The following is a 55,011-nucleotide window of genomic DNA, read 5'->3' on the forward strand; positions in this document are numbered from 1 at the left end:
CATGGGCTTCGTGGCGATTCTCGGCATTCTCGCGCTGGCGGGCATCATCATTCGTAACTCGGTGATCCTGGTGACCCAGATCGACGAGTTCGAAGCCCAGGGCTTGTCGCCGTGGGATGCGGTGGTGGAGGCCACCAACCACCGGCGCCGGCCGATTCTGCTGACCGCGGCGGCGGCGAGCCTGGGCATGATCCCGATTGCCCGCGAGGTGTTCTGGGGGCCGATGGCCTACGCCATGATTGGCGGGATCATCGTGGCGACCCTGCTGACGCTGCTGTTCCTGCCGGCCTTGTATGTGGCCTGGTACAAGATCCGCGAGCCACAGAAACACAACTGAAGCCCTGCACGGATCCTGTGGGAGCGGGTTTACCCGCGAATGCGATGGTGGAACCACCGCCGCATTCGCGGGTGAACCCGCTCCCACAGGGCCTTCCGTCGCCTTCGAAATTGTCTTTTGTTTTTGGTTATATAAAAATTCTTAAACAGTATTTTTAAGAATAACCCCGCCTCACTACTATTGCCCTCAAGCCAGGCGCAAATCCCCTTCAAACCTCAGCCCGGCACCCTCACTCCAAGGAGAACGAGCATGAGTGCATCTCTGCGTAGCATCGACGGTCAGGACGAAGCCACCATTCTGCGTGAAATCCAGAGCGCTCTGCGCGACCTGCGATTCGGTGCGGTGGAGATTACCGTGCACAACGCTCAGGTCGTGCAGATCGAGCGCAAGGAGAAGTTCCGCCTGCAGCAGCCCGGCAACAAGACCGGCTGATCGCACCACACATTCAAAACTAGAAAAATGCCAATCGGGAGCTTCACCATGTCCATCCGCCGTTATGCGCTCGCCGCCCTGGCCAGTGCTGTTTTTGCCGGTTCCGCCATCGCCAAGGACTACGAACTGCTGAACGTGTCCTACGACCCGACCCGCGAGCTGTACCAGCAGTACAACGCCGAGTTCATCAAGCACTGGCAACAGGCCCACCCGGGCGACAAGGTGAAGATCCAGCAATCCCACGGCGGTTCGGGCAAGCAGGCCCGTGCGGTGATCGATGGCCTGCGTGCCGACGTGGTGACCCTGGCCCTGGCCGGCGACATCGATGAAGTCGCCAAGCTCGGCAAGACCCTGCCGGACAACTGGCAGACCCGCCTGCCGGATGCCAGCACCCCGTACACCTCGACCATCGTGTTCCTGGTGCGCAAGGGCAACCCGAAAGGCATCAAGGACTGGGGCGACCTGATCAAGAAGGACGTGTCGGTCATCACCCCCAACCCGAAAACCTCCGGCGGCGCCCGTTGGAACTTCCTGGCTGCCTGGGCCTATGGCCTGAAGACCGGCGGTAGCGAAGAGAAAGCCAAGGCCTACGTGCAGGAGCTGTTCAAGCACGTGCCGGTGCTGGACACCGGCGCCCGTGGCTCGACCATCACCTTCGTCAACAACGGCCAGGGCGATGTGCTGCTGGCCTGGGAAAACGAAGCCTTCCTGGCACTGAAGGAAGACGGTGGCGCCGACAAGTTCGAGATCGTCGTGCCGTCGCTGTCGATCCTCGCCGAGCCGCCGGTGGCGGTGGTGGACAAGAACGCCGAGAAGAAGGGCAATACCGAGATTGCCAGCGAATACCTCAAGCACCTGTACAGCCCGGCCGGGCAGAAGATCGCAGCCGAGAACTTCTACCGCCCGCGTGACGAGAAGGTCGCTGCCGAGTTCGGCAAGCAGTTCCCGAAACTGGACCTGGTGACCATCGACAAGGACTTTGGTGGCTGGAAGACTGCACAACCTAAATTCTTCAATGATGGCGGTGTGTTCGACCAGATCTATCAGGCACAGTAAGGGCCAAGGAAAAGCGGGGCCGCGCTGCGGCCCATCGCGACACAAGGCCGCTCCTACAGAGGTACGCGCACCCCTGTAGGAGCGGCCTTGCGTCGCGATGGGCTGCAAAGCAGCCCCAGGATTTCAGAAGCTAGCACCAGCCCGGGATCGTTCCCGGGCCAAGTGCGTTCAACCAGGGATATTTATGTCACGCCGCATTTCCCCCGTCATACCCGGCTTCGGGCTGACGCTGGGCTACACCTTGGTGTACCTCAGCCTGATCGTGCTGATACCGCTGGCCGCCATGTTCGTGCATGCCGCGCAGCTTACCTGGGAGCAGTTCTGGAACGTCATCAGTGCGCCGCGGGTGATCGCCGCGCTCAAGCTGAGTTTCGGCACCGCCCTGTTCGCCGCCATCATCAACGGAGTGATCGGCACCCTGCTGGCCTGGGTGCTGGTGCGCTACACCTTCCCCGGGCGCAAGATCATCGATGCGATGATCGACCTGCCGTTCGCCCTGCCCACGGCCGTAGCCGGTATCGCCCTGACCGCCCTGTACGCGCCTTCGGGCTGGGTCGGCCAGTTCGCCACCGACCTGGGTTTCAAGATCGCCTACACCCCGCTGGGCATCACCCTGGCGCTGACCTTCGTCACCCTGCCGTTCGTGGTGCGGACGGTGCAGCCGGTACTGGCCGACATTCCGCGTGAAGTGGAGGAGGCTGCCGCCTGCCTGGGCGCCAAGCCGCTGCAGGTGTTCCGCCACGTGCTGGCGCCAGCGCTGCTGCCTGCCTGGCTGACAGGCTTTGCCCTGGCCTTCGCCCGCGGCGTGGGCGAGTATGGTTCGGTGATCTTCATTGCCGGCAACATGCCGATGAAGACCGAGATCCTGCCGCTGCTGATCATGGTCAAGCTCGACCAGTACGACTACACCGGCGCGACCGCTATCGGCGTGCTGATGCTGGTGGTTTCCTTCATCCTGCTGCTGCTGATCAACCTGCTGCAGCGCCGCATCGAAACCCCTTGAAGGAGGCCGGCATGTCCAGTTCATCCCTGAATGCAACCGCCGCCGCCAACGCCGCCCGCCGGGGCAGCGTCACTTCGCGGCGTATTCTGATCGGCCTTGGCTGGCTGGTGTTCGCGCTGTTCCTGCTGCTGCCACTGGTGATCGTGGTATCGCAGGCACTGAAGAACGGCTTTGGCACCTTCTTCGAAGCGATCTTCGAGCCTGACGCGTTGTCGGCGCTGAAGCTGACCCTGCTCGCCGTGGTCATTTCGGTACCGCTGAACCTGGTGTTCGGCGTCAGCGCCGCCTGGTGCGTGAGCAAGTACACCTTCCGTGGCAAGAGTATCCTGGTCACCCTGATCGACCTGCCGTTCTCGGTATCGCCGGTGATCGCCGGCCTGGTCTACGTGCTGATGTTCGGTGCGCAAGGCCTGTTCGGGCCGTGGCTGCAGGACCACGATATCCAGATCGTGTTCGCCCTGCCGGGCATCGTCCTGGCCACCATCTTCGTCACCGTACCGTTCGTGGCCCGTGAGCTGATCCCGCTGATGCAGGAGCAGGGCACGCAGGAAGAGGAGGCCGCGCGCCTGCTCGGCGCCAATGGCTGGCAGATGTTCTGGCACGTGACCCTGCCGAACATCAAATGGGGCCTGATCTACGGCGTGGTGCTGTGCACCGCGCGGGCCATGGGCGAGTTTGGCGCGGTGTCGGTGGTGTCCGGCCACATTCGCGGCGTGACCAATACCTTGCCGCTGCATGTGGAGATCCTCTACAACGAGTACAACCATGTCGCGGCCTTCAGCGTGGCCAGCCTGTTGCTGATCCTGGCGCTCTTCATCCTGCTGCTCAAGCAGTGGAGCGAGAACCGTATTAACCGCCTGCGCCACAGCGCCGCGGAGGAATGATTCATGTCGATCGAAGTTCGTAACGTCAGCAAGCGCTTCAACAGCTTCCAGGCCCTGGACAACATCAACCTGGACATCAACAGCGGCGAGCTGGTGGCCCTGCTCGGCCCGTCCGGCTGCGGCAAGACCACGTTGCTGCGCATCATCGCCGGCCTGGAAACCCCCGATCAGGGCAATATCGTGTTCCATGGCGAGGACGTGTCCGGCCATGACGTGCGCGACCGCAACGTCGGTTTCGTGTTCCAGCACTACGCGTTGTTCCGCCACATGAGTGTGTTCGACAACGTTGCCTTCGGCCTGCGCATGAAGCCCAAGGGCGAGCGCCCGAGCGAGAGCAAGATTGCCGAGAAGGTGCATGAACTGCTGAACATGGTGCAGCTGGACTGGCTGTCCGACCGCTACCCCGAGCAGTTGTCCGGTGGCCAGCGCCAGCGTATCGCCCTGGCCCGTGCGCTGGCGGTGGAGCCCAAGGTGCTGTTGCTGGACGAGCCTTTCGGTGCGCTGGATGCCAAGGTGCGCAAGGAGCTGCGCCGCTGGCTGGCACGCCTGCACGAGGACATCAACCTGACGTCGGTGTTCGTCACCCACGACCAGGAAGAAGCCATGGAGGTGGCCGACCGCATCGTGGTGATGAACAAGGGTGTGATCGAGCAGATCGGCTCGCCGGGCGAGGTGTACGAGCACCCGGCCAACGATTTCGTCTACCACTTCCTCGGTGATTCCAACCGCCTGGCCCTGAGCGAAGGGCATCATGTGCTGTTCCGCCCGCACGAAGTGTCGTTGTCGCGACACGAGACCGAAGGGCACCATGCGGCCGAGGTGCGCGACATCCGGCCGTTGGGCGCGACCACGCGGGTGACCTTGAAGGTGGAAGGGCAGAGCGAGCTGATCGAGGCCGAAGTGGTCAAGGACCATGACAGCCTGACCGGGTTGGCGCGGGGGGAAACATTGTTCTTCCGGCCGAAGGTTTGGCAGAAGGTGGCGGATATCTGAGTCGCCTTTGATGATGAAAAAGCCCGGGGTTGGTCCTGGGCTTTTTTATGCCTGATGGATTGCCGGGGCTGCTTTGCAGCCCATCGCAGCACAAGGCTGCTCCTACAAGGACCGCGCATTGCCTGAACTTGCGCGGTCCCTGTAGGAGCAGCCTTGTGCTGCGAATCGAGGGCGTAGCCCTCGCGGCAATCTCATGCCTTGCGCGAATATTTTGAATGCCTGCAAAGCATGATTCATGGCTCGCTCTGCTACACCCCGCGAAACTCGCGGCGTTGAGAAACTCGCCAAAATCTATATTCAGTAAAGTTCTAATCATAACTGTAAACATTACTTTAAGAGATAAGCCCCTGACCCCGATGATTCAGCCACACACCTGAATCGAGTCCCAGGAGTTTGATCAATGGGTAATGTCCAGTCGGCCGTCAGGGCCTACGACCAGCCATGGCGCCCGGCACCGGGTGACCTGGTCGACCTTGGACGCACGCTTCGCCTCCCGCTTGGCCAGCTGCGCCTGCAACGCACGCCTGTCAGCGGGCTCAAGCGCCGCGACAAGCTGGTGTTGGGCCTGCTGGTGCTGGCCCTGCATGGCGCTGCAGCGTACTGGGTCAGCCAGGCACCAACGCCCGAGCTGCCGGTGGTGCCACCGCAAGTACCGCCGATGACCATCGAGTTCGCCGCGCCGGCACCACCTGTAGTCGAGCCACCGCCACCAGCCCCGGCACCGCCGGTGGTCCAGCCGCCACCGCCGCCCGTGGTCGACGAGCTGGCCGCCAAGCCCAAACCCAAGCCAAAGCCCGTGCCCAAGCCGGTGGTCAAGCAACAGCCCAAGCCGCAGCCCAAGCCGGTCGTAGCGCCGCCGCCAGCCCCTGTGGCTGCCCCGGCCCCGCCAGCGCCACCCGCGCCGGCCCCGGTCACCCCGGCATCGGCCAACGCGGCGTACCTGAAGAACCCGGCGCCGGAGTACCCGCAGATGGCCCAACGCCGCGGTTGGGAAGGCACCGTGCTGCTGCGCGTCGAGGTGCTGCCCAGCGGCAAGCCCGGGCAGATCCAGATCCAGAAGAGCAGCGGCCGTGATGCCCTCGACGCTGCCGCACTGGCCGCGGTCAAGCGCTGGAGCTTCGTGCCTGCCAAGCAGGGCGACGTGGCCCAGACCGGCTGGGTCAGCGTGCCGATCGATTTCAAGCTTCGCTAACTTTTTCGCAGAACACAGGAAGACATCATCATGAGCCTGCTGGCATCCCCCCTCGAATCCGTTGAAAGCGCAGTCATCTGGCTGCTGGTCGGTTTTTCTGTCGTCACCTGGGGCCTGGCCCTGGTCAAGGTCGTGCAGTTCGTGCGGCTGAAGAACCAGGACAAACGCTTCCACCAGCAATTCTGGGCCGCCTCGAGCCTGGACTCGGCTGCCGAGCCCAGCCACGAACTGCCTGGCCCTGCCGCCCGTGTTGCCCAGGCCGGTTATGCCGCCATCGCTGTCGGTGACAGCCAGGCCAATGACCTGAGCCACGCCATCAACCACCAGGACCGCCTGGAGCGCGCCCTGCGCCAGCAGATCGTGCGTGAGCGCCGTTCGCTGGAAACCGGCCTGGCGGTGGTCGCCAGTATTGGCAGTACCTCGCCCTTCATCGGCCTGTTCGGCACCGTCTGGGGCATCATGGAAGCGCTCAAGGGCATCAGCGCGGCCGGTTCCGCCAGCCTGGAAACCGTGGCCGGGCCGATTGGCGCGGCACTGGTGGCCACCGGCGTGGGTATCGCCGTCGCGGTGCCGGCGGTGCTGGTCTACAACTACTTCCTGCGCCGCCTCAAGCTCACCGCCGCCGACCTCGATGACTTCGCCCACGACTTCTACAGCCTGGCGCAGAAGAGTGCCTTCCGCGTGCTGGTGCACCCGGCCGTGCACAGGCCCCAGGCCGGTTTCACCCAACCGGTGAAGGAGGCGTCCTGACATGGCCTTTTCGACCCAGGACAGCGACGAAGTCCTCAGTGAAATCAACGTCACGCCGTTGGTGGACGTCATGCTGGTGCTGCTGGTGGTGTTCATCGTCACCGCGCCGCTGCTGACCAATGCCATCCCCATCAACCTGCCCAAGACCGAGGCCGTGGCCCCGGTGGAGCAGAAGGACCCGCTGGTGGTCAGCATCGACGGTGATGGCAAGTTGTTCATCAACAAGGACGAGATCCAGCCCGACCTGCTGGAAACCAGCCTCAAGGCCGCCAAGGACAAGGACGTGGACGTGCGCGTACAGCTGCAGGCCGATGACGGCGTGAACTACGGCGAAGTGGCGCGGGCCATGGCGGCTATCGAACGTGCGGGGATCAGCAAGCTGGCGGTGATTACCGCGCGCTGAACCCGTCAACTTTCTTCAGGCAAGTGCTTAGGGGCCATATCTCTTGGCAGGGGATGGCCCTTTTTTTTTGCCGGATTTCATGGCTATCAATGCCCCCTGTGGGAGCGGGTTCACCCGCGAATGCGATGTAGGCATCACCGACGCATTCGCGGGTAAACCCGCTCCCACAAGGATTGCATTTTGGTTATTAATAAATAGCTCCTTATTCCTTTACTGATATAACTCCCTCCCTATACTTGTCTCCAAGCACGCAAACTTACTGGAGGCGTCCCCATGCGCAATGAGTCGATTCGTTACCTGATTGTGCCGGGCTGGCAAGGATCGCCAGACAACCATTGGCAAAGTCACTGGCAGCGCACCCTGCCCAACAGTGCCCGGGTCGAGCAGCACGACTGGCTTACCCCGCAACGTAAGGACTGGGTGCAGGCACTGGAGCAGGCGATTGCCGCCGAGCGCTCGCCGGTGATTCTGATTGCCCATAGCCTGGGCTGCATAACCGTCGCTCATTGGGCCGCGCAAGCCAGCCCGGCCCTGCTGCGGCGGGTACGTGGCGCGCTGCTGGTGGCACCCGCTGACGTAGAGCGGCCAACCTGCGCGCCGGCTCTGCGCAACTTCGCGCCGATCCCGACCGAAGCACTGCCATTTCCCAGCCAGGTGGTCAGCTCGGACAACGACCCGGCCGTGAGCGTGCCAAGGGCGTTGTACCTGGCCCAGGTCTGGGGCGCCGAAGCAGGGCTGCTGACCAACGCCGGGCACATCAACGTCAAGTCCGGCCATGAGCGCTGGGAACAAGGTTTCGCCTACTTGTATCGCTTGCAGAGCCGGGTCGAGCAGCGCGCACTGCGCCGCGCCTGATCGCCCTTATTGTTTACCGTTTGCCTGACGCCCGGCCATTGAAGGCCTGGGGCGGGAGTTTGTCATGACTTTTCAAAACCCTTTTGGCCAGCCGTTGCTGACCTTCCCTGAGCTGGACAAGAGCCCGTTGAGCATCCGCGCCAAGGCGCTGGTGTTCATCGACCCACGTTCGCAGCAGCTGCGCGAGGAGCTCGAGCACCTGGCGCCACAACCCTTGCCAGTGCTGATCCGTGGCGAAACCGGTACCGGCAAGGAACTGCTGGCTCGGCAGATCCACCGTGCCAGTGACCGCAGCGGGTTGTTCGTGTCGGTCAACTGCGCGGCCATCAGCCCCACCTACGCCGATGCCGAGCTGTTCGGCTACAGCGCTGGCAGCCAGGGCGGCACAGCCAGCAGCCGTGCCGGCTGGTTCGGCTCGGCCAACGGCGGCACGTTGTACCTGGACGAGATCGCCGACTTGCCGCTGGCCATCCAGGGCAAGCTGCTGGCGGCCCTGGAAAACCGCGAGGTTACCCGGGTGGGCGCGCCGCAGCCGCAACCGGTGGACGTGCGCCTGGTGGCCGCTACCAGTATCGACCTGGCGCGGGTAGTGCGCGCAGGGCGCTTCAACGAGCGCCTGTATCAATACCTGCGCGAGGGGGCGCTGGAGCTGCCGCCACTGCGCGAGCGGCCAGGCGATATCCTGCCGTTGGCCGAGTACTTCGTGGGCATCTACAGCGTGCGCCTGCAACGGCCTGTGCCGCTGGTGAGCGAGGCGGCGCAGCAGGCGCTGGAGGCACACCCATGGCCCGGCAACACCCGTGAACTGGAGAACGTCATCCACTTCGCCTTGCTGGTGAATGACGGCGAAGAGATCCTCGCTGAAGACCTCGACCTGCCAAACCCCGCGCGCTAGACATCGCTCATAAGCAAAGTGGCTGATGGCAGTTTGTTTTTGGAATAAGAAGCTAAATAAAAGATATTGTTACGGAATAAAAAATCTGGGTATTGTCCGCCTCACGCCCGCTGGTGAACCGGTTGGGCACCCGATTCGCCATCGTCGATGGCCCAGACCAGAACAAGGACCACCATGAAGAAGACCCTGCTGACCACTGCCCTGGCTGCTGCCCTGTCGTTTGCCGGCCTGGCTGCCGCCGCCGAGAAACTGGTGGTTGCCGCCACCCCGGTACCGCACGCCGAAATCCTCGAGCTGATCAAGCCGACCCTGGCCAAGGAAGGTGTGGACCTGCAGATCAAAGTCTTCACTGACTACGTGCAGCCGAACGTGCAGGTTGACCAGAAGCGCCTGGACGCCAACTACTTCCAGACCCTGCCGTACCTGCAGAACTTCAACGAAGGCAAGGGCACCCACCTGGATACCGTGATCGGCGTGCACGTCGAACCCTTCGGTGGTTACTCGAAGAAGGTCAAGAGCCTGAGCGAACTGAAAGAAGGCGCTACCGTTGCCATCCCTAACGAGGGCAGCAACAGCGGCCGCGCCCTGCTGCTGTTGCAGAAGGCTGGCCTGATCACCCTGAAGGATCCGAAGAACGCCCTGGCCACTCCCAAGGACATTGCCGAGAACCCGAAGAAGCTGAAGTTCCGCGAGCTTGAGTCGGCCATGCTGCCGCGTGTGCTGGACCAGGTCGACCTGGACATGATCAACACCAACTACGCCCTGGAAGCCGGCCTGAACCCGGCCAAGGACGCGCTGGTGATCGAAGGCAGCGACTCGCCATACGTGAACTTCCTGGTCGCCCGCCCGGACAACAAGGACAGCGAAGCCATCCAGAAACTGGCCAAGGCCCTGACCAGCCCGGAAGTGAAGGAATTCATCGCCAAGAAGTACCAAGGTGCGGTGCTGCCGGCGTTCTGATGCGCTTGCATTACCTTGCATGACCCAACGCCGACACCCTTGTGTCGGCGTTTTTGTTTGTGGGCTTAGTTACCTGTGGGAGCGGGTTTACCCGCGAACACGGGCGAAGCCCGTGCCATCCACCGCGTTGTCTGCTTCGCGGGTAAACCCGCTCCCACAAGGTCCTGCGTGCGCCGTCAGTACATGCATCCAGCGCGGAACACTCAGTGATATGCATATTCTACAAAGGTATTTATCAAAAAGTTTTTAGATCATTAGAGTCTAGCTATCGTGCGCACGCGCACCCTGCAGACCTGCTTCACCATGACCCTCGACACCGCATTCATCCTCGGCACGCTGCCCGCCTTCCTCAAGGCCGTGGGCGTGACCCTGCAGGTCGGCCTGATCGCCATCGCCACCTCGCTGCTGGTCGCCCTGGTCAACGCCACACTGCTGGTATTACGCACCCCGTACCTGTCGCGCCTGGTAAAAGCCTACGTGGAGCTGGCCCGCAACACGCCGCTGCTGATCCAGCTGTTCTTCGTCTACTTCGCCTTGCCCAGCCTGGGCCTGAAGATTTCCGGCTTTGCCGCAGCGATCATCACCATGACCTTCATGGGCGGTGCCTACCTCACCGAGGTGCTGCGTGCCGGCATCGAGGCCGTACCCCGTGCCCAGCTGGAGTCCGGGCGCTCCATCGGCCTGTCCGAAGGCCAGCTACTGCGCCATGTGGTGTTGCCCCAGGCCGGCATCCTCAGCCTGCCGGCACTGTTCGCCAACTTCATCTTCCTGCTCAAGGAAACCACCGTGGTGTCGGCGGTGGCCGTGCCGGAAATTCTCTACACCACCAAGAACTACATCGCGCTGTACTACAAGACCTATGAAATGCTCACCGTGCTGACCCTGCTCTGTGTGCTGCTGTTCCTGCCGCTGTCGTTGCTGCTGCGCTATGTCGAAAGGAGGCTGCAACATGGCCAGTTCGGCGTCTGACCTGCTGCTGCAGGCATTGCCGCAGCTGGCTGGCGGTGCGGCGCAGACCTTGGCCATCTCTGCACTGGGCATCCTCTTCGCGACGCTGGGCGGTGTGCTTTATGGCGTGCTGGCAACCTTGGGCAACCGGGCCCTGAACATTGCCTTGCAGGTGTACCTGGAGCTGTTCCGTGCCATCCCCGTGCTGGTCTGGCTGTACCTGGTGTTCTTCGGCTTGCCGATCTTCCTGGCCTTGAGCATCCCCAGCTTCTGGTGCGCGGTGCTGGTGCTGGGCCTGTGGGGCGCCAGCGAGGTGGGCGAGGTGGTGCGTGGCGCGCTGCGCTCGCTGCCGCGCGGCCAGCGCGAGGCGGGGTTGTCGATCGGCCTGGCCGGCTGGCAGCTGTATGGCTACGTGCTGTTGCCACAGGCGCTCAAGCGCATGACCCCGCCGACCATCAACATTTACACGCGGATCATCAAGACCAGCTCGCTGGCGGTGCTGATCGGCGTGGTCGAGGTAATCAAGGCCGGCCAGCAGATCATCGAACGCACCTACGAGTCGGTGCTGATCTACGGCGCCTTGTTCCTGTTCTTCTTCATCGTCTGCTATCCGCTGTCCGCCGCTTCACGCGTGCTGGAACGCCGCTGGGCCCACTCATGAGCGCATTGATCGAATTCCAGGGTTTCAACAAGTTCTTTGGCGAGCACCAGGTGCTCAAGGACGTCGACCTCCAGGTGGCGGCCGGCGAGGTGGTGGTCATCCTCGGTCCCAGCGGTTGTGGCAAAAGCACGCTGCTGCGCTGCCTCAACGGGCTGGAGCAGGCCCACGGCGGCCACCTGCGCCTGGCCGGGCAGGAGCTGCTCGACCCGCGCACCGATTGGCGCGAGATCCGCCAGCGGGTCGGCATGGTGTTCCAGAGCTATCACCTGTTCGGCCACATGAGCGTGATCGACAACCTGCTGCTTGGCCCGCTCAAGGTGCAAAGGCGCGAGCGCGCCGAAGCCCAGGCCCAGGCCGAGACGTTGCTGGCGCGGGTCGGCCTGCTGGACAAACGCGACGCTTTTCCCCGGCAGTTGTCCGGGGGCCAGCAACAGCGCATCGCCATCGTGCGTTCGCTGTGCATGAACCCCGAGGTGATGCTGTTCGACGAGGTTACCGCAGCCCTCGACCCGGAAATGGTCAAGGAGGTGCTGCAGGTGATCCAGGGCCTGGCCCGCGACGGCATGACCTTGCTCATCGTTACCCACGAAATGGCCTTCGCTCGCGCGGTGGCCGACCGCATCGTGTTCATGGAGGCCGGCAGGATCCTTGAACAGGGCGACCCCGAGAGCTTCTTCACACGACCGCGGACCGCACGCGCGCAGCAGTTCCTGGAGAAATTCTCCTTCGTAGAAAGCCTGCCGAAGACACTGCACAAGGAACTGTCATGAAAACTGCCAACCTCACCAAACTGCTGGCGCCGTTGTTCGGCCTGGCCCTGCTGGCCGGCTGCAACAAGGCTGAAGAACCACCCACGCCCGCGGCGGCCTCGCCGGCCACCAGCTACCTGGAAACCATCAAGGCCCGCGACAAGCTGATTGTCGGGGTGTTCACCGACAAGCCGCCGTTCGGTTTCGTCGATGAGCGGGGCCGCTACGTGGGCTTTGACACCGATATCGGCCGGCGCCTGGCCAAGGACCTGCTGGGTGATGAAAACAAGGTCGAGTTCGTTGCCGTGGAGCCGGCCAGCCGTATCCCGTTCCTGCAGAGCGACAAGGTCGACCTGATCCTCGCCAACATGACCGTGACCCCGGAGCGCAAGGAAGCGGTGGACTTCACCAACCCCAACCTGCGCGTTGCCGTGCAGGCCATCGTCGCGGATGGCAGCCCGGTGCAGAAGCTCGACGACCTGGCCGACAAGACCATCATCGTCACCACCGGCACTACCGCTGATATCTGGCTGACCAAGAACCACCCGGACTGGAAACTGCTCAAGTTCGAGAAGAACAGCGAGTCGCTGCAGGCGCTGGCCACCGGGCGTGGCGATGCCTATGCGCAGGACAACCTGATTCTGTTCAGCTGGGCCAAGCAGAACCCGGGGTACCGCGTGCTGCCTGAGCTGCTGGGTGACGAGGCACCGATTGCACCGGCGGTGAAAAAGGGCAACACCGAGCTGCGTGACTGGGTGAATGCCGAGCTGGCCAAGCTGGGGGAGGAGAAGTTTCTGCTGAAGCTGTATGACCAGTATGTGCGCAAAGAACTGAGCGATGACACCAAGCCGGAAAGCGTGATTGTGGAAGGGGGCAAGTGGCAGGGTTAGTCAGGTAAATAAGGCCATTGTGGGAGCGGGTTCACCCGCGAACACCGGCGAAGCCGGTGCCATGCACCGCGTTGCCTGCTTCGCGGGTGAACCCGCTCCCACAAGGGCTGCAAAGCAGCCCCGGTAATCTCACTGGTTACGCGGCAGCCAATTCAACAGGAACTCATTCACCACCCGCGGGTTCTCCAGGCTGGAGATATGCCCCGCAAACGGAATCTGCGCCGCCAGGCAGCCAATGATCCGCGCCATTTCATTGGACTCTTCCGGCGGCCGCGGAATGTCCTGGTCGCCGCACATCAGGATGGTTCTCTCGCTCGGCAGCTGTTCGAGTTGCTCCAGCAGGTCGTGTCGTCCAAAGATTATCCGCCCCATGGGATCGAGGCTCTCGCGAATGGTTTGTGCACTGCTTGCCTTCAGCTGAGCACGAAACCGCTCACGGATTTCAGGCACGGTCTGGCCGCCTGCGTGGAAAAAAATAGGCACGATGATGTCGAGCAGCAGGTCGCTGAATTCGCCGGCTTCGCTGGCGGCATCCAGCAAGGCGAAGTACTTGAGCCGAGTCTCCTCCGGCTCGGCGCCCAGGTAAGTGTCCATGAGCACCAGGCGATCAATTCGTTCAGGATGGGTAGCGGCCAGCGGTGCGCCCCACATACCGCCTACCGACAGCCCGACCAGGTGGCACTTGGCAATTTCCAGTTTGTCCAGCAACGTCAGGTGCTGGCGGACCAGGCTGTTCATGTCGATGGTCGTGGCAGGCGGAGCATCGGAGCCGCCGTGGCCCCACAGCTCGGGGACGATGACGCGGAAGTGTGCTGACAAGGCTTCGATTTGTGGCTGCCACATCTCGGCGGACCACAGGTAGCTGTGGCCGAGCAGGACCGGGAAACCCTGGCCCTGATCGATGTAGCTCATGCGGGCGCCGTCGATTTCGATGAAGTGTCTTTGCATGGAATGGGTCTCGGCTGGGAGTGCTGTAGGGTATTCGAAATTGTCGGGGCCGCTTTGCGGCCCATTCGCAGCACAAGGCTGCTCCTACAGGGGATCGCGGTTTCTTGTAGGAGCAGCCTTGTGCTGCGAATGGGCTGCATGGCAGCTCCTTTACTGAGCTGGCACCAGACGCAAGGTACTCTGCGCCGGAATCACCCCCATCTGCGCCTTCTGGTACTGCCCCTGCACATACCCTTCGGCCTGATCCGCAAAATGCCTGTCGAACGGCACGCCACTCTGCCCGACCGGGTTGGTGGTCAGCGCCTGCCCGGCATCGGCAAAGTCGACCAGCCGCCGCGTCGACGGCCCATAGGTCACCGGCCATGGCGCCGGGCCGATCTTCGCCGAGAGGTTGTTCGGCACTTCATGGGTGCCCGGTGCGGCGAACGGGCCGACGTTGAACAGCAGGTTCAGCGGCTTTTTAACCCCCAGCGGGTGGTTGTGGGTCAGGGTATGGGCCTTGCCCCACTGCCAGCTGGTCGGGTCACTACCCATGGTCTCCCGCAGGTGCTTCAAGCTGTTCTGCCACGCCGTGCGCACCACGGCGGCACGGTCGGTGCGCTGGTTGGCTCCGCGGGTGTTCCACCACGGCGAATCGGCATCCGCCGCCAGGCGCGGCAGGGCTGCGTCGATGGCGCGGGTGCTGATAAGTACCGGGAACCAGGTGTCGCCCAGCTCGTCATGCAGGGCCGCGAATGCCAGCTCGTAGAGGAACTGGTTGAACAGCGTGGCACTGGTCGAGTCGAGCGGGTAGTCGCCGCTCCAGGCTGCCAGTTGCTCGACCAGTTCCTTCTCTTCGTCGCCTTCGGCCACTGCGCGCAGCGTTGCCAGCAGTGGTGCAAGGGTGCGCGGGCCATGGTCGCTGGCAGTGTCCAGCTGCAGCACCTGGCTGTTTTGGGTATCCCACTTCACCTCGGGGTTGGCCAGGTGGCGGTCGAGCTGGCGGCCTCGGTCCGGCAGGTTGTAGTAACCGGGTATCGGCACCGCCGCCGGAGGCTGGTAGTTGGCCGAGACAATGTAGCCGCGCGCCGGGTTCTCCTGTTGCGGGTTGACGCTAAAGGGATAGAAGCCGAGCTTGTCGGCCTGCGCACTGGCACCGTCAAGGATGAACGCGGGGTCGACGCCGTCGGGGCGGATCGGCAACTGCGCCGCCGCCCACCAGCCGATATCGCCACGGGCATTGGCCCACACCAGGTTCAGCCCCGGCGCATGCACCTTGGCCGCGGCCTCGCGCATCTTGCCCAGGGTATCGGCGCGGTTGAGCTGGTAGAACCCGTCGAGGATCGGGTTTTCGGTCTCCAGGAACGCCCACCACATGGCGATTGGCGTGGGCCCGGCAGTGGCGCCCAGCACGTCGTTGACGATCGGGCCATGGGGCGAGCGGCGCAGGCTGAGGGTGACCGGTGCTTCGCCTTTGACGGCAATCTGTTGCTCGGTCTTTTCCATTGCCTGCCATTTGCCATCGACCATCACCTGGTTGGCGTCGGCCGGGTTGATGCGCTCGGCGATCAGGTCGACGTCGTCGTTCTGGAACATGGTCAGGCTCCAGCCGAAGTCGCGGTTGTGGCCGAGCAGGGCGAACGGGTTTAGCGCCTGGAAGTAGCCATACAGGTTGAAGCCCGGCGCCGACAGCTCTGCCTCGTACCACACTGCCGGCACCGCAAAACCGATGTGCGGGTCGCCGGCCAGCAGCGGCTTGCCGCTGCGGGTGCGGCTGCCGGCCACGGCCCAGGCGTTGCTGCCCTCGAATTGCGGGATGCCCGCATCGCCCAGCGCGTCATGGCTGAGGTGGGCGAGGGCCTCCAGGCTTTGCCAGTCGGCAGCGGCTAGCGGTGTACTCAAGGCGCCCTCGGGCTGCCAGGCGAGATCGAAGATGTTCAGGTACTCAGGGCCCAGCTGGTCGCGGATGTAGGTCAGCGCGGGCTCGGTGCGAAACGCGGCGGCAAAGCTGTAGGCCAGGTAGCCGGCGATGCTCAGGGTGTCTTCGGCACTGAACGGGCGTGGGGTAATGCCGAGCAGGTCGAATTCCATGGGCTTGGGGTGGCTGGCCTGCCAGCTGTTCACCCCGTCGAGGTAGGCTTGCAGGGCTTGCCAGGCGGGCGATTGCCGGTCCTGACGCTTGGCCATCAGTGCTGCCTGTTCGCGAATGCGCAGGCTGCGGAACATAGTGTCGGTGGGCAGCAGCTTGTCGCCCAGCACCTCGGCCAGCTCGCCCCGGGCCAGGCGCCGCAGGATCTCCATCTGGAACAGCCGGTCCTGGGCATGCACGTAACCGAGGGCACGGTACAGGTCCGGCTCGCTCTGCGCCTGCAGGTGCGGCACGCCGCGGGCATCGTAGCGCACGCTGACCGGCGCCTGCAGGCCGGCGATGGCCACCTCGCCCTCGCGTTGCGGCAGCTTGCCCTGCAGGTACCAGTATCCGGCGCCGGCGGCCACGGCAACCACCACGGCCAACAGGGTCAGGCTGCGCTTCATGCAGGCTCCTTGTGCGTTCAAGCGAAAAATGTGGTCCGATGATCGGCGGATTCGCGAACAGAGCATAGCCCCAGGAAGGAGTTTCCATGTCCCTCAGCGAAAAACAGAAAATGCTTACAGGCCAGCTCTATCACGCTGGCTGCCCCGAGCTGCAGGCCGAGCAGATCGCCAACAAGCACTGGATGCACCGCTACAACAGCAGTATCGAATTGCTCAACGACGCACGTCATGGGCTTTTGGTAGAGCACTTTGGCCAGGTCGGCGAAGGCGCGGTGATCCGCCCGCCGTTCTATTGCGACTATGGCTACAACATCAGCGTCGGCCGCAACACCTTCATGAATTTCAACTGCGTGATCCTCGATGTGCTGCCGGTGCATATCGGTGATGACTGCCAGATCGGCCCCAACGTGCAGATCTATACCGCCGACCACCCGCTCGACCCCGAGGTGCGCCGCACTGGGCTGGAGAGTGGCCGGCCGGTGACCATCGGCAACAACGTGTGGATCGGCGGCGCGGCGATCATCCTGCCGGGGGTGACCATTGGCGATAACGCCGTGGTGGGTGCCGGTAGTGTGGTGACTCGGGATGTGCCGGCTGGGGCGGTGGTGGTGGGCAACCCTGCGCGGGTGCGTCAGCCGGCCCAGGGGCAGTAGCAGCCTACCGCCAGGGTATTGGAGGCACTCACCTGGCGGCCGTCGAGCAGTGCCTTTAGGATCGGCTCGATGAAGCTGTTGCTGGCATTGCATACCGCACCTTCGCTGTAGGGGCCGAAGTAGGCCAGGTGGCCTTGCCGGTCCCAGATCGCCACGGCCGGGGAGGCGGGCAGGTGTTCGCTGCCGGGCACGCTGGCGAGTGGCTTGAGGGCGGTGAGGTTGGCGGGCAGCTGGCCGTGGCTGTCGGGCTTTTGCAGTACGTGGAAGGTCACGCCCTGGCTGGCGAACTGGTTGACCAGGTCGCCCAAGTGCTGCTGGTTGCCGACGTTGCACGGGCAGGCAGGGTCCCAGAAATGCACTACCCGGATCGGGCCGGGGCCGGCCAGCTCGGCGGGCAACTGCAGCTGGCTGCCGTCGAACAGCGTGGCCTGGTTGTCGAACGGGCGCAGGTAGCGGGCCTTGAAGGTGGTGTAGGCCTGCCAGAGGATGATGGCGCCGACGATGAGGACGAGAGCCATGCACAGTGGTTTGATGATCCGAGTCTTCATGAAGGTTCCGCGGCCCCCTGTAGGAGCGGCCTTGCGTCGCGATGGGGTGCGAAGCGCCCCCAGGATTTGTGCCCCACGCTGAGATTGCCGGGGCCGCTGTGCGGCCCTATCGCGACACAAGGCCGCTCCTACAGGGGATCGGTGGTTGATGTTCGATAGTGAGCAAGCTTGCCATGGCGCGGGCCAGAGCTGAATATCCCAGATCAATACTTGCTTCACTGTGGATGTACCCGATGCCCGCTGCCTTTCACCCCGACCTCCTGCGCACCAGCCTGGCGCCGTTGAACGCTCGCCGGCCGTTGTCGGCGCAGGCGCAGGACTACCAGCGCTTCTATGGCCTGAACCTGTCGGCCCACAGCTGGCTGGGCGGCTTCCAGGCCGCAGGCTTCGAGCTGGTCGGGCAGGCCTGGCTACCCGAGCAGCCGAGCGCGACGCTGTTCCTGCTGCACGGCTATTACGATCACATGGGGTTGTACCGTCACGTGATCGATTGGGCGCTCAAACAGGGTTTCGCCGTGATCAGTTGCGACCTGCCCGGCCATGGCCTGTCCAGCGGCGAGCGGGCCAGCATCAGTGATTTCGCGGTTTACCAGCAAGTGCTGGATGCTTTGTTCGAACAGGCGCGCACGCTGCAACTGCCGCGCCCCTGGCACCTTTGCGGGCAAAGCACCGGTGGCGCCATCGCCGTGGACCACCTGTTGTACCAGGGCGCGCGCAGCCCCATCGATGGCCAGGTCATCCTGTTGGCGCCGCTGGTGCGGCCCTGTGCCTGGCGCTGGTCGAAGCTGAGCTATCGCGTGTTGCGTCACTTCGTGAATGGCATCGAGCGGCGCTTCAGCGAGAACACCAATGACCCGACCTTCCTGCCGTTCCTCGAAGCCGACCCGCTACAACCGCGCCGCCTGCCTACAGCCTGGGTGGGTGCCTTGATTGCCTGGGTCAAACGCATCGAGGCCGCGCCGCGCAGCACGCGGCGGCCGTTGATCGTGCAAGGAGAAGCGGATGGCACAGTGGACTGGCCCTACAACCTCGAAGTACTCAAGGCCAAGTTTGCCGAGCCGCAGATTCTGATGCTGCCCGAGGCCCGTCACCACCTGGCCAACGAGCTGCCGGGCATTCGCCAGCGCTACTTCGACTTCATCGACCAGCGCCTGGGCTGATCACTTAAGGTCGCTGCTGCTCTGGCCAACTGCCAGGCCTGCGCGAACGGCGGCCAAGGCGGCCTGGTAGTAAGCCTTGCCGTCTGGCGACTCGGCAAAGGTGGCGAACTCTTCCAGCTCGGCATCGGACAGGTCGCGATAGACATACAGCAGGGTGTTGTTGAGGTCTTCGCCGATCTGGCCCATCAGGCGCTGGCGCTGGCCGTCGAGCAGGTTCTGGGCCTGGCCGCCGCCGAACAGGCCGGGGATCATCGAGCTGAGGCTGTCGGCCGCCACGCCGGCGATGGCCAGGCTCACTTCGGCACCGGCTTCGCGCGCCGGCAGGGCCTGGGCCAGGTGGCCGATTATCAGCAGGCGGTCATCACTGGCCTGGATCTTCGGCAAGCCTTTGGCATTCCTGGCCAGTTCGTCCTTGCGTGTGGCCTTGAGCTCCGCAGCCACCACCTTGCGCCCCAGCGGCGACCGGAAGAAGGCCAGCGCTGGTGCCGGGTTGGCCAGGGTTGCGCGCAGCTGCGCCTGGGCGCGACGGTCCACCGCCTGGGCCTGGAAGCGCTGGTTGCTGTTGTTTACCAGCGCCTGGTACACGGCGGGTGGCAAACTGTTGCGGTAGCGTTCCTGGGCGGCGGTCAGGGCATCATTGAAATGGGCGCGCTGGTCGGGCCAGCCGGCGGCCTTGTACAGTTGATCCAGGTTGTCTGCCCAGACAGGCACGGTGCAGATCATCAGCAGAATCAGGGAAAACAGACGGCGCATTCAGGACTCCTGTCGGCAGGTGGCTATTGTCCGTGGCCGGGCGCCGGTTTGTCGAGATATCCGCGTGCTTCTCGGCCAAGTGGCGCTGTGCGCCGACATGGCTAATGGATATGATGCGCGCCATGCACATCTCCCCTGAACACCCGATGCTTGCGGCCGTCGTCGACGATCTGGTCACCCATGGCTGGTCCCAGCAGGCGCTTTTTCTGCCTGCCGACCTGGTGCGCGCGCTCGCGGCTGAGTGCCGGCGCCGTGATGCCGAAGGCGAACTCAACCCCGCAGGGGTTGGGCGCGGTGCTGCCCAGGAGGTGCGCGAGGCCATTCGCGGCGACCAGATCCAGTGGATCGACCCCGGCCAGGCCGAGGCCTGCGACCAGTACCTGAGCGCCATGGACCAGCTGCGCCAGGCCATCAACCAGGGCCTGTTCCTCGGCCTGGAAGACTTCGAGTGCCATTTTGCCTTGTACCCGCCGGGGGCGTTCTATCGCCGGCACCTGGACCGCTTCCGCGATGATGACCGGCGCATGGTGTCGGCAGTCCTGTACCTGAATGAAGGCTGGCAGCCGCAGGACGGTGGCCAGTTGCGCATGTTCCTGGCGGACGGTGTCGAGCATGATGTCGAGCCGGTGGCGGGCTGCCTGGTGGTGTTCCTGTCGGGCGAGGTGCCCCATGAGGTGCTGCCGGCAGGGCGTGAGCGGCTTTCGTTGACCGGCTGGTTCCGGCGCCGTGGCAATGACCCGTTCTGACCTGCCCAAGGTGCTGGTCAGTGCTTGCCTGCTGGGGCAGCCGGTGCGCTATGACGGCCGCGCCAGTGGCCACCCCGACCTGTTGCAGCGCTGGCAGGCCGAAGGGCGCGTGGTGCCGTTGTGCCCGGAAGTGGCCGGTGGCTTGCCGACCCCACGGCCGCCTGCAGAGATACCGGGCGGGCAGGGTGGGGAGGTGCTCGACGGTGGCGCGCAGGTGCTGACGGTGACGGGCGAGGATGTCAGCGCCGAGTTCCTGGCCGGGGCGCAGCGGGCGCTGGAGCTGGTGCGCCGGCATGGCATTCGTGTGGCCGTGCTGAAGGCTGGAAGCCCTTCGTGTGGCAACCGGTTGACCTATGACGGCACGTTCAGTGGTGTGAAGGTGGCCGGGGAAGGGGTGACCACGGCATTGCTGCGGCGGGCGGGGGTGCTGGTGTTCAGCGAGCTGGAGCTGGACGAGGCACAGCAGGCTCTCATTGAGTTTTCTGCTTGAACCTGTACTGGCCTCTTCGCGGGCTCGCCCGCTCCCACAGGGATAGCACCCGCTCCCGGGCCTGTGATTAACCTGTGGGAGCGGGCGTGCCCGCGAAGAGGCCAGTACAGGCAATAAAGAACTTACTGCCCGGACGCAGTCTCAGGCACACCCTTGAACCACTTCTGCTCAAGCTCGGCAGTCCGCCCGCTGTCCTTGAGCCGCTGCAGTGCATTGTTCACCGCGCTCTCGAACGCCGGGTTGTCCTTCTGGAACGGGATCACCAGCTGCTTCTCGCCAAACGGCAGGCTCACATCGAGCTGGCCGTCACCTTTGGGCGATTCGCTCGACGGGGTCAGTGCGATGTCGTACTTGCCACTCTCGACACCGGGCAGTACCTCTGCCGCAGGGGCTTCGATGAACTCGGCGCGCAGGTCCAGTTCCTTGGCCAGGTCCTGGCCAAACTCGATCTGGAAACCGGTCAGGTGGTCATTTTCCTTGAATGCGTACGGCGAGTTGTCGGCCTGTACGGCAATGCGCAGTTCGCCCCGGTCGGCAATTTCGTCTATCAGCTCGGCCTGAGCCAATGGCGTGATCAGTACCGCCAGCATTACTCCGATGATCGAACGCATTAAAGCCCCTTTCTCTTTGGCAGATGAATAACCTTCGCCACGGCTTTCTTCCTCGCCGTGGTCGAGCGCAGCCTATGACCTTGAAGGCTCGGCATTGTTTAACCCTGATTGAAATATTTCTGCCTGACGATGTGAACATCTGGGCAAACATATCAACTAAGGTGAACCACCGCCGCCACTGGAATACTGGCGGCGGTCAATAAGTGAATCACAGGAGAAGTGAATGAACAGCCTATTTTCGCGTGCTGCCGTTGCTGGTCTGTTGATGGGAGCGTCAATGTTCGCCAGTGCCGCAGATGCCCTGAAGAGCCAGGAGCCGCCCAAGGATGCCAAGGTCTTCATCGTTTCCCCCGCCGATGGCGCCACGGTCGACAAGACCTTCACCGTCAAGTTCGGCATCGAGGGCATGACGCTCAAGCCTGCGGGCGACAGCACCCCGCACACCGGGCACCACCACCTGCTGGTGGATGTGGATAAAGAGCCGGTGGCCGACATGGCGCTGCCATCCAGCCTGATGCCACAGGCCGGCACCGCGCTGCCGGATGGCCCGCAAGTGCTGCACTTCGGCAAGGCGCAGACCGAGACCAGCATTACCCTCACCCCGGGCAAGCACACCCTGCAGCTGGTGCTGGGTGACCAGTATCACGTGCCGTTCAAGCCGAGCGTCGTGTCGCAGAAGATTACTGTCGACGTGAAATAGGTGTCGGGTTCTTCGCGGGCTCGCCCGCTCCCACAGGATCACCACTGGCTTCAAGGCTGGTGTGGACCCTGTGGGAGCGGGCAAGCCCGCGAAGCAGGCGACACCAATGTCACAGGCAAAAAAAGGGAGGCCACCGGGGCCTCCCTTTTTCATGTCGCCAGCGAACTTAGAACAGGACGCGGGAACGGATGGTGCCCTTGACCTGTTGCAGCTTCTCTTGCGCCAGGTCGGAGTACTCGGCGTCAACGTCGATCACCACGTAACCGACTTTCTCGTTGGTCTGCAGGAACTGACCGGAGATGTTGATGCCGTTCTCGGCGAAGACCTTGTTGATCTCGCTGAGCACGCCCGGGATGTTTTCGTGGATGTGCAGCAGGCGGTGCTTGCCTGGGTGCGCCGGCAGGGCCACTTCCGGGAAGTTGACCGAGGATACCGAGGTACCGTTGTCGCTGTACTTGACCAGCTTCTCGGCCACTTCCAGGCCGATGTTGGCTTGGGCTTCAGCGGTGGAACCACCGATGTGCGGGGTCAGGATCACGTTGTCCAGGCCACGCAGCGGGCTTTCGAACTGCTCGTCGTTGGAGCGCGGCTCCACCGGGAACACGTCGATGGCGGCGCCGATCAGGTGCTGGTCCTTGATGGCGGCGGCCAGGTGGTCCAGCTCGACCACGGTGCCGCGGGCGGCGTTGATCAGGATCGCGCCCTTCTTCATCGCGCGGATTTCCTTCTCGCCAATCATCCACTGGGTGGACGGCAGCTCAGGCACGTGCAGCGAAACGATGTCGGCCAGGCCCAGCAGCTCGTGCAGGCTGGTGACTTGCACGGCGTTGCCCAGTGGCAGCTTGGTCAGCGGGTCGTAGAAATACACCTGCATGCCCATGTTCTCGGCCAGGACCGACAGCTGGGTGCCGATCGAGCCGTAACCGACGATACCCAGCTTCTTGCCGCGGATTTCGAAGGAGTTGGCCGCGCTCTTGATCCAGCCGCCACGGTGGCAGGAAGCGTTCTTCTCGGGGATGCCGCGCAGCAGCAGGATGGCTTCGGCCAGTACCAGTTCGGCTACCGAACGGGTGTTGGAGTATGGCGCGTTGAACACGGCGATACCGCGCTCGCGGGCAGCTTCCAGGTCGACCTGGTTGGTGCCGATGCAGAAGCAGCCAACGGCGACCAGTTTCTTGGCGCAGTCGAAGATCTCTTCGGTCAGCTGGGTGCGCGAACGGATGCCGATGAAGTGGGCATCGGCGATCTTTTCCTTCAGCTCGGCTTCCGGCAGCGAACCAGTGAGGTATTCGATGTTGGTGTAGCCGGCGGCCTTGAGGGTATCGACCGCGTTCTGGTGCACACCTTCAAGAAGAAGGAACCGGATCTTGCTCTTGTCGAGAGAAGTCTTGCTCATCTGCGTAAACCTGTATCCCGGAGAAAAAATGGCGAGGGTGATGCCAGGCGCAAAGGCAGCCTTAGCATGAACAGCGGGAGGGCTATGCTAGCATACGCGACACAATCTGAGCTTATCCCGACAGGTGAAGAGTGCTCAGGGTGACTATGAATAAGTCGAGAGTTCCAGCGATGACCCACCCCGCTGTTATTGATGAACTGATGACCCTTGTCGACCCTGGCAAGGTCCTGACCGACGCAGCTTCCCTGGAGGCCTATGGCAAGGACTGGACCAAGCATTACCCACCGGCGCCCAGCGCCATCGTCTTCCCCAAGACGGTGGAGCAGGTGCAGGCGATCGTGCGCTGGGCCAATACGCACAAGGTGGCGCTGGTGCCGTCGGGCGGGCGTACCGGGCTTTCCGCAGGCGCCGTGGCGGCCAATGGCGAAGTGGTGGTCGCCTTCGACTACATGAACCAGATTCTCGGCTTCAATGCCTTCGACCGCACCGTGGTCTGCCAGCCAGGGGTGATTACCCGCCAGCTGCAGGCCTACGCCGAAGAACAGGGCCTGTATTACCCGGTGGACTTCGCCTCCAGCGGCTCCAGCCAGATTGGCGGCAATATTGGCACCAATGCCGGCGGAATCAAGGTGATTCGCTACGGCATGACCCGCAACTGGGTGGCCGGGCTGAAAGTGGTCACCGGCAAGGGTGAGCTGCTGGAGCTGAACAAGGACTTGATCAAGAACGCCACCGGCTACGACCTGCGCCAGCTGTTCATCGGTGCCGAAGGTACCCTGGGCTTTGTGGTCGAGGCCACCATGCGTCTGGACCGTGCGCCGCGCAACCTCACCGCGATGGTGCTGGGGACCCCGGATTTCGACTCGATCATGCCGGTGCTGCATGCCTTCCAGGGCAAGCTGGACCTGACCGCCTTCGAGTTCTTCTCCGACAAGGGCCTGGCCAAGATCCTGGCGCGTGGCGATGTGCCGGCGCCGTTCGAGACCGACTGCCCGTTCTATGCGCTGCTGGAATTCGAGGCCAGCACCGAGGAGGTGGCCAACGAAGCCCTGGCCACCTTCGAGCACTGCGTCGAGCAAGGCTGGGTGCTGGACGGGGTGATGAGCCAGAGCGAGACCCAGCTGAAAAATCTGTGGAAACTGCGCGAGTACCTGTCGGAAACCATCTCGCACTGGACCCCGTACAAGAACGACATTTCTGTCACGGTATCGAAAGTGCCAGCGTTCCTGCGCGATATCGACGCCATCGTTGCCGAACATTACCCGGATTACGAAGTGGTGTGGTACGGCCACATCGGCGACGGCAACCTGCACCTGAACATCCTCAAGCCCGAGCACATGAGCAAGGATGACTTCTTCGCTTCGTGCACCAAGGTCAACAAGTGGGTGTTCGATATCGTCAAGCGCTACAACGGCTCGATCTCGGCCGAGCACGGCGTGGGCATGACCAAGCGAGACTACCTGGGCTACAGCCGCTCGCCCGAAGAAATCGCCTGCATGAAGGCAATAAAGGCCGTGTTCGACCCTAACGGCATCATGAATCCGGGTAAGATCTTCGCACCTGAATAGAAAGCAGTATCCAGAGGAGTCGGCCATGAGTTACCAGCACCAGTACGTAGACGGCACACGCATTCACTTCCCGCTGGGCAAGGTGGTGTGCATCGGCCGTAACTATGCCGAGCATGCCAAGGAGCTGGACAACCCGATCCCCACCGAACCGCTGCTGTTCATCAAGCCGGGCAGCTGCGCAGTGCCGGCCGAGGGCGGCTTCAAGATTCCGACGGAACGTGGCTCGGTGCACTATGAGGCGGAAATTGCCGTGCTGCTGGGCAAGCCGCTGTCGACTCATCCGAGCGAGGAAGAGGTGCTGGACGCCATTTCCGGTTACGCCCCGGCGCTGGACCTGACCCTGCGCGATGTGCAGGCCAAGCTGAAAGAGAAGGGCCTGCCATGGGAGTTGGCCAAGTGCTTCGACGGCGCCTGCGTACTGCCGCCGTTCGTGTCGGCCGCCAGCTTCGAGGACGTGACCGACATCCCGGTGCGCCTGACCGTCAACGGCGAAGTTCGCCAGGACGGTAACAGCGCGATGATGCTGAACCCGATCGTGCCGATGATTCAGTACATGGCCGCGCATTTCTCGCTGCAGGCGGGGGATGTGATCCTCACCGGCACCCCGGCGGGCGTGGGGCCGTTCAATGTCGGTGACGAACTGGTGCTGGAGCTGCCGGGTGTGAGCCGCTTCGAAAGCCGGGTGCTCTGATTCGAGACCGCGTCGCCTTCTTCGCGGGCACGCCCGCTCCCACAGGAATATCACAAGCTTCAAACCTGTGGAGAACCCTGTGGGAGCGGGTTCACCCGCGAAGAGGCCGGTCCTGTTTACCGATTTTTCACACCTGATCCGGATAATGCGCGAACCTACGCCCATTTCCCCAGGACCCCCGCATGCCATCTCCCTCCAGCGCCCCGGCAACCCCCAAGCGTCGTTTCTTCCTGCGCTGGCCCTTCGGCCTGGCCGCGGCGGCGGTAATCGGCTATGGCGTGGCCGTGGCCATGCACTGGGATGACCGCGGCGCGCTGTGGGTCAAGGAAGGCTTCGAAAGCACCGCCGAGCGCAGCGAAAGCGTATGGCTGCCGGACTACCAGGTCGACATCGATGCCAAGCCGCTGCCGGGCATGGACGACGATGAAGCTTCGGATGTGGCCTTCAACCCGCGTACCCGCACCCTGTTCGCAGTCATGGGCAAGAACCCTATCCTGGTCGAACTGAGCCTGGATGGCGATGTACTGCGCAAGATCCCCCTCAACGGCTGGAACAACCCGGAAGGCGTCGCCGTGTTGGAAGACGGCTTCCTGGCAATCACCGATGAGCGCCTGCACGACCTGACCGTGGTCAAGGTGGATGCGCAGACCACCTCGTTGAACCATGATGATTTCCAGAGCCACGACCTGGGCCAGTCGGTGAAAAGCAACAAGGGCTTCGAGGCGGTGGCCTGGGACCCGCTACGCCAGCGCCTGGTCATCGGCGAGGAGCGCCCGCCAAGGCTGTACACCTGGAACACCGATGGCCGCAGCCCGCTCACGGGCGAAAAGCAGCCGTTGCCCAGCGATGAACTGGACCTGCGCAACCTCTCGGCACTGGGCGTCGACCCGCGTACCGGCCACCTGCTGGCGCTGTCGGCCGATTCCAACATGCTGCTGGAGCTGGACGAGCAGGGTCAGCAGGTCAGCTTCATGACCTTGCTCGGCGGTTTCAACGGCCTGCAGGACACCATTCCGCGTGCCGAAGGGGTGGCCATGGACGACAAGGGCAACCTGTACATGGTTAGCGAGCCGGCCCTGTTCTATCGCTTCAGAAAGAACTGAGCCCAACATCCGACTTTTCGGATGCTGGCATTAAGCTTTACTTCAGTTGTTCATGGTTAGATTCGCCACCCCTATGTCGAGTCTGCCCTCATGCGCCGTTCTGTTCGCCTGTTCCTTGTCCTGGCCGCCATCGGCCTGCTCCTGCTCGGCCTGGCCGGGCAGGAGTTCCGCCTGTTCGAGCGTGGCTGGTTCAACCTCAAGGCCTGGTGGCAGCCCGCCGAGCAGAGCATCGGCCTGGACCGCTACCGGGTGGTGGTGGAGGCGCAGCCGGTCGAAGGGCTGGATGACGACATATCGGCGCTGACCTACGACCCCGACCGCAAGACCCTGTTTACCGTCACCAATGCCCGCTCGGAGCTGATCGAGCTGTCGCTGGACGGCCGCATCCTGCGCCGGGTGCCGCTGACCGGCTTCGGCGACCCGGAAGCGGTAGAGTACGTCGGGCCCAACAGCTATGTGATCACCGACGAGCGTCAGCAGCGGCTGATTCGCGTGCGCCTGGAGGACGACACGATGTTCCTCGATGCCGGCGATGCCGAGCAGCTGACCCTGGGCATTGGCCTGAACGGCAACAAGGGTTTCGAGGGGCTGGCTTACGATTCGGCGGGCAAGCGCCTGTTCGTGGCCAAGGAGCGTGACCCGATGCTGATCTACGAGGTGCATGGCTTCCCGCACGACAACCCTGAGCAGCCCTATGCGGTGCATGTGGTGCAGGACCGCAAGCGCGATTCGCGGCTGTTCGTGCGGGACCTGTCGAGCTTGCAGTTCGATGAGCGCAGCGGGCACCTGTTGGCGCTGTCGGACGAGTCGCGGCTGGTGCTGGAACTGGATGTGGAGGGCCGGCCGCTGAGTACCTTGTCGTTGCGCAAGGGGTTCCAGGGATTGCAGGCGACGGTGCCACAGGCGGAGGGGATTGCGATGGATGAGGCAGGGACCATCTATCTGGTCAGTGAGCCGAACCTGTTCTATGTGTTCAAACAGCCAGCGGAGTGAGCAGGTGGGGCTGCTTTGCAGCCCATTCGCAGCACAAGGCTGCTCCTACAGGAAATCGCGTACCCTTGTAGGAGCAGCCTTGTGCTGCGAATCGAGGGCGAAGCCCTCGCCGCAGGTTACTCGGCCTTCAGGCTTTTCACGCCTTCAGAGGTACCCAGCAGCAGCAAATCCGCCGGACGCGCCGCGAACAGGCCGTTGGTCACCACGCCAACGATGGCGTTGATCTGCGCTTCCAGCTCCACCGGGTTGGTGATCTGCAGGTTGTGCACATCGAGGATCACGTTGCCGTTGTCGGTAATCACGCCCTCACGGTAGACCGGGTCACCACCCAGCTTGACCAGTTGGCGCGCCACGTGGCTGCGGGCCATCGGGATCACTTCGACCGGCAGCGGGAAGGCGCCCAGCACCGGTACCAGCTTGCTGGCGTCGGCGATGCAGATGAAGGTCTTGGCCACGGCGGCGACGATCTTCTCGCGGGTCAGGGCTGCGCCGCCGCCCTTGATCAGGTTCAGGTGCGCGTCGCTCTCGTCGGCGCCGTCCACGTAGAACTCCAGTTCGCTGACGCTGTTCAGCTCGTAGACCGGGATGCCATGGCCCTTCAGACGCTGGGCAGTGGCTTCGGAGCTGGCGACCGCGCCGTCGAAGGCGGTCTTGTGCTGAGCCAGGGCGTCGATGAAGAAGTTGGCGGTCGAACCGGTGCCGACGCCGACGACGCTCTTTTCATCCAGCTTGGGCAGAATGAAGTCGACAGCGGCCTGGGCGACGGCCTGTTTGAGTTGGTCCTGGGTCATGCGGGCTCCGAGAGGGGCAGGGCGGTTTTGAAAAGAGCCTAGTATAACGGCTCGGGCGGCTTTGCTGTGGTCGCCCGACGTAGCGCTGGGGTAGACTCCCAGCCCTTGTCCCGCGGCCCAGTGATGCATTCCCGATGCTCGAACAGTACGTCAAGAAGATCCTCACCTCGCGCGTCTACGACGTTGCGGTCGAAACCCCGCTGCAGAGCGCCGGGCAGCTGAGCAAGCGCCTGGGCAACCAGATTCTGCTCAAGCGCGAAGACCTGCAGCCGGTGTTCTCGTTCAAGATCCGCGGGGCCTACAACAAGCTGGCCCAACTGACCCCGGAAGAACTGGCCCGTGGCGTGGTCACCGCCTCGGCCGGCAACCACGCCCAGGGCCTGGCCCTGGCAGCGCGCGAGATGGGCATCAAGGCCACTATCGTGATGCCCAAGACCACCCCGGAAATCAAGGTCGAAGGTGTGCGTTCGCGGGGCGGCAAGGTGGTGCTGCATGGCGACTCGTTCCCCGAGGCGCTGGCCTATTCGCTGAAACTGGTCGATGAAAAGGGCTTCGTCTACGTGCACCCCTACGACGACCCGCACACCATCGCCGGGCAGGGCACCGTGGCCATGGAGATCCTGCGCCAGCACCCAGGCCAGTTGGACGCGATCTTCGTGCCGGTGGGTGGCGGTGGCCTGATCGCCGGCATTGCTGCCTACGTGAAGTACCTGCGCCCGGAAATCAAGGTGATTGGCGTCGAGCCGGACGACTCCAACTGCCTGCAGGCGGCCATGGCGGCCGACGAGCGCGTGGTGCTGCCGCAGGTCGGGCTGTTCGCCGACGGCGTGGCGGTGGCTCAGATCGGCCAGCACACCTTCGATATCTGCCGCCATCATGTGGATGAAGTGGTCACCGTCAGTACCGACGAGATCTGCGCGGCTATCAAGGATATCTACGATGATACCCGCTCGATCACCGAACCTGCCGGTGCCCTGGGTGTGGCGGGCATCAAGAAGTACGTCGAGCTGTACGGCGTGGCCGGGCAGACCCTGGTGGCCATCGACTCCGGTGCCAACGTCAACTTCGACCGCCTGCGCCATGTGGCCGAGCGTGCCGAGCTGGGTGAAAAGCGCGAAGCGATCATCGCCGTGACCATCCCCGAACGCCCGGGCAGCTTCAAGGCCTTCTGCGAGGCTATCGGCAAGCGCCAGATCACCGAGTTCAACTACCGCAAGCACACCTCCGACGAGGCGCATATCTTCGTCGGCGTGCAGACCCACCCGGAAAACGACCCGCGTGCGGCACTGGTACAGCAACTGACCGAGCAGGGCTTCCCGGTTACCGACCTGACCGACAACGAGCTGGCCAAGCTGCATATCCGCCACATGGTTGGTGGCCATTCGGCCGGTGCCAGTGACGAGATGGTGCTGCGCTTCGAGTTCCCCGAGCGGCCGGGGGCGCTGTTCAACTTCCTCAACAAGCTGGGCGGGCGCTGGAACATCTCGATGTTCCATTACCGCAACCATGGTGCCGCTGACGGGCGCGTGGTGGCGGGGTTGCAGGTGCCGGAAGACGAGCGCCATCTGGTGCCGGCGGCGCTGGCGAAGATCGGTTACCCGTACTGGGACGAGACTGACAACCCGGCTTACAAGCTGTTCCTGGGCTGAGCGGCTAAGCTAAGCCAGAAATCTCGCTTTTTGTAGGAGCGGCCTTGTGTCGCGATGGGCCGCAAGGCGGCCCCGGCAATGTGTGATCATGGCCGAGATCCCGGGGCCGCTTTTGCGGCCCTTTCGCGACACAAGGCCGCTCCTACAAGGGTTAGGGGCTGCTGCAAAAATGGCCTGACAAAGGACAATTCGGACATGGAACACCTGACCACCCTCAAGACCCTGCACATCATCGCCACCGCGCTCCTGCTGCTGGGTGCTCTAGGCCTGGCGCTCTGGACCGTGCGCGCCCGCCGCAAGGGCGATGCCGAGGCCTACGCCAAGCTGCTGCGTCGGCCCCTGGTGTTCGTCTGGCTGGCGATGGGCCTGTGCCTGGTGAGCATGCCGTTCACCGGCTGGTGGCTGGTGCACCTGGTGGGCTGGCCGCTGGGGCAGGCCTGGGTGCTGGCGTCCAGCGTCATCTATACGCTGGGCGCGTTTGCCGTGTGGTGGCTGCTGGTGCGGTTGAACCGGCTGCGCAAGGCCGAGGTGGTGGGGTTGCGCTTTACCTTGGCACTGGCGGTGTTCAGTGGGGTTTGCTTCCTGTCCATCGCCGGGCTGATGGGCGCCAAGCCGGTCTGACAGCTTTGTGCTGTATGTGCTGGCCTCTTCGCGGGTAAACCCGCTCCTACAGGATCTGAGCAGGGCTTGAGGGCTGTGCAGTACCTGTGGGAGCGGGTTTACCCGCGAAGAGGCCGGCACAGGAAAACCTCAATCCCGCAGCGAAACCACCGGCCACCCGCGCATCTCGGCCTCCGCCCGCAGCTTCGGGTCGGGGTCCACCGCCACCGCATGCGCCACTCGCTGCAACAACGGCAAATCGTTCATCGAGTCGCTATAGAAATAGCTGTCCTCAAGATCGAAGCCGTTCTCCAGCATCCAGCGCTCCAGCCGCGTCACCTTGCCTTCACGGAAACACGGTATATCGGTACTACGCCCGGTATAGCGGCCATCACGCATCTCGCATTCGGTCGCCAGCAACACGCGAACCCCCAGGCGCCGGGCAATCGGTGCGGTGACGAAGCGGTTGGTGGCGGTGATGATCACCAGCTGGTCGCCGGCCTCGCGGTGCTGCTGCAGCAAGCTCAGCGCCTTGGGCAGGATGATCGGCTCGATGCAGTCGCGCATGAAGTCGCTGTGCCATTCGTCGAGCTGGGCTACCGGTGTTGCCGCAAGGATTTCCATGGAAAAGGCCAGGTAGGCCTGCAGGTCCAGGGTGCCGTTCAGATATTCCTGATAGAAGCCATCGTTGCGTTGCTTATAGGTAACCGGGTCGAGGATGCCGCGCTGGCAGAGGTAGTCACCCCAGGCATGGTCGCTGTCGCCACCGAGGAGGGTATTGTCCAGGTCGAATAAAGCCAGGCGCATCGCGGTCACTCGCATAAGCCACAGGGTAGGCCCGCAGAATACGGAGTTTTCACGCTGCTGCACATAAGCTTGGCGGGCGCGTTGCTGCGCTCGCAAGCTTTGTGGAACAATGCGGTGACATGCGTTTGCGAGGTTGCTGCCGTGATCGACCCGGATGGTTTTCGCCCCAATGTCGGGATCATTCTCACGAATGATGCCGGGCAGGTGCTATGGGCTCGACGGATCAACCAGGATGCCTGGCAGTTTCCCCAGGGTGGCATCAACCCTGACGAGACGCCGGAGGATGCCCTGTACCGCGAGCTGAACGAAGAAGTTGGCCTTGAACGCGATGATGTGGAAATTCTTGCCTGCACCCGTGGCTGGTTGCGTTATCGTTTACCCCAGCGACTGGTGCGTACGCATAGCCAGCCGCTGTGCATCGGCCAGAAGCAGAAATGGTTCCTGCTGCGTCTGGTCAGCAACGAACAACGGGTGCGGATGGACCTGACCGGCAAGCCGGAATTCGACGGCTGGCGCTGGGTCAGCTATTGGTACCCGCTGGGCCAGGTTGTGACATTCAAGCGCGAGGTCTACCGACGCGCCCTGAAAGAGCTAGCACCGCGTCTGCTGACGCGCGACTGACGACGGAGTTCGACCCCGAGCCATGCTCAATACGCTGCGCAAGATCGTCCAGGAAGTAAACTCCGCCAAAGATCTCAAGTCGGCGTTGGGGATCATTGTCTTGCGTGTCAAGGAGGCCATGGGCAGCCAGGTCTGCTCGGTCTACCTGCTCGACCCGGAAACCAACCGCTTCGTGCTGATGGCCACCGAAGGCCTGAACAAGCGCTCCATCGGCAAGGTCAGCATGGCCCCCAACGAAGGCCTGGTCGGCCTGGTCGGTACCCGGGAAGAGCCGCTGAACCTGGAAAACGCTGCCGACCACCCGCGTTACCGCTACTTTGCCGAAACCGGCGAGGAAAAATTCGCCTCCTTCCTCGGTGCGCCGATCATCCACCACCGCCGCGTGGTCGGGGTATTGGTCATCCAGCAAAAGGAGCGCCGCCAGTTCGACGAGGGCGAAGAAGCCTTCCTGGTCACCATGAGCGCCCAGCTCGCAGGGGTTATCGCCCACGCCGAGGCCACCGGCTCGATCCGTGGCCTGGGCCGCCAGGGCAAAGGTATCCAGGAAGCGCGCTTCGTCGGTGTACCGGGCTCGCCTGGCGCCGCCGTGGGGCGCGCAGTGGTGATGCTGCCGCCAGCCGATCTGGAAGTGGTACCGGACAAGACCGTCGATGACATCGACGCCGAGCTGAAGCTGTTCCAGAACGCCCTCGAAGGTGTGCGCGACGATATGCGCAAGCTGTCGGCCAAGCTGGCCACCCAGCTGCGCCCGGAGGAGCGTGCACTGTTCGATGTGTACCTGATGATGCTCGAAGACGCGGCCCTGGGCGGTGAGGTGACCGAGGTCATCAAGACCGGCCAGTGGGCCCAGGGCGCACTGCGCCAGGTGGTGGGCGAGCACGTCAACCGCTTCGAGCTGATGGACGATGACTACCTGCGCGAGCGCGCATCCGACGTCAAGGACCTGGGCCGGCGCCTGCTGGCCTACCTGCAGGAAGCCCGCGCGCAGTCGCTGGTGTATGCCGACAACACCATCTTGGTCAGTGAAGAGCTGACCCCGGCGATGCTCGGTGAAGTGCCGGAAGGCAAGCTGGTCGGCCTGGTCTCGGTACTGGGCTCGGGCAACTCCCACGTCGCCATCCTGGCTCGCGCCATGGGTATCCCCACGGTGATGGGCCTGGTCGATTTGCCTTATTCCAAGGTCGACGGCATCGAGATGATCGTCGACGGCTACAAGGGCGAGGTGTTCACCAACCCCAGCGAAGTGCTGCGCAAGCAGTACAGCGACGTGGTCGAGGAGGAGCGCCAGCTGGCCCAGGGCCTGGATGCCCTGCGCGAACTGCCGTGCGTTACCCCGGACGGCCACCGCATGCCGCTGTGGGTCAACACCGGCTTGCTCGCCGACGTGGCCCGTGCCCAGCAGCGTGGTGCCGAAGGGGTGGGGCTGTACCGCACCGAAGTGCCGTTCATGATCAACCAGCGCTTCCCCAGCGAGAAAGAGCAGCTGGCCATCTACCGCGAGCAGCTGGCGGCCTTCCACCCGCTGCCGGTGACCATGCGTACCCTCGACATCGGTGGCGACAAGTCGCTGTCGTACTTCCCGATCAAGGAAGAAAACCCGTTCCTCGGCTGGCGCGGCATTCGCGTCACCCTCGACCACCCGGAAATCTTCCTGGTGCAGACCCGCGCCATGCTCAAGGCCAGCGAGGGGCTGAACAACCTGCGTATCCTGCTGCCGATGATTTCCGGCATCCACGAGCTGGAAGAGGCGCTGCACCTGATCCACCGCGCCTGGGGCGAGGTGCGTGACGAAGGCACCGATGTGCCGATGCCACCGGTTGGCGTGATGGTGGAAATTCCTGCGGCGGTGTACCAGACCAAGGAGCTGGCGCGGCAGGTGGACTTCCTGTCGGTCGGTTCCAACGACCTGACCCAGTACCTGCTGGCGGTGGACCGCAACAACCCGCGGGTCGCCGACCTGTACGACTACCTGCACCCGGCGGTGTTGCAGGCGCTGAACACGGTGGTGCGCGACGCCCATGGCGAAGGCAAGCCGGTGAGTATCTGCGGTGAGATGGCCGGCGACCCGGCAGCGGCGATCCTGTTGATGGCCATGGGCTTCGACAGCCTGTCAATGAACGCCACCAACCTGCCGAAGGTGAAGTGGATGCTGCGTCAGGTGAATATGAGCAAGGCCAAGGAGCTGCTGGTGGAGGCCTTGAGCCATGACAACCCGCAGGTTATCCACAGCTCGCTGCAACTGGCCCTGAAAAACCTTGGGTTGGCGCGGATGATCGGGCCTGGGGCCAATAAAACCCTCTGAATGTGAGGTGGCCTGTTCCGGCCTCTTCGCGGGTAAACCCGCTCCCACAGGTACAGCGCAGCCTTCAGATGCGGCGCAGTACCTGTGGGAGCGGGTTTACCCGCGAAGAGGCCGGAGCAAGCAACATCAAATTATCAGACCAGCAACTCAACTTCCCCCAAGTGCCCACCAAAGGGCCCGAAACTGCGTTCAATCAGTCGCCTTTTGCCCTGATCATCCACAATCAGCACCGTACTCGCCCGAGTCCCGTAGTTCTGGCTGGCAATGAACACACTCGACAGCAGCTTCTCGGTCGCCAACCCCACGCCCGTCTCCGGCAACTCGCCCTCCGGCGCCGGTTCGGCATCGGCCAGCAACGCCAGCAAGCGCTGTGGCTCTGGCGTCTCCAGTAACCCTTCCAGCCCACTGCGCGCCTTCACCAGCTTCGGCCAAGGCGTATCCAGCCCGGCATTGGAAAGCCCGTAAACCCCGGCCTCCAGCAAGCGCGGCGCCGCGTCCCGGGCATGCAGATAGCCCAGCTGTCGCCCATCGCCCACCAACAGGTTGAACCCTGAATACTGCCTGCTGCGGCTGGCCACCTGGTCCAGATAGGCATCGACCCCAAACTCCCCCTGCAGATACGCCGCCACCAGCTCGCCCCGCGAGCGCGGCCCCAAAGCCTGCGCCGGGTCGCGAATATTGGTCAGCGCCGCGAACCGCCCCTGCGGGCCGACGCCCAGCCAGGTGCCGCCGGCCTCCAGGTCGCGCCCGGCATATACCCCGGGTGCATCCTCCCAGGCCGCCAGGGCCTGGGTGGGGCGGGCATAGAACTCATCGCGGTTGGCCGCCACGATCAGCGGCAGGGCATGCCCCGGCCGCCAGGCGAATACGATCAGGCACATCGGTCGGGCCTCTGGGTTTTTTGCCACTGTACCCACAGCGGCGGGGAGGATCCATCCTGACACACTGTTCACTAGAGCCCCGAGCCCGGCTTCCGTTACCATGCCGCATTGTTTTCTCGGGGAAGACGAATGGAATTCGTGCTCTATCTGCTGTTGGGCGCCTGCGCCGGTGTGCTGGCCGGGCTGTTCGGCGTGGGCGGCGGTATCATCATCGTGCCGGTGCTGGTGTTCAGCTTCACCTTGCAAGGTTTCGATGCCTCGGTGCTGACCCACCTGGCTGTCGGTACATCGCTGGCAACCATCGTCTTCACCTCGATCAACGCTGTGCTCGAGCACCATCGCAAGGGCGCGGTGCAATGGCCGATCTTCGCCTGGATGACCCTCGGCATCCTCCTCGGGGCCGGTGTCGGCGCCAAGACCGCCTCGCTGATCCAGGGGCCACTGCTGCAAAAGATCATCGGTGTGTTCGCCCTGGTCATCGCCGCGCAGATGGCCCTGGACCTCAAGCCCAAGGCCAGTCGTGGCATCCCCGGCAAGCCCGCGCTGATCGGTGCAGGTGGGGTGATCGGCTGGGCTTCGGCCATTTTCGGCATCGGCGGCGGTTCGCTGACCGTGCCGTTCCTGACCTGGCGCAGCCTGCCCATGCAGCAGGCAGTGGCCACGTCTTCGGCCTGTGGCCTGCCGATTGCCTTGGCCAGTGCCCTGAGTTTCATTCTGCTGGGTTGGCACGAGGAGCACCTGCCAGCCCACAGCCTGGGTTACGTGTACCTGCCGGCGCTGCTCGGCATTGCCGTGACCAGCATGTTTTTCGCCCGCTTCGGCGCGCGCCTGGCGCACAAGCTGTCGCCACGTTTGTTGAAACGCCTGTTCGCAGCCCTGCTGTTCTGTGTCGGCCTCAGCTTTTTGATTTGAATCGAGAGGAAGTTCCATGCTGCCTTACCCGCAGATAGATCCCGTGGCCGTGGCCATCGGGCCGCTGAAAATCCATTGGTACGGCCTGATGTACCTGGTCGGCATCGGCGGTGCCTGGCTGCTCGCCTCGCGCCGGCTGAACCGCTTCGACCCCACCTGGACGCGCGAAAAGCTCTCCGACCTGGTGTTCTGGCTGTCGATGGGTGTGATCGTCGGTGGTCGCCTGGGCTATGTGCTGTTCTACGACCTGCACGCCTACCTGGCCAATCCGACGCTGATCTTCGAGGTGTGGAAGGGTGGCATGTCGTTCCACGGCGGTTTCATCGGCGTGATGCTGGCGGCCTTGTGGTTCGGCAAGCGCAACAACAAGTCGTTCTTCGAGCTGATGGACTTCGTCGCGCCGCTGGTGCCGATCGGCCTGGGGGCCGGGCGCATCGGCAACTTCATCAACGCCGAGCTGTGGGGCAAGGCCACCGATGTGCCATGGGCGATGGTCTTCCCGCCGTTCAGCGACCCGGCGCAGTTGCCGCGTCACCCATCGCAGCTGTACCAGTTCGCACTCGAAGGTGTGGCGCTGTTCCTGATCCTCTGGGCGTTCTCGCGCAAGCCGCGGCCGACCATGGCGGTATCCGGCATGTTCGCGCTGTTCTACGGCATCTTCCGCTTCATCGTCGAATTCGTCCGCGTGCCGGATGCCCAGCTTGGCTACCTGGCCTGGGGCTGGCTGACCATGGGTCAGATTCTGTGCGTGCCGATGATCCTGGCTGGCCTTGGCCTGATCTGGTGGGCTTATAATCGCAAGCCTACGGCGAAACCCGCCTGATTAATCCCACGGCAGGGGCGATCCCCCTGCCGTTTTTGCTACAGGTAAGCCATGAAACAGTATCTGGACCTGGTCCGCGACGTCATCGACAACGGCACGCTGCAGGGCAACCGCACCGGCATTCGCACCATCAGCCTGCCGGGCGCCATGCTGCGTTTCGACTTGCAGAAGGGCTTCCCGGCCATTACCACGCGCAAACTGGCGTTCAAGTCGGCGATCGGCGAAATGGTCGGTTTCCTGCGTGGCGTGAAGAACGCCGGTGAATTCCGCGAACTGGGCTGCAAGGTCTGGGACCAGAACGCCAACGAGAACGCCCAGTGGCTGGCCAACCCGTTCCGTCAGGGCCATGACGACCTGGGCGAGATCTACGGCGTGCAATGGCGCCAGTGGCCGGGCTACAAGCGCATCCCGCTGAGCAACCCGGCGGCCATCGAAATGGCCGAGAAGGCGGGCTTCCGCCGCATCGCCCAGGACGAGGAGGACGGCGTCGCGTTCGTCATCCTGTACAAGGCCATCGACCAGGTGCGCCAGTGCCTGGACACCATCGCCAACGACCCGGGCAGCCGCCGTATCCTGTTCCACGGCTGGAACTGCGCGCAGCTGGACGAAATGGCCCTGCCGCCGTGCCACCTGCTGTACCAGTTCCATCCGAATGTGGAGACCAGGGAGATTTCCCTGACCCTCTACATCCGCTCCAACGACCTGGGCCTGGGCACGCCGTTCAACCTCACCGAAGGCGCGGCGCTGCTGTCGCTGTTCGGCCGCCTGACCGGCTACACCCCTCGCTGGTTCACCTACTTCATCGGCGACGCTCATGTGTATGAGAACCACCTGGACATGCTCAACGAGCAGCTCAAGCGTGAGCCGCTGGAAGCGCCGAAGCTGGTGATCAGCGACCGTGTGCCGGCGTTTGCCGAGACGGGCAAGTACGAGCCGGAGTGGCTGGAGAAGATCGAGCCGAGCGATTTCTGGCTGGAAGGGTATGAGCACCATGCGCCGATGACGGCGCCGATGGCGGTGTGACAGATCTCTATTGCCTGTACCGGCCTCTTCGCGGGTAAACCCGCTCCCACAGGGACCGCACAAAGCTCAGGCCTGTGCAGTACTTGTGGGAGCGGGTTTACCCGCGAAGCTTTTGGCTTAATGCCCGTGGCTTCGCCCCACATGCGAATGCTCGGTTTCCGGCACCGATACCGCCCCGTTCGTCTCCAGTTGCTGCAAGATCGCGCATTCCGCCCCTTGCGCATTGCAGCGCCGCCGCAGCTCCACCAGCTGTTCCTGCAACGCCACCAGACCATCGATCCGTGCCTGCACATGCTCGATATGCTCGTCGATCAGCGCATTGACGCTGCCGCACGAATCATCGGGGCTGTCGCGCAGGCGTAGCAGGCTGCGGATTTCATCCAGGGTCATGTCCAGGGTGCGGCAGTTGCGGATGAACGTCAGCCGCTCGACATGGGCCTGGGTGTACAGCCGGTAGTTGCCGTCGCTGCGCGCCGGCTCCGGCAGCAGCTGTTCACGCTCGTAGTAGCGGATGGTTTCCACGGCGCAGTCGGTGGCTTTGGCCAGTTCTCCGATCTTCATCACGAAATTCTCCAGCAAGTGGCTTGACCCTATAGTGGCTACAGGGTGTTCACTTGGCAACAGGCTCAAATTAAGGATGACCCCATGAACCAGCCTGTCAGCCACGAACACAAGCACGATCACCACGCCCACAGCTGCTGTGGCAGCGCTGCTGCGCCAGCCTTGGTCCAGCTGAGCGAAAAGGCCAGCAGCCACGCCCAGTTCAGCCGTTTTCGCATCGAGGCCATGGACTGCCCTACCGAGCAGACCCTGATCCAGGACAAGCTGGGCAAGCTGGCCGGTATCGAGCAGCTGGAATTCAACCTGATCAACCGTGTGCTTGGCGTGCGCCACACCCTGGGTGGCACTGCTGAAATCGAGCAGGCCATCGACAGCCTGGGCATGAAGGCCGAGCCGCTTGGCGCCGAAGACGAGGGCACCGCCAGCGCGCCACAAGTGGTCAAGACCCGCTGGTGGCCGCTGGCGCTGTCCGGCATTGCCGCGATCGCCGCTGAAATCGTGCACTTTGCCGCGCTGGCCCCGGAGTGGGTGGTGGCGGCGCTGGCGCTGGCAGCGATCCTCGGCTGTGGCCTGGGTACCTACAAGAAGGGCTGGATCGCCCTGAAAAACCGCAACCTCAACATCAACGCGCTGATGAGCATTGCCGTGACTGGCGCGGTGCTGATCGGCCAGTGGCCGGAAGCGGCCATGGTGATGGTGCTGTTCACCGTCGCCGAGCTGATCGAAGCCCGCTCGCTGGACCGCGCGCGCAACGCCATTGGCGGCCTGATGCAGCTCACCCCGGACATGGCCACCGTGCGCCAGGCCGATGGCCAATGGCTGGAAGTGGAGGTGCGGGAGGTGGCCATCGGGGCCCTGGTGCGGGTGCGCCCCGGCGAACGCATTGGCCTGGACGGTGAAGTGACCAGCGGGCAATCCACCGTCGATCAGGCGCCGATCACCGGCGAAAGCCTGCCTGTGGAGAAGGCCGTGGGCGACAAGTTGTTCGCCGGCACCATCAACCAGGCAGGGGCGCTGGAGTTCCGCGTTACCGCTGCTGCCGGGCAATCGACCCTGGCGCGGATCATCAAGGCCGTCGAGGAAGCGCAAGGCGCGCGGGCGCCTACCCAGCGTTTCGTCGACCGCTTCTCGCGCATCTACACCCCGGTGGTGTTTGCCATTGCCCTGGCCGTTGCGGTGATACCGCCGCTGTTCATGGCCGGTGCCTGGTTCGACTGGGTCTATCGCGCCCTGGTGCTGCTGGTGGTGGCCTGCCCATGCGCCCTGGTGATCTCGACCCCGGTGACCATCGTCAGCGGCCTGGCTGCCGCCGCGCGCAAGGGCATCCTGATCAAGGGTGGCGTGTACCTGGAAGGCGGGCGCCAGCTGGACTTCCTGGCCCTGGACAAGACCGGCACCATCACCCACGGCAAGCCGGTGCAGACCGACGCCAAGGTACTGGAGCCGCTGTTCGAAGGCCGCGCGCAAGCCCTGGCCGCCAGCCTGGGCGAGCGTTCGGACCACCCGGTTTCCCGCGCCATTGCCCAGTTCGGCAAGGAGCAAGGCCTGGCCTTGAGCGAGGTCGATGACTTCGTCGCCCTGGCCGGGCGCGGCGTGCGCGGTACCATCGCGGGTGAGGTTTACCACTTGGGTAACCACCGTCTGGTCGAGGAGCTGGGGCTGTGCTCGCCCGAGCTCGAGGCCCAGCTGGATGCGCTGGAGCGCCAGGGCAAGACCGTGGTGCTGCTGCTCGACCGCTCCGGCCCGTTGGCGCTGTTCGCGGTGGCCGACACGGTCAAGGAAAGCAGTCGCCAGGCCATCGCCGAGCTGCACGAGCTGGGCATCAAGACTGTCATGCTGACCGGTGACAATCCGCATACCGCCCAGGCCATCGCCACCGTGGTGGGCATCGACCGTGCCGAGGGCAACCTGCTGCCTGCCGACAAGCTCAAGAGCATCGAAACGCTGTACGCCCAGGGCCATCGGGTGGGCATGGTCGGTGACGGTATCAACGACGCCCCGGCGCTGGCTCGGGCCGAGATCGGTTTTGCCATGGCGGCGGCCGGTACCGACACCGCCATCGAGACCGCCGATGTGGCGCTGATGGACGACGACTTGCGGAAAATCCCGGCCTTCGTCAGGCTGTCGCGCCAAAGTGCGGCGATCCTCATGCAGAACATCGTTCTGGCGTTGGGCATCAAGGCGATATTCCTGGCGATCACCTTTGCCGGCATGGCCACCATGTGGATGGCGGTGTTCGCCGACATGGGCGTGAGCCTGCTGGTGGTGTTCAACGGCTTGCGCCTGTTGCGCAAATAGAGGACGTGCATGCTGAGTTCGGAGCTTAAAGCCTTCTACATGGTGGCCCGCCTGGGCAGCATCACCCTGGCGGCGAAGAAGCTCGGCCTCAGCCAGCCCACGGTGACCACGCAGATTCGCAACCTGGAGAGCCAGTACGCGGTGGAGCTGTTCTACCGCGGCGGGCGGCGCCTGGTGCTGAGCGAGGAGGGCGTGCGCCTGCTGCCGATGGTCAAGGCACTGTTGCAGCAGGAGGCCGACATCGAGTTCGAGCTGCGCAACAGCGGCCAGGCCCAGGGCAGCCTGCGCATCGCGGCCACGGCGCCTTACTACATTCTCGACCTGGTGAAGATCTACCGCGAACGCCTGCCGCAGGTGGAAGTGGCGGTGGAAATCGGCAACTCGCAGCAGGTGCTGGAGATGCTCGAGGACTACCGGGTGGATATCGCCGCTTCGTCGCAACTGCTGGAAGACGCGCGGCTGGTGCGGCGGGTGCTGGGGACTGACCCGTTGGTGGTGGCGGTGCATCGCAACCACCCGTTGGCACACCGCCAGGCGGTGTCCATTGACGTGGTGGCCGGCCATTGCCTGCTGATGCGCGAGAAGGGCTCGACCACACGCAAGCTGACCGAGCAGATGATGCAGGAGGCCGGGGTGAAGGCCGGGGCGTTGCTGGAGATTGGCAGCCGCGAGTCTATCCGTGAGGCGGTGCTGCGCAACATCGGCATCAGCGTGATTGCCCGGCACGAGGTGCCGCACAACCCTGAGTTGCGGGTGCTGGCGCTGGAGAACGCGCCGGTGATGCATGAGTACCTGTATTGCCTGAAGGAGCGGCGCCAGGCGCGGTTGCCAGCGGCCTTCCTTGGGGTGGCGCAGGAAGTGGCCGGTTCACAGTTCTAGACCTGTGTTGGCCTCTTCGCGGGCTTGCCCGCTCCCACAGATACTGCGCAGGTTTTGAATTTTGTGAAGATCCTGTGGGAGCGGGCGTGCCCGCGAAGAGGCCAACACAGGCCACTACAAAATCTGCCTATACCACTATCACCCGCTTTTGCCCTAAAGCCACAGAACCTTCGCACAGCCTTCCTAGCATGGCCCCCATCTCTTCGATGAGGCCCTGCCATGAACCACACCACCCCCGGCGCACAGATGAAAGTGCGCAACATCCACAAGCGCTTCGGCGCCTTCACGGCGCTGAACGATGTCTCGCTGGACATCGCCGCCGGCGAACTGGTGTGCCTGCTCGGGCCGTCCGGCTGCGGCAAGACCACGCTGCTGCGCTGCATCGCCGGCCTGGAGCGCCAGGACCGCGGTACGTTGTACATCGGCGAGCGCGATATCTCGGAGCTGCCACCCCAGGCCCGTGACTACGGCATCCTGTTCCAGTCCTACGCGCTGTTCCCCAACCTCACCGTCGAAGCCAACATCGCCTATGGCCTGACTGGCAGCGGCCGCGAGCAGGCTCGCCAGCGAGTGTCCGAAATGCTCGAACTGGTGGGCCTGGCCGGCAGCGAGAAGAAATACCCCGGTCAGCTTTCCGGTGGCCAGCAGCAGCGTGTGGCACTGGCCCGCGCGCTGGCACCGTCGCCGTCGTTGCTGCTGCTGGACGAGCCGATGTCGGCGCTGGACGCCCGGGTGCGCGAGCACCTGTGCACCGAACTGCGCCAGCTGCAGCGCCAGCTGGGTATCACCACGCTGATGGTCACCCATAACCAGGACGAGGCCATGTTGATGGCCGACCGCATTGCGGTGATGAACAACGGCCAGGTCGAGCAGTACGCCACCCCGCAGGAAATCTACGACCAGCCGGCCACGCCGTTCGTTGCCGAGTTCGTCGGCCAGGGCAACTGGTTGCCGTTCCAGCGCAGCAGTGACAGCCATGCCCAGGTCGGTGGCATGAACATGCGTCTGGCACCAGGTTCGGCCCGACCCAGTAGCGGCCGGCTGTTCTGCCGCCCGGAGGCGATCACGGTCAACCCGGCGGTGCACGAAGAAAACCTGTTCCCGGCCATGGTCCGTGAAATCACCTTCCTCGGTAACCGCTGCCGCATGAGCTTCGAACTCAAGGCGCTGCCTGGCCATGCACTGCTGGCGGAGCTGGCTCCCGAGGCCATGCCGCGGCTGGGCTCGCAGGACATCTGGGTGGCGCTGCCGCCGCAGAGCCTGCAGGTGTTTGCCTGAGATGGCCGCGCCAATGTCCCTGCCGCTGAGCCAGGCCAAGGCCACGCCGCGTGCTGGCGTCGCCCTGGGCGACCGGTTGTTCGTCGTCGGCGGCAAGAGCCTGCTGCTGATCCTTCTGGTGCTGGCGGTGCTGATGCCGCTGCTGGCGATCTTCTGGCGCGGCTTCAGCGCAGAAGCGGGCCAGGGTGGCGGCCTGCTGGCGGCCCGCGAACTGTTCGCCAGTGAAAACTTCCACTGGCTGCTGGGCAACAGCCTGTCGGTGGCCTTCACGGTGGCAGCCATCGTGGTGCCGCTGGCCTACCTGTTCGCCTATGCCCTGCAACGCACGCTGATTCCGGGCAAAGACCTGTGGCGGGGGATTTCGTTGCTGCCGCTGCTGGCGCCGTCAATGCTGCCGGCCATCGCCCTGGTCTACCTGTTCGGTAACCAGGGGTTGCTGCGCGGGTTGCTCAGCGACAACATCTATGGCTTCTGGGGCATTGTGCTGGGCGAGGCCATCTACACCTTCCCGCATGCCCTGATGATCCTGCTGTCGGCGCTGTCGCTGGCCGATGCACGCCTGTTCGACGCAGCGTCCAGCATGGGTGCCGGCCCTTGGCGAGCGTTCACCAGCATCACCTGGCCGGCCACGCGCCAGGCAGTATTCGCAGCGTTCTGCCTGGTGTTTACCCTGACCATCACCGACTTCGGTGTACCGGTCGTGGTCGGCGGCGACTATCAGGTGCTGGCGCTGGAAGCCTACAAGGCGGTGGTCGGCCAGCAGCAGTTCGGCCGCGGCGCGTTGATCGGCATGGTGCTGCTGTTGCCGGCGCTGTTCAGCTTTACCGTCGATGCCTGGCTGCGCCGGCGCCAGGGCGAGGCCATGAGCGGCCGTGCCCAGGTGTTCGAGCCCAAGCCGTCGCGGGGCCGTGATGCCTGCTTCCTGGCGATCGTGCTGCTGGTGTGCGCGGCATTGCTGCTGGTGATCGGCATGGCGGTGTATTCGTCGCTGGTCACGTTCTGGCCCTACAACCTGTCGTTGTCGCTGCGTCACTACAGGTTCGAGGACACCGCCGGTGGTGGCTGGCTGGCCTACCGCAACAGCGTGACCATGGCCATCGGCACCGCGCTGATCGGCAGCATCGTGATCTTCACCGGCGCCTACCTGATGGAGAAGACCCAGGGCCAACGCCTGCTCAACCAGGCGCTGCGCCTGCTCAGCTTCATCCCCATGGCCGTGCCGGGCCTGGTGCTGGGCCTGGGCTACGTATTCTTCTTTAACCTGAACGGCAACCCGCTGCATGTGTTCTACGGCGGCATGGGGCTGCTGGTGGTGTGCACCATCGCCCACTACCTGACCACCGCGCAGATGACCGCGACCACCGCCCTGCGCCAGCTAGACGGCGAGTTCGAGGCTGCCGCGCTGTCGCTGAAGGCCCCGCTGTACAGGCACTTCTTACGGGTGACCGTGCCGATCTGCCTGCCGGCGCTGCTGGACATCATCCGCTACCTGTTCGTCTCGGCGATGACCACCGTGTCGGCGGCGATCTTCCTGTACAGCCCCGACACCATCTTGGCTGCCGTCGCCGTGCTGAACATGGATGACGCCGGCAATGTCGGTGGTGCCGCCGCCATGTCCACCCTGATCCTGCTGACCAGTGCCGGCGCTTCACTGCTGCTGGCCGCAGCCTCACGCGGCCTGCTGCGCCGCTCCCAAGCCTGGCGCCAACGCGCCGCGACCGTCTGACCTGTAAGGAACCTACCCATGTACAAGCACCTTGCACTTGCCGCTGCCGTTTCCGCCGTGTTCAGCCTGCAGGCTTCGGCCGCTGGTACCCAGCTGACGGTCTACACCGCCCTGGAAGCCGAACAGCTGAAGAGCTACAAGCAGGCCTTCGAGAAGGCCAACCCGGACATCGAGATCAAGTGGGTTCGTGACTCCACCGGCATCATCACCGCCAAGCTGCTGGCCGAGAAAGACCGCCCGCAAGCCGACGCAGTGTGGGGCCTGGCTGCTTCCAGCCTGGCCATCCTCGACCAGAACGGCATGCTCGAAGCCTACGCACCGAAGGACCTGGGCAAGATTGCCGCCAATTACCGCGATGCTGCCAACCCTCCAGCCTGGGTCGGTATGGACGTGTGGGCCGCGACCATCTGCTTCAATACCATCGAGGCCGAGAAGCAGGGCCTGAGCAAGCCGGTGAGCTGGCAGGACCTGACCAAGCCCGAGTACAAGGGCAAGATCGTCATGCCGAACCCGGCTTCGTCCGGCACCGGCTTCCTGGATGTCAGTGCCTGGTTGCAGACCTTTGGCGAGCCGCAGGGTTGGGCATACATGGATGCACTGCACCAGAACATCGGCCAGTACGTTCATTCCGGTTCCAAGCCGTGCAAGCTTGCCGCAGCGGGTGAATTCCCGATCGGTATCTCGTTCGAGTACCCGGCCGTGCAGCTCAAGCGCCAGGGCGCGCCGCTGGACATCGTGCTGCCGAAGGAAGGCCTGGGCTGGGAGATCGAGGCGACTGCGGTGATCAAAGGTTCGCCAAAAGCGGATGCGGCCAAGCGCCTGGCTGATTTCTCGGCAAGCCCGGCGGCCATGGAGCTGTACAAGGAGAACTTCGCCGTGCTGGCTGCACCGGGTATTGCCAAGCCGCAGACCGAACTGCCGGCGGACTATGAACAGCGCCTGATCAAGAACGACTTTGCCTGGGCCTCGAAGAACCGTGACCAGATCCTGGCCGAGTGGCGCAAGCGCTATGACGGCAAGTCGGAGAAGGTGGCTCAGCAGTAACCTGCACCGGCCTCTTCGCAGCACAAGGCTGCTCCTACAGGTCGGCGACAACCTGTAGGAGCAGCCTTGCGCTGCGAAGAAGCCACCACCCAATCAAGCCAGGAGAAGACGGTGATGCCCACCCCAGCCCAGATCATCGACAGCACCTTCGCGCTGTACGAACGCCACGGCAGTGACGACTACATCGGCGAAGCCATCACCCAGCTCGAACACATGTCCCAGGCCGCGCAACTGGCCATGGCCGAAGGCTTCGACGACGAAGTGGTGCTGGCGGCGTTCTTCCACGACATCGGCCACCTGTGCGGCGGTTACGCGAGCATGGGCGGCTATGGCGTGGTCAGCCATGAGCGCATCGGCGCCGAGTATTTACGCCGCTGCGGTTTCGGCGAACGCATGGCGCGGCTGGTGCAGTATCACGTGGAGGCCAAGCGCTACCTGACTTTGCGCCAGCCTGGGTATTACCAGCGGTTGAGTGAAGCGAGCCGGCGGACCCTGGAGTATCAGGGGGGCGTGATGAGCGAGGGCGAAGCGGATGTGTTCGAGCGGGATCCGCTGTTCGAGGTGAGCTTGCGGATGAGGGAGTGGGATGAGCGGGCCAAAGTGGTCGGGGTGGCGGTGATTGACCTGGATGGGTTGAAGCGGAAGGCTTTGGCTTTACTTTGAGATGTGGGCTGCCTGTGCGGGCCTCTTCGCGGGTGAACCCGCTCCCACAGGAGTAGTGCACATCTCAAGGAATGTGAGATACCTGTGGGAGCGGGTTTACCCGCGAAGAGGCCAGACCTGCTTGATCAAAACTGTGAAACCAGCGCCTCTAGCTGTTCCTGCCGCTCAGCCTGGTTCAGCTTCGCCCCAGGGTTGAGGGTGGACCACTGCGGATGCGCCCGCGCCTTGCTCAGCGCCTCCGGCAACTTGCCCTCCCGCCAGGCCTTCTCATCCAGCTCCCCCAGCCGAATGCTGTCCTGCGCCGCATGCCCGCGGTTTTCCAGCGCCACCATCAATTGCTGCTGACGCAAGGCCAACAAGCGCAACACCGTATCGTCCACCGTCAGTTCGCGCTTGCCCTTGAGCTTGCCCATCAACCGCGACCCATAGTTGCGCGCCGTCTGCAGCGCGCCGCCGGCAATCGCCCCGGCCAGGGCGGCAGCCCCCAGTGTCAGGCCGCCGACCAGCAGGTCCACCCCGGCACCCGCCGCAGCACCGGCGGCCACACCACTGCCCAAGCGCACGCCCAGCAGCTTCAAGGTTTCGGGATTGAACAGGTCATCGCCCCAACGGCCATCCAGCAACGGCAGGTCGCTGGCATGGGCGTCCTCGCGGCGGAAGGCATACAGCTTGAGCAGTGCCTCGACACAGCGCTGCTCGCGCTGGCGCACCTCTTGCCGCAATGCCTCGATGGCCCGGGCTTCGGCAGCCGGTTCGGCCTCGACGCTGCGCCGGCAGGCGGCGCAGTCCAGCAGCAGCTCGGCAATCAGGCGCTTGCCGCTGTGCCGACGCGCCAGGCGCTGTGCCTGCTGGTCGTCGATCAGCCGCTGCAGGGCCGGGCGGGCGTCTTCCAGCAGCAGGGCCAGGCTCTCGTACAACCGGCGCTCGCCATCCTCTGGCGGGGCCACGCTGTCGAACCGAACCAACGCGTGAAGCCCAAGCCTGGCAAGGGCTTCACGCCATTGCGGCTCGCGGTGCTGGTGGCTGGCGACGAAGTTGAGCACCGGTAGCAGCGGCTTGCCGCAGCTGGCCAGCACTTCCAGTTCGTCGCGGTATTTGGCCAGCACCGGTTCGCGGGCGTCGATCACATACAAGCCGGCATTGCTGGCCAGCAGCTGGCGCAGCACCTTGGCCTCTTGCTCGAAACGCTGGCGTGCCTCGCTGCCTTGCAGAAAGCGCTCGAGGCGGGCCGGGCCGTCCAGGCGCTCGCCCGGGCGCTCCAGGCGTTCGAGGTAGTCGAGCAGGGCGATGGCGTCTTCCAGGCCCGGGGTGTCGTACAGCTCGAGCAAGGGTTCGCCGTCCACCGACAGCCGCGCACCTTCCACATGGCGGGTGGTGCTGGGGCGGTGGGAAACCTCGCCAAAGCCGACGTCACGGGTCAGGGTGCGCAGCAGCGAGGTCTTGCCGACGTTGGTGTGGCCGACCACGGCCAGTTTCAGCGGCTCAGTCATGGCCATGCTCCAGCCAGGTCAGCGGCGAGGTATCGGCATGCGCCAGGCCAAGGCGGTCGAGGGCTTCGTGCCAGTCGCCCAGGCGCTGGGCGTCCAGGGCCTCGCCCGGTGCGGCCTGCAGTAGCCAGATGCGGGTGGCGCCGGCATTGCGTGCCAGCTCGGCGAGCAGCGCCAGGCTGCCACGGTCGGGCGAACGGCGCGGGTCGCAAGCGATGGCCAGGCGTGCCGGCGGAAAACGGCTGAGCTGTTCGAGCAGGCGGTTGCGCGATTCGCGGCTGTCGAGCACACCGGCACTGGTCACGCTTTTCGGCAGGGCGGGCGGCCAGGGGGGCTGGTCGTCCAGCTCCAGGCCGACCAGCAGGGCACCGCTGCTGCCACTTTCCAGCTGGCCAGCGGCAAACTGCGGCAAGGCCTCGGGCGCGGCATCCTGGACGCCGATGCGTTCGCTGCGCGGCATCAGCGCTTCACGCAGCTGCGCGTAGCCGGGCAGGCTGAGGTCCAGCGCCAGGCGTTGGCGGCCTTGGCGCCAGCGCCACAGGCACAGCCCGGCCAACAGCAGACGCGGCAGCAGGCCGTACACCAGCACCACGCCAAGCAGCCAGCTGGCCCAGGCCTGGCGCGCCAGGTCCAGGGCCGGCTGGCTGTCGCCGCTGGCGCGGATCATGGCCTCGTCGGGTACCGTGAAACCCAGCAACGAAGGCAGCGCGCCCAAGGCTTGGGTCAGGTGGATGAACGGGTCGGCGGCGAGCAGGGTGGTCTCCCAGACAAAGCCATAGCGCCGGGTCGCCAGCAAGGCCAGCAGCATGCCCAGTGCGGTGACCATCGCCAGCAGCCACAGGCCATGCACCAGCAGGCCGAGCAGCCAGCGGTTCAGGCGCTGGCGTTGCAGCAGCACCAGCAGCGCCGGTGCCAGGTGTGCGGCCTTGGCGTCACGGGCAAAGCGTTCGCTCAGCCACAGCCACAGGCGGCCCAGCCCCGCGCCATGCTCGCCGCTCAAGGTAAAGCCGATGGCCCAGCCCAGCAGCATCAGCAGGTTCAGCCCGAGCAGGCTGCCCAGCGCCCAGAAAACATTCACCGGGCGCTGCCCGTTGCCCAGGGCGGCCAGTGCCAACCCTGCGCCGCTGAGCACGGCCAGCGCCAGCAAGGCCAGCAGCGCCAGGCCTGCGCCCTGTTTCCAGCGGCGCAGGGCGGTGCTGATGCCGTCGCATTCGGCCAAGAACAGGGCACGGGTTTCGATGCGGGCCGCCAGGTCACCGCCTGCCTGGCGGGCGCGGCGGTTGGCTTCCTGGTCCTCCAGGGGGCCGGCATGTTCCTCGCGCAGGCGTACCGCTTCGGTGAGCCAGCGCTTGTCCAGTGAAGTCGGTGCGGTCACAAGGTCTTCCATTGCACAGGTCAGGGCAGAAGCATAACCCACACGCCCGGTGCTATCCTCGCTGGCATGAATACATCACTCCCCCTCAGCCTGATCGCGGCTCACGCCGAGAACCGCGTGATCGGCATCGACAACTCCATGCCCTGGCATCTGCCGGGGGACTTCAAGTACTTCAAGGCCACTACCCTGGGCAAGCCGATCATCATGGGGCGCAAGACCTGGGACTCGCTGGGCAGGCCATTGCCCGGGCGGTTGAATATCGTCGTCAGCCGGCAGGCAGGGCTGGAACTGGCGGGGGCCGAGGTGTTCGGCTCGCTGGAAGAGGCGCTGGTGCGGGCCGAGCAGTGGGCGCGGGAGGCCGGTGTCGATGAGCTGATGCTGATTGGCGGGGCGCAGCTGTATGGGCAGGCGCTGGAGAAAGGGCTGGTCAGCCGCATGTACCTGACGCGGGTCGAGTTGTCGCCGGAAGGGGATGCGTGGTTCCCTGAGTTCGATCGGGGGCAGTGGAAGCTGGTGTCGAGCGAGGCGCAGGCTGAGGAAGGCAAGCCTGGGTATCACTTCGAGGTCTGGGACAAGGTTTGAGATTGCCGGGGCTCCTTTGCAGCCCTTTCCGGCCGGACGGGCGCTCAGGTGAGCAGCTTGATGATCAATGCGGTGACAGTAGCCACCGTGGTGACGAAACCGACGGCGATGGCAACCGGGTACCAGAAGGTTTCGCGGGTCATTTTGCCGGCTTCAGCATTCAGCTTGCGTGTCTCGGCCATCAACTTATCCACTTCGACGCGGATCTTGGCAACCTCAACTCGGATCTTTTCGGCTTCTGCCTGGGTCATGTCGTACTGCTGCATGGTGGTTCCTTTCCATCGGCGTATTCGCTAGCCCGGCTAGCAGTATAGCAACGCCAATAGCCATCTATTGCTTGCTTCCCATGCCATTGCGTTACTGGATATTGGGGCCGCATAGCGACCCCTTCCTTATCAGGAATGACTCAACTCGGCATGTTCATCGCCAGCCAGCACTTCCTTGTCGGTCTCTTTCAACAGCTGGCTGGTCACCACCCCTGCGGTCATCGAACCGTTCACGTTCAACGCCGTGCGGCCCATGTCGATCAGCGGCTCTACCGAAATCAGCAACGCCACCAGCTCCACCGGCAAGCCCATGGCCGGCAGCACGATCAGCGCGGCGAAAGTGGCACCGCCACCTACGCCGGCAACACCTGCCGAACTCAAGGTGACGATGGCCACGAGGGTGGCGATCCACAGCGGGTCGAAGGTATCGATGCCCACCGCCGGCGCCACCATCACCGCCAACATGGCGGGATAGAGGCCGGCGCAGCCGTTCTGGCCAATGGTGGTACCGAACGATGCGCTGAAGCTGGCAATCGACTGCGGTACGCCCAGGCGGCGGGTTTGCGCTTCGATGTTCAGCGGAATGCTGGCGGCGCTGGAGCGGCTGGTGAAGGCGAAGGTCAGCACCGGCCACACCTTGCGGAAGAAGCGCAGCGGGCTCACGCCGGTGGCGGCGAGGATAACGCCGTGCACCACGAACATCAGCGCCAGGCCCAGGTACGACACCACCACGAAGCTGCCCAGCTTGAGGATGTCTTCCATGTTCGAGCTGGCCACCACCTTGGTCATCAGCGCCAGCACGCCATACGGGGTCAGCTTCATCACCACCCGCACCAGGCGCATCACCCAGGCCTGCAGGGTGTCGATGGCCGACAGCGCGCGTTCGCCTTTCTCGGCATCGTCCTTGATCAGCTGCAGCGCGGCCAGGCCGAGGAACACGGCAAAGATCACCACGCTGATGATCGAGGTCGGCTTGGCCCGTGCCAGGTCACCTACCGGGTTGCTGGGGATGAACGACAGCAGCAGTTGCGGGATGTTGAGGTCGGCGACCTTGCCGGCGTAGTCGCTGTGGATAACCTGCATGCGCGCGCTTTCCTGCGCGCCGGCCACCAGGCCTTCGGCGCTCAGGCCGAACAGGTTGGTCAGGACGATGCCGATCAACGCGGCGATGGCAGTGGTCAGCAGCAGGGTGCCAATGCTCAGCACACTGATGCGGCCCAGTGACGAGGCATTGTGCAGGCGCGCCACGGCACTGAGGATCGAGGCGAAGATCAGCGGCATGACGATCATCTGCAACAGGCCGACGTAGCCGTTGCCGACCAGGTCGAGCCAGGCGATGGTGGCCTTGAGTACGGGGTGGCCAGCGCCATACACGGTATGCAGGATCAGGCCGAACACCACGCCCAGCACCAGGCCCAGCAATACTTTCCTGGCCAGGCTCCAGTCGGTGCGGCGGGTTTGTGCCAGGCCCAGCAACAGGGCCAGGAACGCCAGCAGGTTAAGGGACAGCGGCAGGTTCATTGAAGCTCCAGCAAAAAAAAGCAGAAGAGGCATCGCCTCTGTGAGCGATTGCGAACGGAAATGCTAACAGGCTGAAAACAAACGAATTTATACCCAAATGGAATGTGCATAGTCGTTTATGGAATAACGGCGTGTCGCGGATTGCAATGAACACGACGTTTGCAGCTGCATGGAGGTCGTTATCAAAGGCTGCCGGCGGGGATTGTTGCACTAGCGTTTCTGGGTCATTTCAGGAGATTCGTACATGAAGTTCGCTCCGAAAGCCGTCGCCATCGGCCTGTCCCTGCTGTTCAGTATCGAAACCTTCGCCACCGAGCTCAAGCACTGGCCCGCCGAGGCAGCCAGGCAGCTCGACGGCATGATTGCCGCCAATGCCAACAAGGGTAACTACGCGGTGTTCGACATGGACAACACCAGCTACCGCTACGACCTTGAAGAGGCCTTGCTGCCGTTCATGGAAAACAAGGGCCTGCTGAGCCGCGACAAGCTCGACCCCTCGTTGAAGCTGATGCCGTTCAAGGACACCGCCGAGCACAAGGAAAGCCTGTTCAGCTACTACTACCGGCTGTGCGAAGTGGACGACATGGTCTGCTACCCGTGGGTGGCCCAGGTGTTCTCCGGCTTTACCCTGCAGGAGCTGAAGGTGCAGGTGGATGAGCTGATGGCCTCCGGCAAACCGATCCCGGCCACCTATTACGAAGGGGACCAGGTCAAGGCCATCGAGGTACAGCCGCCCAAGGTCTTCAAGGGCCAGGCCGAGCTGTACAACAAGCTGATGGAGAACGGTATCGAGGTCTATGTGATTTCCGCTGCTTCCGAGGAGCTGGTGCGCATGGTCGCGTCGGACCCCAAGTACGGTTACAACGTGAAGCCGCAGAATGTGATTGGCGTGAGCCTGTTGCTGAAGGACCGCGCTAGCGGCCAGTTGACCACCGCGCGCAAGCAGATCAGCGCCGGGCACTATGATGCCAAGGCCAACGTGGGGCTGGAGCTGACCCCGTACCTGTGGACCCCGGCCACCTGGATGGCAGGCAAGCAGGCGGCGATCCTGACCTATATCGATGAGTGGAAGAAACCGGTGCTGGTGGGGGGCGATACGCCGACCAGTGATGGCTACATGCAGTTTCATGGGGTGGATGTGGGCAAGGGCGGCATCCACCTGTGGATAAACCGCAAGGCCAAGTACATGGACCAGATGAACGGGATGATTGCCAGGAATGCCGCGGCGCAGGCCAAGGAAGGGCTGCCGGTGACGGCGGACAAGAACTGGGTGATCGTGACGCCGGAGCAGATTCAGTAAGCCATGTGGTGCCTGTGCTGGCCTCTTCGCGGGTAAACCCGCTCCCACAAGGACCCCGCAGCCTTTGAGCCAGGCACTGTACCTGTGGGAGCGGGTTTACCCGCGAAAGGGCCCTTACAGGCATAAAAAACCGGCGCCCAGGGCGCCGGTTCTTCATTCATACCGTCAGAGCCTCACAGCCCTTCCAGCATCGCCTTGTTACGCACAGCGCCCTTGTCGGCACTGGTCGCCAGCAGGGCATAGGCCTTCAGCGCGGTGGTCACCTTGCGTGGGCGTACTTCAGCCGGTTTCCAGCCCTTCTTGTCCTGCTCGACACGGCGCTCGGCCAGCTCTTCGTCGCTGACCTGCAGGTTGATCGAACGATTCGGGATGTCGATCAGCACCTTGTCGCCGTCGCGCACCAGGCCGATGGCGCCGCCAGCGGCGGCTTCCGGCGAGGCATGGCCGATCGACAGGCCCGAGGTGCCGCCCGAGAAGCGGCCGTCGGTGAGCAAGGCGCAAGCCTTGCCCAGGCCCTTGGACTTCAGGTACGAGGTCGGGTACAGCATTTCCTGCATGCCCGGGCCACCTTTCGGGCCTTCATAGCGGATGATCACGATGTCGCCGGCCTTCACTTCGTCGGCGAGGATGCCGCGTACGGCGCTGTCCTGGCTTTCGAAGATCTTCGCGGTGCCTTCGAACACCAGGATCGACTCGTCGACACCGGCGGTTTTCACCACGCAGCCATCCAGCGCGATGTTGCCGTACAGCACGGCCAGGCCGCCTTCCTGCGAATAGGCGTGCTCGACACTGCGGATGCAGCCGTTCTCACGGTCGTCATCCAGGGATTCCCAACGGGTCGACTGGCTGAATGCCGTCTGGGTCGGGATGCCGGCAGGGCCGGCCTTGAAGAAGGTGTGTACGGCTTCGTCATCGGTCTGGGTGATGTCCCACTTGGCGATGGCTTCTTCCATGCTGCAGCTGTGCACGGTCGGCAGGTCGGTGTGCAGCAGGCCGCCACGGGCCAGCGAGCCGAGGATGCTGAAGATGCCGCCGGCACGGTGCACGTCTTCCATGTGATATTTCTGGATGTTCGGCGCAACCTTGCACAGCTGCGGCACCTTGCGCGACAGGCGGTCGATGTCGCGCAGGTCGAACGCCACCTCGGCTTCCTGGGCGGCGGCCAGCAGGTGCAGGATGGTGTTGGTCGAGCCGCCCATGGCGATGTCGAGCATCATGGCGTTCTCGAACGCCTTGAAGTTGGCGATGTTGCGCGGCAGTACCGACTCATCGTTCTCGCCGTAGTAGCGCTTGCACAGCTCGACGATGGTGCGGCCGGCGGTGAGGAACAGCTGCTCGCGGTCGGCGTGGGTGGCCAGGGTCGAACCGTTGCCCGGCAGGGCCAGGCCCAGGGCTTCGGTCAGGCAGTTCATCGAGTTGGCGGTGAACATGCCGGAGCACGAACCGCAAGTCGGGCAGGCGCTGCGCTCGTATTCGGCGACTTTTTCGTCGGAAGCCGAGGAGTCGGCGGCAATGACCATGGCGTCGACCAGGTCCAGGCCGTGGCTGGCCAGCTTGGTCTTGCCGGCTTCCATCGGGCCGCCGGAGACGAAGATTACCGGGATGTTCAGGCGCAGGGCGGCCATCAGCATGCCGGGGGTGATCTTGTCGCAGTTGGAGATGCACACGATGGCGTCGGCGCAGTGGGCGTTGACCATGTACTCCACGGCGTCGGCGATGATCTCGCGGCTTGGCAGCGAG

General features: G+C 63.9%; 55 protein-coding genes (2 of these 55 only partly in view). 40 read left to right on the forward strand and 15 right to left on the reverse strand.

Annotated features, from left to right (window positions below):
• The 16 genes from ABIB24_RS10770 to ABIB24_RS10845 form a co-directional block, all read left to right on the forward strand.
• Positions 1-337 carry the end of an efflux RND transporter permease subunit gene (locus ABIB24_RS10770; RefSeq protein ID WP_274078257.1) on the forward strand. The gene continues 2,717 nt to the left of window position 1, outside the view, so the window shows 337 of its 3,054 coding nt (coding positions 2,718-3,054); the start codon falls outside the window, past its left edge; it ends in the stop codon at positions 335-337.
• A gap of 249 nt (positions 338-586) precedes the next feature.
• Positions 587-769, forward strand: coding sequence for a sulfur starvation response protein OscA (gene oscA, locus ABIB24_RS10775; protein WP_003258557.1), 183 nt, complete (start codon positions 587-589; stop codon positions 767-769).
• A gap of 48 nt (positions 770-817) precedes the next feature.
• Positions 818-1,825 (forward strand): sulfate ABC transporter substrate-binding protein, encoded by a 1,008-nt coding sequence (locus ABIB24_RS10780; RefSeq protein ID WP_025341029.1) that lies wholly within the window; start codon positions 818-820, stop codon positions 1,823-1,825.
• Between the two features lie 184 nt (positions 1,826-2,009).
• Positions 2,010-2,828, forward strand: coding sequence for a sulfate ABC transporter permease subunit CysT (gene cysT, locus ABIB24_RS10785; protein WP_046613605.1), 819 nt, complete (start codon positions 2,010-2,012; stop codon positions 2,826-2,828).
• An 11-nt stretch (positions 2,829-2,839) separates the two neighbouring features.
• The gene (cysW, locus tag ABIB24_RS10790) at positions 2,840-3,712 is read left to right on the forward strand and encodes a sulfate ABC transporter permease subunit CysW (protein ID WP_137162628.1); all 873 of its coding nucleotides are present in this window, start codon (positions 2,840-2,842) and stop codon (positions 3,710-3,712) included.
• A gap of 3 nt (positions 3,713-3,715) precedes the next feature.
• Complete coding sequence (locus ABIB24_RS10795) at positions 3,716-4,705, forward strand: sulfate/molybdate ABC transporter ATP-binding protein (protein ID WP_013974693.1); 990 nt, start codon at positions 3,716-3,718, stop codon at positions 4,703-4,705.
• 400 nt (positions 4,706-5,105) lie between these two features.
• The gene (locus tag ABIB24_RS10800) at positions 5,106-5,897 is read left to right on the forward strand and encodes an energy transducer TonB (protein ID WP_274078256.1); all 792 of its coding nucleotides are present in this window, start codon (positions 5,106-5,108) and stop codon (positions 5,895-5,897) included.
• Positions 5,898-5,927: 30 nt separating this feature from the next.
• Positions 5,928-6,647: a MotA/TolQ/ExbB proton channel family protein gene (locus tag ABIB24_RS10805; protein ID WP_046613603.1), complete on the forward strand. Its 720-nt coding sequence runs from the start codon at positions 5,928-5,930 to the stop codon at positions 6,645-6,647.
• A gap of 1 nt (position 6,648) precedes the next feature.
• Positions 6,649-7,050, forward strand: coding sequence for an ExbD/TolR family protein (locus ABIB24_RS10810; protein WP_025341024.1), 402 nt, complete (start codon positions 6,649-6,651; stop codon positions 7,048-7,050).
• A gap of 273 nt (positions 7,051-7,323) precedes the next feature.
• The gene (locus ABIB24_RS10815; RefSeq protein WP_025341023.1) at positions 7,324-7,905 is read left to right on the forward strand and encodes an alpha/beta hydrolase; all 582 of its coding nucleotides are present in this window, start codon (positions 7,324-7,326) and stop codon (positions 7,903-7,905) included.
• A gap of 64 nt (positions 7,906-7,969) precedes the next feature.
• Positions 7,970-8,800, forward strand: a complete 831-nt coding sequence (locus tag ABIB24_RS10820) for a sigma 54-interacting transcriptional regulator (RefSeq protein ID WP_274078254.1) — start codon at positions 7,970-7,972, stop codon at positions 8,798-8,800.
• A 174-nt stretch (positions 8,801-8,974) separates the two neighbouring features.
• Positions 8,975-9,760 carry a MetQ/NlpA family ABC transporter substrate-binding protein gene (locus tag ABIB24_RS10825; protein WP_025341021.1) on the forward strand — a complete coding sequence of 262 codons (786 nt, stop codon included), beginning with the start codon at positions 8,975-8,977 and terminating at the stop codon, positions 9,758-9,760.
• A 303-nt stretch (positions 9,761-10,063) separates the two neighbouring features.
• Positions 10,064-10,729: an amino acid ABC transporter permease gene (locus ABIB24_RS10830; RefSeq protein WP_075047059.1), complete on the forward strand. Its 666-nt coding sequence runs from the start codon at positions 10,064-10,066 to the stop codon at positions 10,727-10,729.
• Positions 10,710-11,369: an amino acid ABC transporter permease gene (locus ABIB24_RS10835; protein ID WP_354316426.1), complete on the forward strand. Its 660-nt coding sequence runs from the start codon at positions 10,710-10,712 to the stop codon at positions 11,367-11,369. The genes ABIB24_RS10830 and ABIB24_RS10835 overlap by 20 nt, the downstream gene beginning before the upstream one ends.
• Positions 11,366-12,139 carry an amino acid ABC transporter ATP-binding protein gene (locus tag ABIB24_RS10840; RefSeq protein WP_137162625.1) on the forward strand — a complete coding sequence of 258 codons (774 nt, stop codon included), beginning with the start codon at positions 11,366-11,368 and terminating at the stop codon, positions 12,137-12,139. Before ABIB24_RS10835 ends, ABIB24_RS10840 begins: the two co-directional genes overlap by 4 nt.
• The gene (locus ABIB24_RS10845; RefSeq protein WP_137162624.1) at positions 12,136-13,008 is read left to right on the forward strand and encodes a transporter substrate-binding domain-containing protein; all 873 of its coding nucleotides are present in this window, start codon (positions 12,136-12,138) and stop codon (positions 13,006-13,008) included. The genes ABIB24_RS10840 and ABIB24_RS10845 overlap by 4 nt, the downstream gene beginning before the upstream one ends.
• Before the next feature lie 129 nt (positions 13,009-13,137).
• On the opposite strand, the gene ABIB24_RS10850 is transcribed toward ABIB24_RS10845, so the two are convergent.
• Both ABIB24_RS10850 and ABIB24_RS10855 read right to left on the reverse strand, forming a co-directional pair.
• A complete protein-coding gene (locus ABIB24_RS10850) occupies positions 13,138-13,956 on the reverse strand; it encodes an alpha/beta fold hydrolase (RefSeq protein WP_274078253.1) in 819 nt (272 codons plus the stop codon).
• Positions 13,957-14,106: 150 nt separating this feature from the next.
• Positions 14,107-16,470: a penicillin acylase family protein gene (locus ABIB24_RS10855; protein WP_354316427.1), complete on the reverse strand. Its 2,364-nt coding sequence runs from the start codon at positions 16,468-16,470 to the stop codon at positions 14,107-14,109.
• Positions 16,471-16,556: 86 nt separating this feature from the next.
• On the opposite strand from ABIB24_RS10855, the gene ABIB24_RS10860 reads away from it, so the two are divergent.
• Positions 16,557-17,123 carry a sugar O-acetyltransferase gene (locus ABIB24_RS10860; RefSeq protein WP_137162620.1) on the forward strand — a complete coding sequence of 189 codons (567 nt, stop codon included), beginning with the start codon at positions 16,557-16,559 and terminating at the stop codon, positions 17,121-17,123.
• Here ABIB24_RS10860 and ABIB24_RS10865 read toward each other — a convergent pair.
• Entirely contained in the window at positions 17,102-17,671 is a 570-nt protein-coding gene (locus tag ABIB24_RS10865; protein ID WP_137162619.1) for a DUF6436 domain-containing protein, read from the reverse strand. The genes ABIB24_RS10860 and ABIB24_RS10865 overlap by 22 nt on opposite strands.
• 233 nt (positions 17,672-17,904) lie before the next feature.
• Here ABIB24_RS10865 and bipL point away from each other — a divergent pair, with 233 nt between their 5' ends.
• Entirely contained in the window at positions 17,905-18,831 is a 927-nt protein-coding gene (gene bipL / locus ABIB24_RS10870; RefSeq protein ID WP_137162618.1) for a phospholipase BipL, read from the forward strand.
• Here the strand turns inward: bipL and ABIB24_RS10875 are convergent, their stop codons facing one another.
• Positions 18,832-19,584, reverse strand: a complete 753-nt coding sequence (locus ABIB24_RS10875; protein ID WP_003258544.1) for a DUF2059 domain-containing protein — start codon at positions 19,582-19,584, stop codon at positions 18,832-18,834.
• Between the two features lie 113 nt (positions 19,585-19,697).
• Between ABIB24_RS10875 and ABIB24_RS10880 the strand changes: the two genes are divergently transcribed.
• Both ABIB24_RS10880 and ABIB24_RS10885 read left to right on the forward strand, forming a co-directional pair.
• Positions 19,698-20,330: a 2OG-Fe(II) oxygenase gene (locus ABIB24_RS10880; RefSeq protein ID WP_084785356.1), complete on the forward strand. Its 633-nt coding sequence runs from the start codon at positions 19,698-19,700 to the stop codon at positions 20,328-20,330.
• Positions 20,317-20,820, forward strand: a complete 504-nt coding sequence (locus ABIB24_RS10885; protein ID WP_354316431.1) for a 2-thiouracil desulfurase family protein — start codon at positions 20,317-20,319, stop codon at positions 20,818-20,820. The genes ABIB24_RS10880 and ABIB24_RS10885 overlap by 14 nt, the downstream gene beginning before the upstream one ends.
• Positions 20,821-20,942: 122 nt before the next feature.
• On the opposite strand, the gene ABIB24_RS10890 is transcribed toward ABIB24_RS10885, so the two are convergent.
• Positions 20,943-21,431 (reverse strand): substrate-binding periplasmic protein, encoded by a 489-nt coding sequence (locus ABIB24_RS10890; protein ID WP_354316433.1) that lies wholly within the window; start codon positions 21,429-21,431, stop codon positions 20,943-20,945.
• Between the two features lie 223 nt (positions 21,432-21,654).
• Between ABIB24_RS10890 and ABIB24_RS10895 the strand changes: the two genes are divergently transcribed.
• Positions 21,655-22,131 carry a DUF4399 domain-containing protein gene (locus ABIB24_RS10895; protein ID WP_274078247.1) on the forward strand — a complete coding sequence of 159 codons (477 nt, stop codon included), beginning with the start codon at positions 21,655-21,657 and terminating at the stop codon, positions 22,129-22,131.
• 166 nt (positions 22,132-22,297) lie between these two features.
• On the opposite strand, the gene serA is transcribed toward ABIB24_RS10895, so the two are convergent.
• Entirely contained in the window at positions 22,298-23,527 is a 1,230-nt protein-coding gene (gene serA / locus ABIB24_RS10900) for a phosphoglycerate dehydrogenase (RefSeq protein WP_003258542.1), read from the reverse strand.
• 170 nt (positions 23,528-23,697) lie between these two features.
• On the opposite strand from serA, the gene ABIB24_RS10905 reads away from it, so the two are divergent.
• The 4 genes from ABIB24_RS10905 to ABIB24_RS10920 all read left to right on the forward strand — a co-directional run bounded on the left by ABIB24_RS10905 (position 23,698) and on the right by ABIB24_RS10920 (position 27,882).
• Positions 23,698-25,095 carry a D-2-hydroxyglutarate dehydrogenase gene (locus tag ABIB24_RS10905; protein WP_085592443.1) on the forward strand — a complete coding sequence of 466 codons (1,398 nt, stop codon included), beginning with the start codon at positions 23,698-23,700 and terminating at the stop codon, positions 25,093-25,095.
• A 25-nt stretch (positions 25,096-25,120) separates the two neighbouring features.
• The gene (locus ABIB24_RS10910) at positions 25,121-25,786 is read left to right on the forward strand and encodes a fumarylacetoacetate hydrolase family protein (RefSeq protein ID WP_274078245.1); all 666 of its coding nucleotides are present in this window, start codon (positions 25,121-25,123) and stop codon (positions 25,784-25,786) included.
• A 182-nt stretch (positions 25,787-25,968) separates the two neighbouring features.
• Positions 25,969-26,889 (forward strand): SdiA-regulated domain-containing protein, encoded by a 921-nt coding sequence (locus ABIB24_RS10915; protein ID WP_354316436.1) that lies wholly within the window; start codon positions 25,969-25,971, stop codon positions 26,887-26,889.
• Positions 26,890-26,979: 90 nt separating this feature from the next.
• Complete coding sequence (locus ABIB24_RS10920) at positions 26,980-27,882, forward strand: SdiA-regulated domain-containing protein (RefSeq protein ID WP_075046682.1); 903 nt, start codon at positions 26,980-26,982, stop codon at positions 27,880-27,882.
• 116 nt (positions 27,883-27,998) lie between these two features.
• Here ABIB24_RS10920 and rpiA read toward each other — a convergent pair whose 3' ends face one another.
• Positions 27,999-28,673, reverse strand: a complete 675-nt coding sequence (gene rpiA, locus ABIB24_RS10925; RefSeq protein WP_170033521.1) for a ribose-5-phosphate isomerase RpiA — start codon at positions 28,671-28,673, stop codon at positions 27,999-28,001.
• Between the two features lie 134 nt (positions 28,674-28,807).
• On the opposite strand from rpiA, the gene ilvA reads away from it, so the two are divergent.
• Entirely contained in the window at positions 28,808-30,322 is a 1,515-nt protein-coding gene (ilvA, locus tag ABIB24_RS10930) for a threonine ammonia-lyase, biosynthetic (protein ID WP_137162613.1), read from the forward strand.
• A gap of 195 nt (positions 30,323-30,517) precedes the next feature.
• Positions 30,518-30,943: a DUF2269 domain-containing protein gene (locus ABIB24_RS10935; RefSeq protein WP_274078242.1), complete on the forward strand. Its 426-nt coding sequence runs from the start codon at positions 30,518-30,520 to the stop codon at positions 30,941-30,943.
• Positions 30,944-31,072: 129 nt separating this feature from the next.
• Here ABIB24_RS10935 and ABIB24_RS10940 read toward each other — a convergent pair whose 3' ends face one another.
• Positions 31,073-31,729, reverse strand: a complete 657-nt coding sequence (locus ABIB24_RS10940; RefSeq protein WP_274078241.1) for a histidinol-phosphatase — start codon at positions 31,727-31,729, stop codon at positions 31,073-31,075.
• 141 nt (positions 31,730-31,870) lie between these two features.
• Here ABIB24_RS10940 and ABIB24_RS10945 point away from each other — a divergent pair, with 141 nt between their 5' ends.
• Positions 31,871-32,350 carry an RNA pyrophosphohydrolase gene (locus ABIB24_RS10945; protein ID WP_003249017.1) on the forward strand — a complete coding sequence of 160 codons (480 nt, stop codon included), beginning with the start codon at positions 31,871-31,873 and terminating at the stop codon, positions 32,348-32,350.
• Between the two features lie 22 nt (positions 32,351-32,372).
• On the forward strand, positions 32,373-34,652 hold the full coding sequence (ptsP, locus tag ABIB24_RS10950) for a phosphoenolpyruvate--protein phosphotransferase (protein WP_013974668.1): 2,280 nt from the start codon (positions 32,373-32,375) through the stop codon (positions 34,650-34,652).
• 134 nt (positions 34,653-34,786) lie between these two features.
• Here the strand turns inward: ptsP and ABIB24_RS10955 are convergent, their stop codons facing one another.
• On the reverse strand, positions 34,787-35,533 hold the full coding sequence (locus ABIB24_RS10955; RefSeq protein ID WP_274078240.1) for an NRDE family protein: 747 nt from the start codon (positions 35,531-35,533) through the stop codon (positions 34,787-34,789).
• A gap of 129 nt (positions 35,534-35,662) precedes the next feature.
• Here ABIB24_RS10955 and ABIB24_RS10960 point away from each other — a divergent pair, with 129 nt between their 5' ends.
• From ABIB24_RS10960 to ABIB24_RS10970, 3 genes are read left to right on the forward strand one after another with little or no spacing between them, the layout of a single operon-like run.
• On the forward strand, positions 35,663-36,445 hold the full coding sequence (locus ABIB24_RS10960; protein ID WP_274078239.1) for a sulfite exporter TauE/SafE family protein: 783 nt from the start codon (positions 35,663-35,665) through the stop codon (positions 36,443-36,445).
• Positions 36,446-36,461: 16 nt separating this feature from the next.
• On the forward strand, positions 36,462-37,268 hold the full coding sequence (lgt, locus tag ABIB24_RS10965) for a prolipoprotein diacylglyceryl transferase (protein ID WP_013974665.1): 807 nt from the start codon (positions 36,462-36,464) through the stop codon (positions 37,266-37,268).
• Positions 37,269-37,319: 51 nt separating this feature from the next.
• Entirely contained in the window at positions 37,320-38,291 is a 972-nt protein-coding gene (locus tag ABIB24_RS10970) for a thymidylate synthase (RefSeq protein ID WP_013974664.1), read from the forward strand.
• 117 nt (positions 38,292-38,408) lie between these two features.
• Here the strand turns inward: ABIB24_RS10970 and cadR are convergent, their stop codons facing one another.
• Positions 38,409-38,852: a cadmium resistance transcriptional regulator CadR gene (gene cadR / locus ABIB24_RS10975; protein WP_015272183.1), complete on the reverse strand. Its 444-nt coding sequence runs from the start codon at positions 38,850-38,852 to the stop codon at positions 38,409-38,411.
• 84 nt (positions 38,853-38,936) lie between these two features.
• Here cadR and ABIB24_RS10980 point away from each other — a divergent pair, with 84 nt between their 5' ends.
• The 6 genes from ABIB24_RS10980 (at position 38,937) to ABIB24_RS11005 (ending at position 46,740) form a co-directional block, all read left to right on the forward strand.
• Positions 38,937-41,150: a heavy metal translocating P-type ATPase gene (locus tag ABIB24_RS10980; protein WP_354316442.1), complete on the forward strand. Its 2,214-nt coding sequence runs from the start codon at positions 38,937-38,939 to the stop codon at positions 41,148-41,150.
• Positions 41,151-41,159: 9 nt separating this feature from the next.
• On the forward strand, positions 41,160-42,029 hold the full coding sequence (locus ABIB24_RS10985; RefSeq protein ID WP_238067041.1) for a LysR family transcriptional regulator: 870 nt from the start codon (positions 41,160-41,162) through the stop codon (positions 42,027-42,029).
• Positions 42,030-42,248: 219 nt separating this feature from the next.
• On the forward strand, positions 42,249-43,307 hold the full coding sequence (locus tag ABIB24_RS10990) for a putative 2-aminoethylphosphonate ABC transporter ATP-binding protein (protein ID WP_354316445.1): 1,059 nt from the start codon (positions 42,249-42,251) through the stop codon (positions 43,305-43,307).
• A 1-nt stretch (position 43,308) separates the two neighbouring features.
• The gene (locus tag ABIB24_RS10995; protein WP_354316446.1) at positions 43,309-45,033 is read left to right on the forward strand and encodes a putative 2-aminoethylphosphonate ABC transporter permease subunit; all 1,725 of its coding nucleotides are present in this window, start codon (positions 43,309-43,311) and stop codon (positions 45,031-45,033) included.
• A gap of 18 nt (positions 45,034-45,051) precedes the next feature.
• Positions 45,052-46,077 (forward strand): putative 2-aminoethylphosphonate ABC transporter substrate-binding protein, encoded by a 1,026-nt coding sequence (locus tag ABIB24_RS11000; RefSeq protein ID WP_085592463.1) that lies wholly within the window; start codon positions 45,052-45,054, stop codon positions 46,075-46,077.
• A 114-nt stretch (positions 46,078-46,191) separates the two neighbouring features.
• Positions 46,192-46,740, forward strand: coding sequence for a phosphonate degradation HD-domain oxygenase (locus ABIB24_RS11005; protein WP_025340995.1), 549 nt, complete (start codon positions 46,192-46,194; stop codon positions 46,738-46,740).
• 125 nt (positions 46,741-46,865) lie between these two features.
• Here the strand turns inward: ABIB24_RS11005 and ABIB24_RS11010 are convergent, their stop codons facing one another.
• Positions 46,866-48,230: a GTPase/DUF3482 domain-containing protein gene (locus tag ABIB24_RS11010; protein ID WP_061550299.1), complete on the reverse strand. Its 1,365-nt coding sequence runs from the start codon at positions 48,228-48,230 to the stop codon at positions 46,866-46,868.
• Complete coding sequence (locus ABIB24_RS11015; protein WP_274078236.1) at positions 48,223-49,614, reverse strand: DUF2868 domain-containing protein; 1,392 nt, start codon at positions 49,612-49,614, stop codon at positions 48,223-48,225. The genes ABIB24_RS11010 and ABIB24_RS11015 overlap by 8 nt, the downstream gene beginning before the upstream one ends.
• Positions 49,615-49,668: 54 nt before the next feature.
• Between ABIB24_RS11015 and ABIB24_RS11020 the strand changes: the two genes are divergently transcribed.
• Positions 49,669-50,184, forward strand: coding sequence for a dihydrofolate reductase (locus tag ABIB24_RS11020; protein WP_025340992.1), 516 nt, complete (start codon positions 49,669-49,671; stop codon positions 50,182-50,184).
• 44 nt (positions 50,185-50,228) lie between these two features.
• Here the strand turns inward: ABIB24_RS11020 and ABIB24_RS11025 are convergent, their stop codons facing one another.
• Positions 50,229-50,435 carry a hypothetical protein gene (locus ABIB24_RS11025; protein ID WP_085621818.1) on the reverse strand — a complete coding sequence of 69 codons (207 nt, stop codon included), beginning with the start codon at positions 50,433-50,435 and terminating at the stop codon, positions 50,229-50,231.
• Positions 50,436-50,579: 144 nt separating this feature from the next.
• A complete protein-coding gene (locus ABIB24_RS11030) occupies positions 50,580-51,971 on the reverse strand; it encodes an L-cystine transporter (RefSeq protein ID WP_025340990.1) in 1,392 nt (463 codons plus the stop codon).
• A gap of 244 nt (positions 51,972-52,215) precedes the next feature.
• On the opposite strand from ABIB24_RS11030, the gene ABIB24_RS11035 reads away from it, so the two are divergent.
• The gene (locus ABIB24_RS11035; protein WP_025340989.1) at positions 52,216-53,271 is read left to right on the forward strand and encodes an HAD family hydrolase; all 1,056 of its coding nucleotides are present in this window, start codon (positions 52,216-52,218) and stop codon (positions 53,269-53,271) included.
• Between the two features lie 173 nt (positions 53,272-53,444).
• Here ABIB24_RS11035 and ilvD read toward each other — a convergent pair whose 3' ends face one another.
• Positions 53,445-55,011, reverse strand: partial view of a dihydroxy-acid dehydratase gene (gene ilvD, locus ABIB24_RS11040; protein ID WP_274078235.1) — the 3' portion only. The gene runs 275 nt beyond the window's last position; only the last 1,567 of its 1,842 coding nucleotides appear in the window; its start codon lies beyond the right edge, outside the window; the stop codon is at positions 53,445-53,447.

It is taken from the genome of Pseudomonas sp. UYEF17 (assembly GCF_040546125.1).
Classification (GTDB): Bacteria; Pseudomonadota; Gammaproteobacteria; order Pseudomonadales; family Pseudomonadaceae; genus Aquipseudomonas; species Aquipseudomonas putida_Z.

Coding starts and splice junctions, on each gene's coding strand:
- oscA (WP_003258557.1), top strand. CDS start 587: ATGAGTGCATCTCTGCGTAGCATCGACGGTCAGGACGAAGCCACCATT.
- ABIB24_RS10780 (WP_025341029.1), top strand. CDS start 818: ATGTCCATCCGCCGTTATGCGCTCGCCGCCCTGGCCAGTGCTGTTTTT.
- cysT (WP_046613605.1), top strand. CDS start 2,010: ATGTCACGCCGCATTTCCCCCGTCATACCCGGCTTCGGGCTGACGCTG.
- cysW (WP_137162628.1), top strand. CDS start 2,840: ATGTCCAGTTCATCCCTGAATGCAACCGCCGCCGCCAACGCCGCCCGC.
- ABIB24_RS10795 (WP_013974693.1), top strand. CDS start 3,716: ATGTCGATCGAAGTTCGTAACGTCAGCAAGCGCTTCAACAGCTTCCAG.
- ABIB24_RS10800 (WP_274078256.1), top strand. CDS start 5,106: ATGGGTAATGTCCAGTCGGCCGTCAGGGCCTACGACCAGCCATGGCGC.
- ABIB24_RS10805 (WP_046613603.1), top strand. CDS start 5,928: ATGAGCCTGCTGGCATCCCCCCTCGAATCCGTTGAAAGCGCAGTCATC.
- ABIB24_RS10810 (WP_025341024.1), top strand. CDS start 6,649: ATGGCCTTTTCGACCCAGGACAGCGACGAAGTCCTCAGTGAAATCAAC.
- ABIB24_RS10815 (WP_025341023.1), top strand. CDS start 7,324: ATGCGCAATGAGTCGATTCGTTACCTGATTGTGCCGGGCTGGCAAGGA.
- ABIB24_RS10820 (WP_274078254.1), top strand. CDS start 7,970: ATGACTTTTCAAAACCCTTTTGGCCAGCCGTTGCTGACCTTCCCTGAG.
- ABIB24_RS10825 (WP_025341021.1), top strand. CDS start 8,975: ATGAAGAAGACCCTGCTGACCACTGCCCTGGCTGCTGCCCTGTCGTTT.
- ABIB24_RS10830 (WP_075047059.1), top strand. CDS start 10,064: ATGACCCTCGACACCGCATTCATCCTCGGCACGCTGCCCGCCTTCCTC.
- ABIB24_RS10835 (WP_354316426.1), top strand. CDS start 10,710: ATGGCCAGTTCGGCGTCTGACCTGCTGCTGCAGGCATTGCCGCAGCTG.
- ABIB24_RS10840 (WP_137162625.1), top strand. CDS start 11,366: ATGAGCGCATTGATCGAATTCCAGGGTTTCAACAAGTTCTTTGGCGAG.
- ABIB24_RS10845 (WP_137162624.1), top strand. CDS start 12,136: ATGAAAACTGCCAACCTCACCAAACTGCTGGCGCCGTTGTTCGGCCTG.
- ABIB24_RS10850 (WP_274078253.1), bottom strand. CDS start 13,956: ATGCAAAGACACTTCATCGAAATCGACGGCGCCCGCATGAGCTACATC.
- ABIB24_RS10855 (WP_354316427.1), bottom strand. CDS start 16,470: ATGAAGCGCAGCCTGACCCTGTTGGCCGTGGTGGTTGCCGTGGCCGCC.
- ABIB24_RS10860 (WP_137162620.1), top strand. CDS start 16,557: ATGTCCCTCAGCGAAAAACAGAAAATGCTTACAGGCCAGCTCTATCAC.
- ABIB24_RS10865 (WP_137162619.1), bottom strand. CDS start 17,671: ATGAAGACTCGGATCATCAAACCACTGTGCATGGCTCTCGTCCTCATC.
- bipL (WP_137162618.1), top strand. CDS start 17,905: ATGCCCGCTGCCTTTCACCCCGACCTCCTGCGCACCAGCCTGGCGCCG.
- ABIB24_RS10875 (WP_003258544.1), bottom strand. CDS start 19,584: ATGCGCCGTCTGTTTTCCCTGATTCTGCTGATGATCTGCACCGTGCCT.
- ABIB24_RS10880 (WP_084785356.1), top strand. CDS start 19,698: ATGCGCGCCATGCACATCTCCCCTGAACACCCGATGCTTGCGGCCGTC.
- ABIB24_RS10885 (WP_354316431.1), top strand. CDS start 20,317: ATGACCCGTTCTGACCTGCCCAAGGTGCTGGTCAGTGCTTGCCTGCTG.
- ABIB24_RS10890 (WP_354316433.1), bottom strand. CDS start 21,431: ATGCGTTCGATCATCGGAGTAATGCTGGCGGTACTGATCACGCCATTG.
- ABIB24_RS10895 (WP_274078247.1), top strand. CDS start 21,655: ATGAACAGCCTATTTTCGCGTGCTGCCGTTGCTGGTCTGTTGATGGGA.
- serA (WP_003258542.1), bottom strand. CDS start 23,527: ATGAGCAAGACTTCTCTCGACAAGAGCAAGATCCGGTTCCTTCTTCTT.
- ABIB24_RS10905 (WP_085592443.1), top strand. CDS start 23,698: ATGACCCACCCCGCTGTTATTGATGAACTGATGACCCTTGTCGACCCT.
- ABIB24_RS10910 (WP_274078245.1), top strand. CDS start 25,121: ATGAGTTACCAGCACCAGTACGTAGACGGCACACGCATTCACTTCCCG.
- ABIB24_RS10915 (WP_354316436.1), top strand. CDS start 25,969: ATGCCATCTCCCTCCAGCGCCCCGGCAACCCCCAAGCGTCGTTTCTTC.
- ABIB24_RS10920 (WP_075046682.1), top strand. CDS start 26,980: ATGCGCCGTTCTGTTCGCCTGTTCCTTGTCCTGGCCGCCATCGGCCTG.
- rpiA (WP_170033521.1), bottom strand. CDS start 28,673: ATGACCCAGGACCAACTCAAACAGGCCGTCGCCCAGGCCGCTGTCGAC.
- ilvA (WP_137162613.1), top strand. CDS start 28,808: ATGCTCGAACAGTACGTCAAGAAGATCCTCACCTCGCGCGTCTACGAC.
- ABIB24_RS10935 (WP_274078242.1), top strand. CDS start 30,518: ATGGAACACCTGACCACCCTCAAGACCCTGCACATCATCGCCACCGCG.
- ABIB24_RS10940 (WP_274078241.1), bottom strand. CDS start 31,729: ATGCGCCTGGCTTTATTCGACCTGGACAATACCCTCCTCGGTGGCGAC.
- ptsP (WP_013974668.1), top strand. CDS start 32,373: ATGCTCAATACGCTGCGCAAGATCGTCCAGGAAGTAAACTCCGCCAAA.
- ABIB24_RS10955 (WP_274078240.1), bottom strand. CDS start 35,533: ATGTGCCTGATCGTATTCGCCTGGCGGCCGGGGCATGCCCTGCCGCTG.
- ABIB24_RS10960 (WP_274078239.1), top strand. CDS start 35,663: ATGGAATTCGTGCTCTATCTGCTGTTGGGCGCCTGCGCCGGTGTGCTG.
- lgt (WP_013974665.1), top strand. CDS start 36,462: ATGCTGCCTTACCCGCAGATAGATCCCGTGGCCGTGGCCATCGGGCCG.
- ABIB24_RS10970 (WP_013974664.1), top strand. CDS start 37,320: ATGAAACAGTATCTGGACCTGGTCCGCGACGTCATCGACAACGGCACG.
- cadR (WP_015272183.1), bottom strand. CDS start 38,852: ATGAAGATCGGAGAACTGGCCAAAGCCACCGACTGCGCCGTGGAAACC.
- ABIB24_RS10980 (WP_354316442.1), top strand. CDS start 38,937: ATGAACCAGCCTGTCAGCCACGAACACAAGCACGATCACCACGCCCAC.
- ABIB24_RS10985 (WP_238067041.1), top strand. CDS start 41,160: ATGCTGAGTTCGGAGCTTAAAGCCTTCTACATGGTGGCCCGCCTGGGC.
- ABIB24_RS10990 (WP_354316445.1), top strand. CDS start 42,249: ATGAACCACACCACCCCCGGCGCACAGATGAAAGTGCGCAACATCCAC.
- ABIB24_RS10995 (WP_354316446.1), top strand. CDS start 43,309: ATGGCCGCGCCAATGTCCCTGCCGCTGAGCCAGGCCAAGGCCACGCCG.
- ABIB24_RS11000 (WP_085592463.1), top strand. CDS start 45,052: ATGTACAAGCACCTTGCACTTGCCGCTGCCGTTTCCGCCGTGTTCAGC.
- ABIB24_RS11005 (WP_025340995.1), top strand. CDS start 46,192: ATGCCCACCCCAGCCCAGATCATCGACAGCACCTTCGCGCTGTACGAA.
- ABIB24_RS11010 (WP_061550299.1), bottom strand. CDS start 48,230: ATGACTGAGCCGCTGAAACTGGCCGTGGTCGGCCACACCAACGTCGGC.
- ABIB24_RS11015 (WP_274078236.1), bottom strand. CDS start 49,614: ATGGAAGACCTTGTGACCGCACCGACTTCACTGGACAAGCGCTGGCTC.
- ABIB24_RS11020 (WP_025340992.1), top strand. CDS start 49,669: ATGAATACATCACTCCCCCTCAGCCTGATCGCGGCTCACGCCGAGAAC.
- ABIB24_RS11025 (WP_085621818.1), bottom strand. CDS start 50,435: ATGACCCAGGCAGAAGCCGAAAAGATCCGAGTTGAGGTTGCCAAGATC.
- ABIB24_RS11030 (WP_025340990.1), bottom strand. CDS start 51,971: ATGAACCTGCCGCTGTCCCTTAACCTGCTGGCGTTCCTGGCCCTGTTG.
- ABIB24_RS11035 (WP_025340989.1), top strand. CDS start 52,216: ATGAAGTTCGCTCCGAAAGCCGTCGCCATCGGCCTGTCCCTGCTGTTC.